This is a genomic window from Citrobacter sp. Cb080 (genome assembly GCF_030334745.1).
GTDB classification, from domain to species: Bacteria; Pseudomonadota; Gammaproteobacteria; order Enterobacterales; family Enterobacteriaceae; genus Citrobacter; species Citrobacter braakii.
Window position 1 is genome coordinate 1 of record NZ_JAOWDG010000025.1, and the last position, 57,671, is coordinate 57,671.

Below are 57,671 nucleotides of genomic sequence, written 5' to 3' on the forward strand. Positions count from 1 at the left end.
GGAAGGTGCGAATAAGCAGGTCATTTCTTCCCAAGCTGACTCGCTGATTAAAATTTCGCGGATCTGGGCCGATTTTTTTCCCGCAAACACATCGAATCAGCCTATTTAGGCTATTTTTTCCACCATTTCTGGCGTTATTTCCGGTTTTTACTGAGATCTCTCCCACTGACGTATCATTTGGTCCACCCGAAACAGGTTGGCCAGGGTGAATAACATCGCCAGTTGGTTATCGTTTTTCAGCAGCCCCTTGTATCTGGCTTTCACGAAGCCGAACTGCCGCTTGATGATGCGAAACGGGTGCTCCACCCTGGCACGGATGCTGGCTTTCATGTATTCGATGTTGATGGCCGTTTTGTTCTTGCGCGGATGCTGCTTCAAGGTTTTTACCCTGCCGGGACGCTCGGCGATCAGCCAGTCCACATCCACCTCGGCCAGCTCCTCGCGCTGTGGCGCTCCTTGGTAGCCGGCATCGGCTGAGACAAATTGCTCCTCTCCATGAAGCAGATTACCCAGCTGATTGAGGTCATGCTCGTTGGCCGCGGTGGTGACCAGGCTGTGGGTCAGGCCACTCTTGGCATCGACACCAATGTGGGCCTTCATGCCAAAGTGCCACTGATTGCCTTTCTTGGTCTGATGCATCTCCGGATCGCGTTGCTGCTCTTTGTTCTTGGTAGAGCTGGGTGCCTCAATGATGGTGGCATCCACCAAAGTGCCTTGGGTCATCATGACGCCTGCTTCGGCCAGCCAGCGATTGATGGTCTTGAACAATTGACGGGCCAGTTGATGCTGCTCGAGCAGGTGGCGGAAATTCATGATGGTGGTGCGATCCGGCAGGGCGCTATCCAGGGATAATCGGGCAAACAGGCGCATGGAGGCGATTTCGTACAGGGCATCTTCCATGGCACCGTCGCTCAGGTTGTACCAATGCTGCATGCAGTGAATACGCAGCATGGTCTCCAGCGGATAGGGCCGTCGGCCATTGCCCGCCTTGGGATAAAACGGCTCGATGACAGCGGTCATATTCTGCCATGGCAGAATCTGCTCCATGCGGGAGAGGAAAATCTCTTTTCGGGTCTGACGGCGCTTAGTGCTGAATTCACTATCGGCGAAGGTGAGTTGATGGCTCATGATGTCCCTCTGGGATGCGCTCCGGATGAATATGATGATCTCATATCAGGAACTTGTTCGCACCTTCCCTAATATCCCGTACCTGGTTGTAATAGGCTACAGAGAAATCCCTCCTCGCCATTGCATTTTTCGCCAGTTTTACCCATGATCGAATTGTGACAATTGTCATACAACTATGGGTATAGCATTTACTATGGAATGGATTGCCGATCCGTCAATCTGGGCCGGACTCGTCACGCTAATCGTGATCGAACTTGTTCTTGGCATTGATAATCTTGTTTTTATTGCCATCCTCGCGGAGAAACTGCCTCCTGCCCAGCGGGATAAGGCGCGTATTACCGGGCTACTGCTGGCGATGGTCATGCGCCTGCTGCTGTTGGCATCAATATCATGGCTGGTAACGCTGACCACACCGCTGTTCAGCATTCGCGGCCTGAGCTTCAGCGCGCGCGATCTGATCATGCTGTTCGGCGGTTTCTTCCTGCTGTTTAAAGCCACCATGGAGCTAAACGAACGGCTGGAAGGCAAAGACAGCGAGAACCCGACCCAGCGTAAAGGCGCTAAGTTCTGGGGCGTCGTCGCGCAAATAGTCGTGCTGGACGCTATCTTCTCCCTGGATTCCGTCATTACCGCCGTAGGGATGGTCGATCACCTGGCAGTAATGATGGCTGCGGTGATTATTGCCATCAGCCTGATGGTGCTTGCCAGCAAGTCGCTGACGCGCTTTGTCAACAGCCATCCAACTATCGTCATTCTGTGCCTGAGCTTCTTGCTGATGATTGGTTTCAGTCTGGTCGCCGATGGGTTTGGTTTCCATATTCCGAAAGGTTACCTGTACGCCGCCATCGGTTTCTCGGTCATGATAGAAGCATTGAACCAGTTAGCTATCTTTAACCGCCGTCGCTTCCTGTCAGCCAACCATACCCTGCGCCAGCGCACCGCCGAGGCGGTAATGCGACTGCTGAGCGGGCAAAAAGAAGACGCCGAACTGGATGCCGAAACCGCGGCAATGCTGGCAGACCATCATGAAGGCCAAATTTTTGCCCCTCAGGAACGGCGGATGATTGAACGTGTACTGAACCTTAACCAGCGTACTGTCAGCAGCATCATGACCTCACGGCATGATATTGAACACATCGACCTCAATGCACCGGAAACAGAAATCCGCGCTTTGCTGGAAAAAAACCAGCATACGCGTCTGGTGGTCACCGGCGAAGATGAGCAGGAAGACCTGCTGGGCGTGGTGCATGTCATCGACCTGCTGCAGCAATCTCTTCGCGGCGAGCCGCTCGACTTACGCGTCTTGATTCGCCAGCCGTTGGTGTTCCCGGAAACTCTGCCGCTGCTTCCGGCGCTTGAGCAGTTCCGTAACGCCCGGACGCACTTCGCTTTTGTGGCGGATGAATTTGGGTCAGTTGAAGGGATTGTTACGCTCAGTGACGTGATGGAAACCATCGCCGGTAACCTGCCAAATGAGGTAGAGGAGATTGACGCCCGCCATGACATTCAGAAAAACGCGGATGGTTCATGGACCGCAAACGGACACATGCCGCTGGAAGATCTGGTGCAGTATGTGCCTATCCCGTTAGATGATAAGCGTGAATATCACACCATTGCCGGACTGTTAATGGAGTATTTGCAGCGCATCCCGAAAACCGGGGAGGAAGTTCAGGTCGGCGACTATCGACTAAAAACCCTGCAGGTGGAAAATCATCGCGTGCAAAAAGTCCAACTGATACCGCTGCACAGTGAAGAAGAGATGGATTACGAGGTGTAAATCACGAGCCGGAGGCGGCATCAACCGCCATCCGGCAATATGAATCAGAGTTTATCCAGCAACTTTTTAACATCTTTACCGTTGCGGGAGTCTTTATTGCGATCGGCCCAGTCGTTAAGGCGACGTTTCGCTTCATCCTGCAAATGCTTACGCAAAATCTGATCGACCTGCAGACTGTAGTTTAGCGCCTGCCACTGACCGTAGACTCTGAGAGGAACCGGGGTAGCCTTCAGGAAGTTAATCAGCTTACTTTCGCCATCCCAGCCGCCCAGCACGCGAATGTTAAACAGCGTGTCGCAATTCAGCTTCACCAGATCCAGCGTTCCCTTGCCGGTCAGCGCCAGCATCGCCGACTCACCCGCCATGTTATCCAGCGTAACCTCGCCGTTATCCAGCGTCATATCGGTTACAAAATGATCCAACCGGGTCACGTTATCCAGGTTTTGCTGAGCTTTAACATCCCCACCGCTACGTTCGACGGCCTGTTGTATCATCCGCTGGAAGTTCATTCCTTCCATTCGCGTATCGCTCATTTCGACATGGGCCTGCCCTTGCCAGCTATGACGAAACGCCTGGGCATCAATATCTGAGCCAGAGAAATCCCCTGCCAGTGACAGCTTACCGGTGAGGGCGATGGGGTAGTCGAAGGCTTTCAGGATAGTACCAATTTCTACGCCTTCCAGGCGCGGATGGAAGACCGCTCGCGGCTGTCCTTTTCTGGCATCCAGCATACCAGGAAGCGACACCAGCCCACCGTCACTTTTCCCCTGCAACTGCGTAACATTCAACAAGCCGAACTGGTTGTCAATTTTTGCCGAGACATTGTCAAACGCCATTTTCCGCCACAGCACTTTGTCAGCTTGCAAAGCGATGTCTGCCGAAAATCCCTTCAGTCCCTGATACGAAACGGCATCAACCTGGGAAGCAATGACGGGGCGCGCCAGCGTTGACTGACTCTGACCTTGCTGAACCTCACCGTTCGTCGTCACAGCCTCACGCTGTACGAGCAGATTGTCCAGATTGAGCTGACCAAACTTCAGGTCGACGGCCCATTCTGGTTTATCCAACAATGTCACATGAACTTGCCCGGCGAGAGAGCTGTCGTTAGCGGTCAAATGAATCTGGCTAAACGCGAGCTGTTTTTTCTCTTCCAGCCACTGTGCCTGAAACTGTCCCTGGCCTTTGATCCCCTGCGCCGGTAGATCGGCCCCCTGCAGTTGCCAGCTTAGCTGCTCAATATTCGCGGATAAGTTATGCGGATAGTCGGAGGCATCAACGCTGCCGTTGAAGGATAATGCGAGGTCACGCTGATCGCGGTTAACGCGCCCGGAGAAATCAAACGTGCCGCGGTGCTGGTTATCCTGTTCCATGTCCAGACGAATATCGCGAACCGTGACCTGTTCATCGTCTTCATGCTGGAATACCAGAACGCTATCGGCAACACGCAGGCGGGCAATATCAAACGACCATCCTCTGTCTTCAGCCAGGTCGGGCAACGTATTGTCTTTTGGGGCAACGGGCGCATCTTCGCCGCGCACCGCTTCAGTTTGCGGGGTCAGTTGAATCACCGCGCCTTTGAGCATCACCTGCTTCACACTGAGCTGGTGACTCAACAGCGGCCACAACGCGACGTCAAGACGCATATTGTCGGCACGAATCAGGGGTTCGCTGGCGCCTTCAGCCGTTAACACCATGCGCCCCGAGAGGATGCTCAGCTGAGGCCATACGTGCCAACGCAGCGGGCCATCCAACTGCAGCTGATATCCGCTACGCGCAGCAACCTGCTTGACCATATATGCGCGGAAATCATTCGGATTAACCAACAGTACTAACGCAGAAAAACCGGCCACCAGCACGACCAGTAGGATCATCAGCGTCGTCAGAAATCGTCTCATGCTATCCCCAATGGACTGAAAATACTCAGTCTTTATCGATCCGGCTGGCAACGGCGCCCTGCTGATCGCGATACTTTGCATCCTGACGACGGTTGTAAGGTCGCGCCGCCGGACCGGAAAGCGGTTCGAAGCTTAATGCGCCAATCGGCATGCCAGGACGCAGGGCCAGCGGTAGTTTTCCGGAGTTGTAAAACTCCAGTACGATGCAGCCAGACCAGCCCGGATCGATACGGTGTGCGGTGACGTGTACCATCAGTCCCAGACGCGCCAGCGAAGAACGGCCATCTAACCAACCCACAAGATCGGAAGGCAGCGTCACGGATTCGAACGTCACTGCCAGCGCCAGTTCGCCCGGATGCAGGAAAAATGCCTCGCCGTCTTTGAGGACGATTTCATCACTCATCACGCGATCCAGCGCGGCGCTGACTTCATCTTTCGGTCCGCTCAGATCGATATACGCCGCCGTATGCCCGCGGAACGTACGGAATTTGTTGCCAAGGCGCACATCTACCGTGGCGCCGTTGATTCGCTCGACAGGAGGGCGTGGATTGATCGACAGACGACCTTGATCCAACCAGGCTTCAATATCTCGGTCACATAAACGCATGGCACTTTCTCCTTTCGTGCTTCAACCCCTTAATGCCAGGTGCATTAAGGGTGAACCAGGTTATCACTGAACGGTACACAATTCGCTGAACTTATTCAAAGAACTGACTGATTTTAGCCTTCAGAATATCGATGGCGATGCGGTTTTTACCCCCGCGCGGCACAATAATGTCGGCGTACTGTTTTGAAGGCTCAATAAATTGCAGGAACATTGGACGGACGGTTTTCTGGTATTGCGCCATCACTGAATCCATTGAACGACCACGTTCGTTCACATCGCGCTTGATACGGCGCATCAGGCAAATATCCAGCGGGGTATCAACAAAAATAGAGAAGTTCATCTCATCACGCAAACGCGCATCCGTCAGCAGCAAAATGCCTTCCAGGATGATGACTTTCTTGGGTTCGATATGAATAGTGTCTTGCGTGCGCGTGTGCTCAACGTAGCTGTACACCGGCAGCTCAATGGCACTACCGCGTTTCAGCGTTTGCAGATGTTGGAACAGCAGGCTGTGATCCATCGCGTTCGGATGGTCGTAGTTGGTTTTTACACGCTCTTCCATCGATAGATGGCTTTGATCTTTGTAATAGCTGTCTTCGGGAATAACGCCAATATGTTCGTCACCGACTTGTTCACGCAATTCGCGATAAAGAGTACTGGCAATAAGACTCTTGCCGGAAGCCGATGCGCCGGCAATGCCGATAATGACGCACTGATGGGACTGATCAGTCATAAATTTAGCGACCTGATTAACCTGGATGTTAGGAAGGGCGGCGCCGAAACGCCAAACGCGGCAATTATAGGGATTTCAGCGGCGCGACGCCAGCCCAGGCTGCACCAATGCCTTCCCTGTCGCAAATTAAAACGGTCATATTTAAAGCATGCGCTACATTTATTCGCCAGCCTTAGTAATTAATAGCTTGAGAGTGTTAATTTATGAGCAGCTGGCGTATAAATTGTAAATTATTTGTACTAGCATAAACCCAGATTAAATGTGATGCGTCCGGCATCTCTACTGGGCGACAACGGCTATTTGGGTAGAGTGGTAATGAGTAAACAATCCCAACATGTTTTAGTTACCTTACCTCATCCTCTACTGCGCCTGGCCAGTTTAGGTCTGGTGGCTTTCATCTTTACGCTGTTCTCGCTGGAACTGTCTCGTTTCGGGGCGCAGCTGGCGCCGCTGTGGTTTCCGACCTCAATCATGATGGTGGCTTTTTACCGTCATGCGGGAAAAATGTGGCCGGGGATCGCGCTGGCGTGCTCATTGGGTAACATCGCGGGTTCTTTGCTCTTCTTCCCCGGCGAGTCGCTTAGCTTTACCTACACGGCCATCAACATTATTGAGGCTGTCGTGGGGGCAATGTTATTGCGCAAACTGCTGCCCTGGTACAATCCTTTACAAAATCTCAACGACTGGGCGCGCCTGGCATTCGGCAGCGCAGTGGTCCCTCCGCTGCTGGGCGGCGTATTACTCTGGTTATTATTACCGCAAGAAACGTCGTTAAATACCTTCCTCATTTGGGTGCTGTCAGAATCCATCGGCGCGCTGGCGCTGGTACCATTAGGTTTACTGTTTAAGCCACATTATCTGCTGCGCCACCGCAATCCGCGATTACTGCTTGAAACCCTGATTACGCTTCTGGTGACGTTAACGTTCAGTTGGCTGTCGATGATGTTCATTCCATGGCCGTTTACCTGCGTTATTGTCCTGTTGATGTGGAGCGCTGTCCGTCTGCCGCGTATGGAGGCGTTTTTAATTTTCCTCAGCACCGTGATGATGGTTTCGCTGATGTTGGCCGCTGACCCTTCGCTGCTCTACACCCCCAAACAGAACATGATGACCAGCATACCGTGGCTGCCGTTTTTGATGATCCTGTTGCCAGCCAATATGATGACCATGGTGATGTACGCGTTTCGGGCTGAACGCAAGCACATCTCAGAAAGCGAAGCGCGCTTTCGCAATGCTATGGAGTATTCCGCAATTGGCATGGCGCTGGTCGGGACCGAGGGGCAATGGCTACAGGCCAATAAAGCCTTGTGCCAGTTTCTGGGCTATAGCCAGGAGGAGCTACGTTCGCTCACCTTCCAGCAATTAACCTGGCCGGAAGATTTGAACAATGACCTCGAACAGTTAAACATGCTGGCGCGCGGGGAAATTAACAGCTATTCCATGGAGAAGCGCTATTACACGCGCGCAGGCGAGGTGGTATGGGCCTTGCTGGCCGTTTCGCTGGTGCGCCATAGCGACACCACCCCACTCTACTTTATTGCGCAGATTGAGGACATTAACGATCTGAAGCACACCGAGTGGATGAACAAACGGCTGATGGAGCGCATTACGCTCGCTAATGAAGCCGGGGGGATCGGCATTTGGGAATGGGAACTGCAGCCTGATGTGATCAGCTGGGATAAGCGTATGTTCGATCTCTACGAAGTCCCGGCACATATCAAGCCCAGCTGGCAAGTCTGGTATGAATGCGTTGTGCCTGAAGATCGCGAACACGCCGAAAATGTGATTCGCGATTCGCTGGCCGCACGAGCCCCGTTTAAGCTTGAGTTTCGTATCGCGGTAAAAGGTGGCATACGGCATATCCGCTCATTGGCCAACCGAGTATTGAATAAAGACGGTGAAGTTGAACGCTTACTTGGCATCAATATGGATATGACCGAGGTGAAGCAGCTCAACGAAGCGCTGTTCCAAGAAAAAGAGCGTTTGCATATTACGCTGGACTCCATCGGCGAGGCGGTGATTTGTATTGATGTCGACATGAATGTGACCTTTATGAATCCGGTCGCTGAGAAAATGAGCGGCTGGCAGCAGGAAAACGCAATTGGCATTCCGCTCCTGACAGTACTGCGTATTACTTTCGGCGATAACGGTCCGCTGATGGAAAATATCTACAGTGCCGACATGTCACGTAAGGCAATGGAGCAGGAAGTCGTCCTGCATTGTCGCAACGGCAACAGTTATGACATTCAGTACAGCATCACGCCCCTCAGCACCCTTGATGGCGGCAGCATTGGCTCGGTGCTGGTCATTCAGGATGTCACCGAGTCACGTAAGATGCTGCGCCAGCTTAGCTACAGCGCTTCGCATGACGACCTGACGCAGTTGGCCAATCGGGTCAGCTTCGAAAACCATCTCAAACAGTTGCTGCATACGGTGCACGACGCGCACCAGAGTCATGTGCTGGTTTTTATCGATCTTGATCGTTTTAAAGCGGTGAACGATAGCGCAGGTCATGCCGCAGGCGATGCCCTGCTGCGCGAACTCTCTTCACTGATGCTAAGCATGCTGCGGTCCAGCGATATGCTGGCGCGCCTTGGCGGCGACGAGTTTGGTCTGTTGCTGCCGGATTGTAATATCGAAAGCGCCCGCTTCATCTCAGGTCGCATCATCAGTGCTATTAACGATTACCACTTCATGTGGGATGGCCGCTTGCACCGCATTGGCGCCAGTGCGGGAATTACGCTGATTGATGACAAAAACCATATCGCGACTGACGTCATGTCTCAGGCGGATATCGCCTGCTACGCGGCGAAAAACAGCGGACGTGGGCGTGTCTGCGTCTATGAACCCCAGCAAAGCCAGGCGCATGCCGCGCGTAGCCAACTGTCATTGGACGAACAAAAGCATACCATTACGCACAGCCCGATGCTGATGATCGCCAGAGGCGTGGCTTCTCCACGTATACCTGAGACGTTTAGCTTCTGGCTTATATCGCTACGCTTAGGGACCGCTGAAGGCGAAGTGATTGAAGAGCAGACATTCCGTACCGGGCTGGTCGATCCCACATTGAATCAAGCGCTCGACCGTCGGGTATTCAGCGAATTCTTCCAGAATGCGGCCCCAGCAGTCGCCAGCAAGGGCCTCAGTGTTGCGCTCCCTCTTTCCGCCGCCGGGCTGCTCAATTCAGAACTTGTTGATGAGCTGCTGGAACAATTGCAACATAGTCCGTTACCGCCGCGGCTGCTGCACCTGACCGTTCCGGCCAGCGTCATCAAAACGAATCCAACGCAGGCGATATCCGCCCTGCATCGGCTACGTCAGTTCGGTTGTCGAATTGTGTTAAGTCAGGTCGGTCGTGATTTAGAGCTTTTTGACAATCTGAAATACCGCATTGTCGATTACCTGTTGCTTGACAGCGAGCTAAGCGCCAGCGCTCACGGAGACCTGATTGACGAGATGTGGGTGTCCATTATCCAGGGCCATGCCCAGCGTCTGGACATTAAAAGCATCGCCGGTCCGGTGCAGTTGCCGCTTATCATGGATGCGCTTTCTGGCATCGGTATTGACATGATTTATGGCGACATTATTGCCAACGCCCAACCGTTGGATCTGCTACTGAATACCAGTAATTTCGCCATCAACTGACGGTTGCCAGCCATCCGTGTACCAGATATGCAAGAGTGCATAGGAGCGCCAGGGTTTCCAACGCTCTGCATACCGCCGGATCTGGGCTGGCGTCATGCCGGGAAAACGCTGTTTAATCAGATAATCATCCGGCAGAAAAACATCCTTCGCCTGCCAACCACGCAGCGCAAAATAGTTGGCGGTCCAGCGCCCTATTCCGGGAAACGTTTGTAGTTGCTTAACGCCTTGCTCAATATCGTCAGGCGCTTCTGTCGCAAGCGTTCCTTCAAGCGTTGCACGCGCCAGGTGAATCAACGCTTCAGCGCGTTTGAGCGGCATCCCTAACGCTTTCAGGTGCAACGGTTCGGCGTCAGCAAGCGCTTCAGGCGTGGGAAAACAAACATACCCTGGCGCATCCTCCAGCGTGTCGCCATAAGCATGGGCGACTTTCGCTGTCAGTTTTGCCGCCATAGCCACGCTGACTAACTGCCCTAAAATCGCCCGTACCCCTTGCTCAAAAGCATCGACACATCCCGGCAGGCGCAGTCCCGGACGCGCCGCACCAAGGCTTCCCAGCGCGCTGACAATTTGCTGCGGGCAGCAGGTAAGATCAAACAAACGGGTTATTTTCGCCAGGCACTCGGGGGCGGCGGGTTGTAATCCCGAACTTAACGTCACGTGTAGCACATTGGCGTGCAAATCCGGTACGACGCGCACCAGCCCCCGATGCTCCCCTACGGACAGGCTTCTGGTATAACTCAGTTCCTCCACCGTTTCGACACCGTCAACCGCACGGGCGGCAAGAAATCCCAGCATCCAGGGCCAGTCATAAGGCGGTTGCCAGCTCAGCGTGAACATTCAGTTTTCCTTTTTATGCAAACCTACAGCATAAACGGTATTCAATCGATGTGCCTTGCTTTCATATTCCAGTTGTCGGAGCGTCAACATTTCGTTAAAGTCACGCCCCTTCTTCACTGGCATGAGGATTTTTACGGTGTTTATTGGTTTTGACTACGGTACGGCAAACTGTTCAGTGGCCGTTATGCGTGACGGGCAGCCTCACCTGCTCAAAATGGAAAATAACAGCACGCTTCTGCCTTCAATGCTGTGCGCGCCAACGCGCGAAGCGGTCAGCGAGTGGCTGTATCGCCATCACGACATCCCAACCACGGACGACGAAACGCAGGCGCTGCTTCGCCGCGCGATGCGCTATAACCGCGAAGAAGACATCGACGTTAACGCCAACAGCGTGCAGTTCGGTCTGGCATCGCTGGGTCAATATATTGAAGACCCGGAAGAGGTGTACTTCGTTAAATCGCCAAAATCATTTTTGGGTGCCAGCGGTCTGAAGCCGCAGCAGGTTGCGCTGTTTGAAGATCTGGTCTGCGCGATGATGCTGCACATACGCAACCAGTCACAAAATCAGTTGCCGGAAGCCATCACCCAGGCCGTTATTGGTCGTCCCATCAACTTCCAGGGGTTAGGGGGCGATGACGCCAACGCTCAGGCGCAGGGTATTCTTGAACGTGCGGCTAAACGCGCCGGTTTTCAGGATGTCGTCTTCCAGTACGAGCCGGTAGCGGCTGGTCTGGATTACGAAGCCACGCTGCAGGAAGAAAAACGCGTGCTGGTGGTGGATATTGGCGGGGGTACAACCGACTGTTCACTGCTGCTGATGGGGCCGCAATGGCATCAGCGCGCCGATCGCGAAAACAGCCTGCTGGGGCACAGCGGCTGCCTCGTTGGCGGGAACGATCTGGATATTGCGCTGGCGTTTAAACATCTGATGCCGCTGCTCGGTATGGGGGGAGAAACGGAAAAAGGGATCGCCTTACCTATTCTGCCCTGGTGGAACGCGGTCGCGATCAACGATGTTCCCGCGCAAAGTGACTTCTACAGTAGCGCCAACGGTCGCTTGCTCAACGATCTTGTCCGTGACGCGAAAGAAGCCGATAAAGTCGCCCTACTGCTTAAAGTCTGGCGCGAGCGTCTGAGCTATCGCCTGGTGCGCAGCGCAGAAGAGAGCAAAATCGCGCTTTCCGATCAGACCATTGTGACGGCGGCGATACCGTTTATCAGCAACACGCTGGCAACCGATATCAGTCAACACGGGCTGGAAGCTGCGCTCAATCAGCCCCTGGCGCGCATTCTGGAGCAGGTTCAACTGGCGCTTGAAAACGCGCAGGAAAAACCGGACGTGATTTACCTAACCGGCGGTAGCGCGCGTTCGCCGCTGATTAAAAAAGCCCTCGCCCAGCAACTTCCCGGGATTCCGATCGCGGGGGGCGATGATTTCGGTTCCGTTACTGCCGGACTGGCCCGCTGGGCTGACGTTGTTTTCCGCTAAGCGGCTCGCATGCTGAAAAGTACGTGTATTGACATCACCATTGCTGTGGCTTATTTTCAGGAGTGAGGGTTAGGGAGGGCTTCCCCTCCCCCTGGTGTCTTAGTAAGCCGGTAAGCTAATCACTAAGAGTATCACCAGTATGATGACCTGCTTCATCATAACCCTTTCCTTATTTTGGCCCCTTCCTCGGGAGGGGCTTTCCCGTTCCAGCGTCCCGCTGAAATCTCTGGCTTTCCTCCTTTTTGCCTTGTCAGCACTCTAACGCACAATCACGTATTCGCTATCTTCACCACCGATTGTTGCGTAACGCTTCGCAAAGCCGCATCAGCATTCAGACGAATCCCGACAGTGTTTCATAATTCCTCCATTTTTCTCCCTTGTTCGCTGGCTAAACTAGTATCATTCCGCGAATCGTTTCAGGATGAGAAACTTATAACAATGAAAGGCAGTAAAAAATCCCGCTGGGTGCTAGCAATCGCGATCGTTGTGGCCACCGTCGCCGCCATCTGGTTCTGGCAAAGCCGTAACGACGCCCAGGAAAACGCACCGGGCGCGACCAAACCAGCGCAGCACACGCCAGGTTCGGGACGGCGTGGAATGCGCTCCGGGCCGTTGGCTCCCGTTCAGGCTGCCACCGCCGCCATGGAAGCCGTTCCGCGTTACCTGACAGGACTGGGTACCATTACTGCCGCAAATACCGCCACGGTACGTAGCCGGGTGGATGGTCAGCTCATTGCCTTACACTTCGAGGAAGGACAGCAGGTAAAAGCCGGCGACCTGCTGGCAGAGATAGATCCCAGCCAGTTCAAAGTTGCTCTGGCTCAGGCGCAGGGCCAACTGGCAAAAGATAAAGCCACGCTGGCAAATGCCCGTCGCGATCTTGCCCGCTATCAACAGCTGGTGAAAACTAATCTGGTCTCCCGCCAGGAGCTGGATGCCCAGCAGGCGCTGGTAAATGAAACATTAGGGACAATCAAAGCCGATGAAGCCAGCGTCGCCAGCGCCCAATTGCAGCTTGACTGGAGCCGGATAACCGCGCCTGTAGAGGGTCGTGTCGGTCTGAAGCAGGTCGATGTCGGTAACCAAATTTCCAGCGGCGATACCACCGGAATCGTCGTCATTACGCAAACCCATCCTATCGACCTGATATTCACCTTGCCTGAAAACGACATTGCCACCGTGTTGCGGGCGCAAAAATCGGGGACTCCGTTAAAGGTCGAAGCCTGGGACCGAACCAATTCGCAAAAACTGAGCGAAGGCGTCCTGCTCAGTCTCGACAATCAGATTGATGCCACGACCGGAACCATCAAAGTTAAAGCCCGTTTTAACAATCAAGATGATGCTTTATTCCCTAACCAGTTCGTTAACGCCCGCATGCTGGTCGACACGGAACAAAACGCCGTGGTGATCCCAACGGCCGCCCTGCAGATGGGCAATGAGGGCCATTTTGTCTGGGTGCTGAACAGCGAGAATAAAGTGAGCAAACATCTGGTTAAACCAGGTATTCAGGATAGCCAAAAAGTAGTGATCGCCGCCGGGTTGTCCGCAGGCGATCGGGTCATAACCGACGGTATTGACCGCCTGACGGAAGGCGCAAAAGTAGAAGTCGTAGAGGCGCATGACGCCTCTGCTCAGGATGAGAAAACTGCGCCCCGCGGATACGGCAAAAAAGGAGCTAACTCCTGATGCAGGTGTTACCTCCGCACAACACAGGCGGGCCATCACGCCTGTTTATTCTGCGACCTGTCGCCACCACGCTGCTGATGGTCGCGATTTTGCTTGCCGGTATTATCGGTTATCGTTTCCTGCCGATCGCCGCCTTACCGGAAGTCGATTACCCCACGATTCAGGTCGTTACGCTGTACCCGGGCGCCAGCCCGGACGTCATGACCTCGGCGGTAACCGCGCCGCTTGAGCGTCAGTTCGGACAGATGTCCGGCTTAAAACAGATGTCCTCGCAAAGTTCCGGCGGCGCATCGGTCGTCACGTTGCAGTTTCAACTGACGCTGCCGCTGGATGTTGCCGAGCAGGAAGTTCAGGCTGCGATTAACGCCGCCACCAATTTATTACCGGGCGATCTGCCCAATCCGCCGGTCTACAGCAAGGTAAACCCGGCAGATCCACCGATCATGACGCTGGCGGTCACGTCCAGCGCCATGCCGATGACGCAGGTGGAAGATATGGTCGAAACCCGCGTCGCGCAGAAAATCTCTCAGGTTTCCGGTGTCGGTCTGGTAACACTTTCCGGCGGGCAACGACCGGCGGTCCGCGTGAAGCTTAACGCACAGGCTATTGCCGCACTCGGTCTGACCAGCGAAACCATCCGTACAGCCATTACCGGGGCTAACGTCAATTCGGCAAAAGGGAGTCTTGATGGCCCAACGCGTGCTGTCACCCTTTCCGCCAACGACCAGATGCAGTCCGCAGACGAATATCGCCAGCTCATCGTGGCCTATAAAAACGGTGCGCCGGTTCGTCTGGGCGATGTCGCCACCGTCGAACAAGGGGCAGAAAATAGCTGGCTGGGCGCATGGGCCAATAAGCAACAAGCCATTGTGATGAATGTTCAGCGCCAGCCTGGGGCGAACATCATCTCCACGGCAGACAGTATCCGTCAAATGCTGCCGCAGCTCACCGAAAGCCTGCCCAAATCAGTTAAGGTCAGCGTGCTTTCGGATCGTACGACCAATATTCGTGCGTCCGTTGCAGACACCCAGTTTGAGCTAATGCTGGCGATTGCGCTGGTGGTGATGATCATCTACCTGTTCCTGCGCAATATTCCGGCGACGATTATTCCTGCGGTCGCCGTTCCGCTGTCGCTCATCGGCACCTTCGCGGTGATGGTATTTCTTGATTTCTCCATCAATAACCTGACCCTAATGGCGCTAACCATCGCGACAGGATTCGTAGTGGATGACGCTATCGTGGTTATCGAGAATATTTCACGCTATATCGAAAAAGGCGAAAAACCGCTGACTGCCGCCCTGAAGGGGGCTGGTGAGATTGGTTTTACCATCATCTCTCTGACATTTTCGCTAATCGCCGTGCTGATCCCGCTGTTGTTTATGGGTGATATCGTTGGCCGATTATTCCGCGAGTTTGCCGTTACGCTGGCCGTGGCAATTCTGATTTCCGCCGTCGTCTCGCTCACCCTCACGCCGATGATGTGCGCGCGCATGCTTAATCAGGCCTCGTTGCGTAAGCAAAACCGCTTCTCCCGCGCCTCGGAGCGTATGTTCGATCGCGTCATTGCCGGGTACGGTCACTGGCTGGCAAAAGTGCTGAATCATCCGTGGCTCACACTGGGCGTGGCGCTCGGCACGCTGGCACTGAGCGTTATGTTATGGGCCTTTATCCCCAAAGGGTTCTTCCCAATCCAGGACAACGGCATCATCCAGGGTACGCTGCAGGCGCCGCAGTCCAGTTCATTTGCCAGCATGGCCCAGCGCCAGCGCCAGGTTTCCGATGTCATCCTTCGAGATCCGGCGGTAGAGAGCCTGACCGCTTTTGTCGGCGTGGATGGTACTAATCCGGCATTGAACAGCGCGCGTCTGCAAATCAACCTTAAGCCGCTGGACGATCGCGACGATCGCGTGCAGAAAGTGATCGCACGCCTACAGGACGCAGTTGACAGAGTACCCGGCGTTGATCTCTATCTTCAGCCCACCCAGGACCTGACGATTGATACCCAGGTCAGCCGGACGCAATATCAGTTTACGCTGCAAGCAACGTCCCTTGATGCCCTCAGCACCTGGGTTCCACAGCTGTTAGAAAAACTACACCAGCTACCGCAACTGTCTGATGTCAGTAGCGACTGGCAGGACAAAGGGCTGGTGGCGTATGTGAACGTCAATCGCGATAGCGCCAGCCGTTTAGGCATCAGCATGGCGGATGTCGATAACGCCCTGTACAACGCCTTCGGCCAGCGATTGATTTCAACCATCTACACCCAGGCCAACCAGTATCGCGTCGTATTGGAACATGACACCAACAGTACGCCGGGGCTTGCTGCACTGGACACTATCCGTCTGACCAGCAGCGACGGCGGCGTGGTTCCACTTAGCGCAATCGCCAGCATTGAACAGCGTTTCGCTCCGCTGTCGATTAACCACCTCGATCAGTTCCCGGTCACCACCATCTCGTTCAACGTACCGGACGGTCATTCGCTGGGCGATGCGGTGCAGGCAATTCTGGATGCCGAAAAAACGCTCAATCTGCCAGCAAATATTACCACCCAGTTCCAGGGCAGTACGCTCGCTTTCCAGGCCGCACTGGGTAATACCATCTGGTTGATTGTGGCTGCGGTTGTCGCGATGTATATCGTCCTCGGCGTGCTGTATGAGAGCTTTATTCACCCGATTACCATTCTCTCCACGCTACCCACGGCGGGCGTCGGCGCCCTCCTGGCGTTAATGATTGCCGGCAGTGAACTGGACGTCATCGCGATTATCGGCATTATTTTGCTCATCGGTATCGTCAAGAAAAACGCCATCATGATGATCGACTTCGCCCTTGCCGCGGAGCGCGAACAGGGCATGACCCCACGCGACGCTATTTTCCAGGCCTGTCTGCTGCGTTTTCGCCCGATTCTGATGACTACGCTGGCGGCACTGCTCGGCGCGTTGCCGCTGATGTTAAGTACCGGCGTGGGGGCCGAATTACGTCGTCCATTAGGAATTGGTATGGTCGGCGGTCTGCTGGTAAGCCAGGTATTAACCCTGTTTACCACCCCGGTGATTTATCTGCTGTTTGACCGTCTGTCGCTGTACGTGAAAAGCCGCTTCCCGCGTCAGGAAGAGGAAGCGTAAATGAAATTTTTCGCGCTTTTCATTCATCGTCCGGTGGCGACCATTCTCATTTCGGTGGCCATCACCCTGTGCGGGATACTGGGCTTTCGTCTGCTGCCGGTAGCTCCGCTGCCGCAGGTGGATTTCCCGGTGATCATGGTCAGCGCATCATTACCGGGCGCTTCCCCTGAAACGATGGCGTCTTCGGTAGCCACCCCGCTGGAGCGCTCACTGGGGCGCATCGCGGGCGTGAACGAAATGACCTCGAGCAGTTCCCTTGGCAGTACGCGCATTATTCTTGAATTCAAATTCGACCGTGACATCAATGGCGCGGCGCGGGATGTTCAGGCCGCGATTAACGCAGCGCAAAGCCTGCTACCCAGCGGTATGCCAAGCCGCCCCACGTACCGCAAAGCCAACCCTTCCGATGCGCCAATCATGATCCTGACGCTCACGTCGGACACTTACTCGCAGGGTGAACTGTACGATTTCGCATCAACCCAATTAGCACAGACCATCGCGCAAATCGACGGCGTGGGTGACGTCGACGTTGGGGGCAGCTCTCTGCCTGCCGTGCGCGTAGGGCTTAATCCGCAAGCGCTGTTTAATCAGGGCGTGTCGCTGGACGACGTGCGTAGCGCGATTGCTAACGCCAATGTGCGTAAGCCGCAGGGAGCTATCGAGAATGATACCCACCGCTGGCAGGTACAAACCAACGATGAGCTGAAAACCGCCGCCGAGTACCAGCCGATTATTATCCACTACAATAACGGCGCTGCGGTGCGGCTGGGCGATGTTGCGTCTGTGAGCGACTCGGTGCAGGACGTACGTAACGCGGGGATGACCAACGCAGAACCGGCTATCCTGCTGATGATCCGCAAGTTGCCAGAAGCCAATATTATTCAGACGGTAGACAGCATTCGGGCCAAATTACCGGAGTTACAAACGCTGGTCCCGGCCGCCATCGATCTACAAATTGCCCAGGACCGTTCACCGACCATTCGCGCCTCGCTGGAGGAAGTCGAACAGACGCTGATTATCTCCGTTGCGCTGGTTATTCTGGTGGTCTTTGTTTTCCTGCGCTCCGGGCGCGCGACCCTGATCCCTGCGGTAGCGGTTCCGGTCTCGCTGATCGGTACCTTTGCCGCCATGTATCTGTGCGGGTTCAGCCTGAACAACCTGTCATTAATGGCGTTGACCATTGCCACGGGATTTGTCGTTGATGACGCGATCGTGGTGCTGGAAAATATTGCCCGCCACCTGGAAGCGGGAATGAAGCCACTGCAGGCGGCGCTACAAGGTACGCGCGAAGTGGGATTCACGGTGCTCTCAATGAGCCTGTCGCTGGTAGCGGTGTTCCTCCCGCTGCTGTTAATGGGCGGATTGCCTGGGCGCTTGCTGCGCGAATTTGCCGTCACGCTGTCAGTTGCTATCGGTATCTCGCTGCTGGTGTCGCTGACATTAACGCCAATGATGTGTGGCTGGATGCTCAAATCCAGCGCCCCGCGTGAACAGTCTCGTAAACGGGGTTTTGGTCGTGTGCTGGTGGCACTGCAACAGAGTTACGGCACTTCGCTTAAATGGGTGCTGCGCCATACGCGACTGGTTGGCGTGGTGTTACTTGGCACCATTGCGCTGAATATCTGGCTTTATATTTCCATCCCCAAAACCTTCTTCCCGGAGCAGGATACGGGCGTGTTGATGGGGGGGATTCAGGCCGACCAGAGCATCTCTTTCCAGGCGATGCGCGGCAAACTGCAGGACTTTATGAAGATCATCCGCGACGACCCGGCGGTGAATAACGTCACCGGTTTTACCGGCGGTTCCCGGGTTAACAGCGGGATGATGTTTATCACCCTCAAGCCACGCGATGAGCGCGGTGAAACCGCTCAGCAGGTGATCGACCGCCTGCGCGTCGCGCTTGCAAAAGAGCCTGGCGCGAATCTGTTTCTGATGGCGGTGCAGGATATTCGCGTCGGCGGCCGCCAGGCCAATGCCAGCTATCAATACACATTGCTTTCCGACGATCTGGCGGCGCTGCGCGAGTGGGAACCGAAGATCCGTAAAGCGCTTGCCGCCCTGCCCCAACTGGCGGATGTCAACTCAGATCAGCAGGACAATGGCGCGGAAATGAACCTGGTCTACGATCGCGACACCATGTCTCGTCTGGGGATCGACGTTGCAGCCGCTAACAGCCTGTTGAACAACGCTTTTGGACAACGGCAAATTTCAACTATTTATCAACCGATGAACCAGTACAAAGTGGTGATGGAGGTCGATCGACGTTACACCCAGGACATCAGCGCGCTGGATAAAATGTTCGTCATCAACAATGACGGTAAGGCAATCCCGCTATCGTACTTTGCCAAATGGCAACCGGCGAATGCCCCGCTGTCGGTAAACCATCAGGGCTTGTCCGCTGCCTCAACCGTGTCGTTTAACCTGCCAACAGGTTCTTCACTGTCTGAGGCGACAGAGGCTATCAACAGAACCATGACCCAGCTCGGCGTCCCCTCCACGGTTCGCGGTAGCTTTGCCGGCACGGCACAGGTATTTCAGGACACCATGAACTCGCAGGTGATCCTGATTATCGCCGCCATTGCCACGGTCTACATCGTTCTGGGGATGCTGTATGAAAGCTATGTTCATCCCCTGACCATTCTCTCCACGCTACCTTCAGCTGGCGTCGGGGCTTTGCTGGCGCTGGAGCTGTTCAATGCCCCGTTTAGCCTAATCGCCCTGATAGGGATAATGCTATTAATTGGCATTGTGAAGAAAAATGCCATCATGATGGTCGATTTTGCGCTGGAAGCGCAGAGAAACGGCAAGCTGCAGCCAGAAGAAGCCATTTTCCAGGCCTGCCTGCTGCGCTTTCGCCCAATCATGATGACCACGCTGGCGGCGTTGTTTGGCGCGCTGCCGCTGGTGTTATCCGCCGGGGATGGCTCCGAACTACGTCAACCTTTGGGGATAACCATTGTCGGCGGGCTGGTCGTGAGTCAACTCCTGACGCTGTACACCACGCCCGTGGTCTATCTCTTTTTCGACCGTCTGCGTCTGCGTTTTTCGCGTAAAAACAGCAAACCGGTAGCAGAGTTATGACAGAACTTCCCGACAGCACCCGCTGGCAACTTTGGATTGTGGCATTCGGCTTTTTTATGCAGTCGCTGGATACCACCATCGTGAATACTGCGCTTCCCTCGATGGCGGCAAGCCTCGGGGAAAGCCCGTTACACATGCATATGGTCATTGTGTCATATGTTTTAACCGTTGCCGTGATGCTGCCCGCCAGCGGATGGCTGGCGGACAAAGTTGGCGTGCGTAATATCTTCTTCACCGCCATCATCCTGTTTACGCTTGGCTCGCTGTTTTGCGCCGGGTCCAGCACACTCAACGAACTGGTGATGGCGCGCGTCTTACAAGGCGTTGGCGGTGCGATGATGGTGCCGGTCGGCAGGCTAACGGTGATGAAAATCGTCCCGCGTGAGCAATATATGGCGGCGATGACGTTTGTCACATTGCCCGGTCAGATTGGCCCGCTACTGGGACCGGCATTAGGCGGTATTCTGGTTGAGTACGCCTCCTGGCACTGGATATTTTTGATTAACATTCCGGTTGGTATTGTCGGCGCGATAGCGACGTTAATGCTGATGCCCAACTACACCATGCAAACCCGACGCTTCGATCTCTCCGGATTTGCGATGCTGGCAGTCGGCATGGCGGTACTGACGCTGGCGCTTGATGGCAGTAAAGGAACCGGCATCTCCAGTATCTCGCTGGCAGCGTTGGTTATCTGCGGAGTGCTGGCTATTGCGCTGTATCTGAAACACGCCCATCGTAATCCACGCGCGCTGTTCAGCCTGAGTCTGTTTCGCACACCGACCTTCTCGCTGGGTCTTTTCGGCAGTTTTGCCGGACGCATCGGTAGCGGTATGCTGCCGTTTATGACGCCGGTGTTTTTACAAATAGGCCTCGGTTTTTCCCCCTTTCATGCCGGGCTGATGATGATCCCGATGGTGCTCGGCAGTATGGGCATGAAGCGCATTGTGGTGCAGGTCGTTAACCGCTTTGGCTACCGTCGCGTACTGGTCGCTACAACGCTTGGCCTGTCGCTGGTCAGTCTGCTGCTGATGACCACCGCGCTGCTCGGCTGGTATTACGCCCTGCCCTTCGTACTGTTCTTACAGGGAATGGTCAACTCAACGCGCTTTTCATCCATGAACACCCTGACGTTAAAAGACCTGCCTGACGATCTCGCCAGCAGTGGTAACAGCCTGCTGTCAATGATCATGCAGCTGTCGATGAGTATCGGGGTGACCATCGCGGGACTGCTGCTAGGTATGTTCGGTCAGCAGCATAGCGTCATCGACAGCGGAAGTACGCATACCGTCTTTATGTATACCTGGCTGTGCATCGCATTCATTATCGCGCTGCCTGCCATTATTTTTGCCCGCGTGCCGAACGACACGCAAACCAACGCGGTGATTTCACGGCGCAAAAGGAGCACCTGATGAAGTTCTGGCGGCCCGGTATCACCGGCAAACTGTTTCTGGCGATTTTCGCCACCTGCATCGTATTGCTGATCAGCATGCACTGGGCCGTACGCATAAGCTTCGAACGCGGTTTTATTGACTATATCAAGCACGGTAACGAACAGCGGCTGCAAATGCTCAGCGACGCATTAAGCGAGCAGTATGAACAGCACGGCAACTGGCGATTCTTACGCAATAACGATCGGTTTGTTTTTCAGATCCTGCGTTCTTTTGAACACGACAACGACGATGATAAACCCGGCCCCGGCATGCCGCCGCACGGCTGGCGTACGCAGTTTTGGGTTGTCGACCAAAATGCCCGCGTGCTGGTCGGTCCGCGTGCTCCGGTCCCCCGAGACGGTATGCGCCATCCGATCCGCGTCAACGGTAGCGAAGTCGGTGCCGTGATTGCCTCTCCCGTGGAACGCTTAACGCGCAATACGGATATCAATTTCGACATGCAGCAAAGACGTTCCAGTTGGCTCATCGTCGCGCTCTCCACGATCCTGGCGGCGCTGGCAACGTTTACGCTGGCGCGCAGCCTGCTGGCCCCGGTCAAGCGGTTAGTGGAAGGCACGCACAAACTGGCGGCTGGCGATTTCACCACTCGCGTTGCACCGACCAGTACGGATGAACTGGGCAAGCTGGCGCAGGACTTCAACCAGCTTGCCAGTACGCTGGAAAAAAACCAGCAGATGCGTCGTGACTTTATGGCCGATATTTCTCACGAACTGCGTACGCCGTTAGCGGTGTTGCGCGGTGAACTGGAGGCCATTCAGGATGGCGTACGCCAGTTCACCCCTGACTCCGTTGCCTCTTTGCAAGCTGAAGTGGGTACGCTCACCAAGCTGGTGGACGATCTGCATCAGCTCTCCATGTCCGATGAAGGCGCGCTGGCCTACCAGAAAACATCGCTGGATCTCATCCCGCTGTTGGAAGTGGCAAGTGGCGCATTTCGTGAACGCTTTGCCAGCCGTGGACTGACGATACAACTTTCACTCCCGGACAGCATGACGGTATTTGGCGACAGGGATCGTCTGATGCAGTTGTTCAACAATCTGCTGGAAAACAGTCTGCGCTACACCGACAGCGGCGGTGGGCTGCACATCAGCGCCGAACAACGAGAGCGTATGGTTTTATTAACCTTCGCTGATTCCGCTCCCGGCGTAAGTGACGACCAGTTACAGAAGCTGTTTGAACGATTTTATCGCACCGAAGGCTCGCGTAACCGTGCCAGCGGTGGTTCCGGGCTGGGGCTGGCAATTTGCGTCAATATCGTACAGGCGCATAATGGTCTGATCCGCGCCGCCCATTCGCCTTTTGGCGGGGTGAGCATTACAGTAACATTACCGCTGGAACGCGATTTACAGAGAGATGTATGACTGAGCTACCCATTGATGAAAACACGCCGCGTATTCTGATCGTGGAAGACGAGCCCAAGCTGGGGCAACTGCTTATCGACTATCTGCGCGCGGCAAGCTACGCTCCTACGCTCATCAGCCACGGCGATCTGGTTCTTCCTTGCGTGCGTCAGACGCCGCCCGATCTGATCTTGTTGGATCTGATGCTGCCTGGTACCGACGGCCTGACTCTGTGCCGGGAAATCCGCCGATTCTCTGAAGTCCCCATCATGATGGTAACCGCCAAGATAGAAGAAATTGATCGCCTGCTGGGGCTGGAGATCGGTGCGGATGATTATATTTGCAAACCCTACAGCCCGCGTGAAGTTGTTGCTCGCGTAAAGACGATTCTGCGCCGTTGCAAGCCGCAGCGCGAACTGCAACAGATGGATGCTGACAGCCCGTTGATCGTCGATGAAGGTCGTTTTCAGGCGTCCTGGCGTGGGAAAATGCTCGACTTAACGCCTGCTGAATTTCGCTTACTCAAAACGTTGTCGCATGAACCGGGAAAAGTGTTCTCCCGTGAACAGTTGCTCAATCATCTCTATGACGATTACCGTGTCGTTACCGACCGAACCATCGACAGCCATATTAAGAACCTGCGACGCAAGCTGGAATCGCTGGATGCGGAGCAGTCGTTTATCCGCGCGGTCTATGGCGTAGGGTATCGCTGGGAAGCCGACGCCTGTCGGATTGTGTAATCAGCCAGAAGTCAATCGAGGCCGGGTAAGGCAAAGGAGAGCCCGGCACAATAACTTTACCTGTCTTCCCCACAGCGCTACAATGCCCGCCCTTAATATGGGGGCACTCCCCTAACCGCCTCATTGAGTGAGGCGAGTCTGACCTGTCATCAGAACGAGAACATTATGTTTAAACCGGAACTCCTTTCCCCGGCGGGAACGCTGAAAAACATGCGTTACGCTTTCGCCTATGGCGCAGACGCTGTATATGCGGGCCAACCGCGTTACTCACTGCGCGTACGCAACAACGAATTCAATCACGAAAACCTGCAGCTAGGCATTAATGAAGCCCATGAACTGGGTAAAAAATTCTATGTGGTGGTTAATATTGCCCCGCATAACGCCAAGCTGAAGACCTTCATTCGTGACCTGAAACCGGTGGTGGAAATGGGACCGGATGCACTGATCATGTCCGACCCCGGTCTGATTATGCTGGTGCGCGAAAACTTCCCTGACATGGACATTCACCTTTCAGTACAGGCTAACGCCGTAAACTGGGCAACGGTGAAATTCTGGAAGCAGATGGGATTGACCCGTGTGATCCTGTCCCGCGAACTGTCGTTGGAAGAAATTGAAGAGATCCGCACCCAGGTGCCGGATATGGAAATTGAGATCTTTGTTCACGGCGCGCTGTGCATGGCTTACTCCGGCCGCTGCCTGCTCTCTGGCTACATCAACAAGCGTGACCCAAATCAGGGTACCTGTACCAATGCCTGCCGCTGGGAATACAACGTACAGGAAGGCAAAGAAGACGTGGTGGGCAATATCGTGCATAAGTACGAGCCTATCCCGGTACAAAATGTTGAGCCGACGCTGGGTATTGGCGCGCCGACTGACAAAGTCTTTATGATCGAAGAAGCCCAGCGTCCGGGTGAGTACATGACCGCGTTTGAAGACGAACACGGCACTTACATCATGAACTCGAAGGATTTGCGTGCCATTGCCCACGTTGAGCGCCTGACTCAGATGGGCGTGCATTCGCTGAAAATTGAAGGCCGTACTAAATCATACTATTACTGTGCACGTACCGCGCAGGTTTATCGCAAGGCCATTGATGATGCCGCTGCCGGGAAACCGTTCGACCCGCAACTGCTGGAAACGCTGGAAGGTCTGGCGCATCGCGGTTACACCGAGGGGTTCCTGCGCCGCCATACGCATGACGACTATCAGAACTACGAATACGGCTTCTCTGTTTCCGAGCGTCAGCAGTTTGTCGGCGAATTCACTGGCGAACGTAAAGGTGAACTGGCGGCTGTGCTGGTGAAAAATAAATTCACCGTCGGCGACAGCCTGGAGCTGATGACCCCACAGGGCAACATCAACTTTACCCTCGAACAGATGGAAAACGCGAAAGGCGAAGCGATGCCGGTTGCGCCGGGCGATGGTTACACCGTGTGGATGCCTGTACCGGAGGATATCGATCTGAATTATGCATTGTTGATGCGTAATTTTGCCGGTGAGTCCACGCGCAACCCACATGCTAAGTAGTTAATTACGGTTATTTTTCAGCGTTCGGAAGATTCTTAGAAATCGATCACATACCGCTTCGTTCATTAAGGGTATTATCCCATCCGCTGAAAAACATAACCCATAAATGCTAGCTGTACCAGGAACCACCTCCTTAGCCTGCGTAATCTCCCTTACGCAGGCTTATTTTTTGCCTGCCGTTTAACTCCCCCTATTCAAATCACGACTTTCAGGCGAAAAAAAACCGGGCATTACGCCCGGTTCATTAGGTGGTTAGATATTAATGTGCTGCTTCTGGCTTGTGCTTTTGCGCACTCTGGAAACCATAAGTCAGCTCATTTTTCTCTTTATCCAGCGCAACGGTCACCTGACCGCCATCCACAAGCGAGCCGAACAGCAGTTCGTTAGCCAATGGTTTTTTCAGGTTATCCTGGACAACGCGCGTCATCGGGCGTGCGCCCATTGCGCGGTCATAGCCCTTCTCAGCCAGCCAGTCGCGGGCTTCCTGACTCACTTCCAGAGAGACACCTTTCTGATCCAACTGAACCTGAAGTTCGACGATAAACTTATCAACAACCTGATGAATCACCTCAGTAGAGAGATGATCGAACCAGATAATGTTGTCGAGACGGTTACGGAATTCCGGCGTAAACACTTTTTTGATTTCGCCCATCGCATCAGTACTGTTGTCCTGATGAATCAGCCCAATCGATTTACGCTCGGTTTCACGCACGCCGGCGTTAGTGGTCATGACCAGCACCACGTTGCGGAAATCCGCTTTACGCCCGTTATTGTCGGTCAGCGTACCGTTATCCATCACCTGCAGCAGCAGGTTAAAGACGTCCGGATGCGCTTTTTCGATTTCATCCAGCAGCAGTACCGCATGCGGATGCTTAATGACAGCATCCGTCAGCAAACCGCCCTGGTCGAAACCGACATATCCCGGAGGCGCACCAATCAGGCGGCTGACGGTGTGACGTTCCATATACTCGGACATGTCAAACCGCAGCAGCTCAATACCCAGCGCTTTGGACAACTGCACCGTGACTTCGGTCTTACCGACGCCAGTCGGTCCGGCAAACAGGAACGAACCGACAGGTTTATGCTCGTGTCCCAGACCAGCACGGCTCATTTTGATCGCTTCAGTCAGCGCCTCAATGGCTTTATCCTGTCCGAATACCAGCATTTTCAGACGGTTGCCCAGGTTTTTCAGCGTATCGCGATCGCTCTGCGAAACGCTCTTCTCCGGGATCCGCGCAATGCGGGCCACGACGGACTCGATATCCGCCACGTTGACGGTTTTCTTGCGCTTGCTGACCGGCATCAGACGCGCCCGCGCGCCCGCCTCATCGATCACGTCAATCGCTTTGTCCGGCAAATGACGATCGTTAATGTATTTCACCGCCAGTTCGACCGCTGCACGCACCGCTTTGGCGGTGTAGCGAACGTCATGGTGCGCTTCGTATTTCGGCTTCAGACCATTGATGATCTGCACGGTCTCTTCAACCGACGGCTCAGTGATATCGATTTTCTGGAAACGGCGTGCTAGCGCGCGGTCCTTTTCAAAGATATTGCTGAATTCCTGATAGGTTGTGGAGCCTATCACACGGATTTTACCGCTGGAGAGCAACGGTTTGATCAGGTTAGCCGCATCTACCTGGCCGCCCGATGCCGCACCCGCGCCGATAATGGTGTGGATCTCATCGATAAACAGAATGCTGTTAGTATCCTGTTCCAGTTGTTTCAGCAGCGCCTTAAAGCGTTTTTCAAAATCGCCACGGTATTTGGTACCCGCCAGCAGCGAGCCGATATCCAGAGAGTAAAGGGTACAATCAGCCATCACTTCCGGCACGTCGCCCTGAACGATACGCCAGGCGAGGCCTTCCGCAATAGCGGTTTTCCCGACGCCAGACTCACCTACCAGCAGCGGGTTGTTTTTTCGACGACGGCACAGTACCTGAATGGCGCGTTCCAGCTCTTTGTCCCGGCCAATGAGCGGATCAATTCCGCCCACACGGGCAAGCTGGTTAAGGTTAGTCGTGAAGTTCTCCATACGGTCCTCCCCGCCAGCTTGCTCTTCGTTATTCGGCTGATTACCAGAGTCAGAGGACTGACTTGGTTCGTCTTTGCGCGTGCCATGAGAAATAAAATTCACCACATCAAGGCGACTCACTTCATGCTTACGCAGCAGATAAGCCGCCTGAGATTCCTGCTCGCTGAAGATGGCGACCAGCACATTAGCACCGGTAACTTCATTGCGCCCGGAGGACTGAACATGAAAGACCGCGCGTTGCAACACACGCTGAAAACTCAACGTGGGCTGCGTGTCGCGCTCTTCTTCACTGGCAGGCAATACGGGTGTGGTTTGTTCAATGAAGGCTTCGAGTTCCTGACGCAGCGCCACCAGATCCACAGAACACGCTTCCAGCGCTTCGCGGGCCGATGGGTTACTGAGCAATGCCAGTAGCAAGTGCTCGACGGTCATAAACTCATGTCGGTGCTCGCGCGCTCTGGCGAAAGCCATGTTTAAACTGAGCTCCAGTTCTTGATTGAGCATTGGCACCTCCCCCAATATTTATGCCTGCATTTAGGCTTTTTCTAGCGTACACAGCAACGGATGCTCGTTCTCCCTCGCATACTTGTTCACCATCGCAACTTTGGTTTCAGCCACTTCGGCAGTGAATACGCCGCAAATCGCTTTACCTTGATAGTGAACGGCAAGCATCAGTTGCGTTGCACGTTCTACATCATAAGAAAAGAATTTTTGTAACACGTCAATAACAAACTCCATCGGAGTGTAATCATCATTGACTAATATCACTTTATACATAGATGGCGGTTTTAGCGCGTCGCGCAATTTATCTTCCGCCAGCAGATCGAAATCCAGCCAGTCGTTAGTCTTACCCATTGTCAGTCGTCATCTTCAGTTACGGTTTCCGGCAGAAAATCTTGCCGCTGACAAGCAGCCTATGCGCACAATCAATCTACCTCAAGTATTAGATAACTATCATCTATTAGTGCCATCCGCGATATCTGTCACATAACCGACAATAGCGTTAACTGCTTCAAATTTTGATGCATTTTTACCCTATTCCGTCAGCCTGGCGCTTGACGCCTCGCCTGATTTCTCTAAATTGTAGTTTCGAGAGTTGGCGAGGTTTTGAACAGCCCCCACTCCGCCACCGGTTCATTCCATCTTACTTATATAAGATTTACGAAGGATGTCGAAGCATGGAAACGGGTACTGTTAAGTGGTTCAACAACGCCAAAGGGTTTGGTTTCATCTGTCCCGAAGGCGGCGGCGAAGATATTTTCGCCCATTACTCCACCATTCAGATGGATGGTTACAGAACGCTAAAAGCCGGACAATCTGTCCAGTTTGATGTCCACCTGGGGCCAAAAGGCAATCATGCCAGCGTCATCGTGCCTGTCATTGAAGCAGAAGCTGTCGCATAGCTCTTCTGTTTCATTGTGTACATCCCGCAGTCAAAATGCCAGCCTTTGCGGCTGGCATTTTTATCTCGATGGTATTATTCCCGCGCCAGAGCATCTACCGGATCCAGCCGCGCCGCATTTCGCGCCGGTAGCCAGCCAAACAAAATCCCGGTCGCAGTCGAACACAGAAACGCCGTCAATAAGGCTACGGGTGAGAAACCTATTTCCCAGCCAGGCAGGAATAGCTGAAGCGTAAAGGCGATCAGCATCGACAAGCTAATGCCCAACGCGCCGCCAACCAGACACACCAGCACCGCTTCAATTAAGAACTGCTGCAGTACGTCACTGGTGCGGGCGCCAACCGCCATACGAATACCAATCTCGCGCGTTCGTTCGGTTACCGAAACCAGCATAATATTCATCACACCAATTCCACCGACCACCAGCGAAATCACGGCCACCAGCGTCAGGAACAGTTGTAATGTACGTGTGGTCTTTTCGGCGGTTTTCAAGACACCGTCCATATTCCAGGTGAAGAAATCCTTCTTACCGTGGCGTAACGTCAGTAGTCGGGTGAGCTGCTGCTCGGCCTGGGCACTATCAAAACCGTCTTTCACCCGCACGGTGATCGAGTTCAGCCACGACTGCCCCATAATTCGCCCGGACATGGTGCTGTAAGGCAGCCAGACCCGCAGGATCTTGCTACTGCCAAACATCGACTGTTTCTCTTCTGCAACACCAATCACCGTGGCAGGCATATTCCCCACCAGCACGACTTCGCCGACAACTTTCGCTTTGTTGGGGAACAATTGACGACGGGTATTGCTGTCGAGCACCACCACCTGAGCGCGCCCCGCCAGTTGTTCAGCGTTAAAAGTGGTCCCTTCGCTAAACGTCATGCCATAGACGTTGAAATAGTCGCCGCTAACGCCATTAGCACTGGCGGCCACGTCGATATTGCCATAGCGTAGCCGCAGGTTTTTCGACACCGCAGGCGTCACCGAACTGACCCAGGGCTGCTTCTGTAACGCCGTTAAATCGTCATACTTCAGCGCCTGTTGATATTGTGGGTCGTCGTCGCCGAAATCTTTGCCAGGATAGATATCGATGGTATTGGTGCCGATAGCGCGAATATCTGCCAGCACCAGCTGTTTAGCCGCATCGCCTACCACCACAATCGACACCACCGAAGCAATACCGATGATGATCCCAAGCATGGTCAGTAGCGTTCGCATTTTATTCGCAGCCATTGCCAGCCAGGCCATAGTGAGCGCTTCGCGAAAACCGCTGACAAACTGCCCCCAGCCGGACGCCGTTTTCACCGTCGGCTCCGCGATATCGCGCCCGGTAGAGGGTTTGTGCGACGGCGGATTGCGCACAATCTCGCCGTCACGAATTTCAATGACGCGTTCGGCCTGTGCGGCGACCTGGCTGTCGTGAGTGACGATAATCACCGTATGCCCGCGATCGCGCAACTGATGCAAAATCGCCATCACCTCTTCGCCTGAATGGCTATCCAGCGCGCCGGTGGGTTCGTCGGCGAGGATAACCTGTCCCCCGTTCATCAGCGCACGCGCAATACTGACCCGCTGCTGCTGACCACCGGAAAGCTGGGAAGGCTGATAGTCGACTCTGTCGCCCAGACCCAGTCGCTGCAGGAGTTCTTGCGCACGGGCCAGGCGCTGCTTACGTTCGGTGCCAGCGTAGACCGCAGGCACCTCAACGTTTTGCGCGGCGGTTAAATGCGACAACAAATGATAACGCTGGAAGATAAAACCGAAATGTTCGCGACGCAGCTGGGCTAACGCATCGCTATCCAGCGTGGAGACATCGCGCCCGGCAACCCGATACGTACCGCTGGTGGGTTTGTCCAGACAGCCGAGAATATTCATCAGCGTCGATTTACCCGAGCCAGACGCCCCGACAATCGCTACCATTTCCCCGGCCTGAATGCTCAAGGATACGTCCTTCAATACCTCGACCTGACCTTCGCCTGACGGATAGCTGCGGCGGATATTGCTCAGTTCAAGCAATGCCGTCATTTTGGCGCTCCAGCGTTGCCCTCACCGGTGATGACTTCATCCCCCTCTTCCAGCCCTTTCACGATCTCCACATCGGTGTCATTACGCGCGCCGATAACCACTTCGCGTTCACGGGTTTCGCCGTTACGCAGCAGCCTGACGTTATAACGATTGTTGCCAATAGGATCGCCCAGCGCCGACAGCGGGATCGTCAGGACATTTTTCACATCCGTGAGCTGGATATGGACCTGCGCGGTCATATCCAGACGCAGGATCCCTTTCGGGTTGGGAACTTCGAAGCGAGCATAGTAGAAAATTGCATCATTCACTTTCTCTGGCGTCGGAAGAACATCTTTGAGCTTACCTTCGTAGCGCGTCTGAGGATCGCCCAGTACGGTAAACCAGGCCTTTTGCCCGGGATGCAGGTGAATCACATCCGCCTCGGAAACCTGCGCTTTCACCAGCATGGTGCTCATATCTGCCAATGTCAGAATGTTAGGTGCCTGCTGGGCAGCAATAACGGTTTGCCCCTGAAGGGTAGTAATTTGCGTGACTTCGCCTGCCATTGGCGCGACGATGCGGGTGTAATCAAGGTTGGTTTTTGCCGTATCGAGAGAGGCCTGATTACGCTTAATTTGCGCATCAATTGTGCCGATTTGCGCCTGTTTGACCGCCATCTGAGTAGCCGCCGTGTCGAGATCCTGCTGCGAGACAGCCTGGGTTTTCGCCAGCTGTTGCTGACGGGAAAGCGTTACCCGCGCCAGCTTCCACTCGGCTTCAGCCTGTAAACGCTGAGCGCGTAATTCCATCAGCGTCGCTTCAACCTCTTTAATCTGGTTTTGCGCCTGTTCAGGATCGATAACGCCAAGCAGTTGATCTTTTTTTACTTTGTCGCCAATGGCGACCGACAGCGTTTTTAACTGCCCGCTTACCTGCGCCCCGACGTCAACTTTACGCAACGCATCCAGTTTGCCGGTTGCCAGTACGCTTTGCTGCAGATCGCCCGGACGCACAATTAACGTTTGATACTGAGGTAAAGGCGCATTAAGCGTTCGCCAAAGTGCAATTATCGCCACAATAATGATGATGGCGAAGAGAAAATAGCGCTTTTTGATTTTTCCCTTGAGCTTCATAAATGTCCCAATTTCCCCCAATACGTCCACCAGAGTGGAGTGGTAAACATCAACGTTAAATAAATAGCCGTTGAAAAACGCAAGAATAACAGAGTTATTGATGAATGGTTAAGATCCGCTGTGTTGAAATTAGTACCAGAGTATCCATCGGATTGTTATTATGAGCCAGCTAACTGACAGCACTTTTCATTCTTCAAAACCCGCCACAAGTTTTAGCCTCTTTTGTAGCCTGATGACCGGACATTGGCGCCCTGGAAAATTTTGGCATCAGCGTAGCTTCCGTCGTAAGTTTTTGTTGCGCTCAGCGCTTATGCCACGATTAATGCATGAATGGATGACTGAACTGGCGCAATGGCCTGATCTCGATAGCGTACTGGCGCGCCAGCCTCGTCTGCCGGTTCGCCTACATCGCGCCTATCTCGCACAAAACCTTGATCGGAAAATGAAACTGGATGCTGTGCGTTTTCATTACAATGCTATCCGCAGCTCTTTTTCAGCCACTGAATATAAAGCTTATTTAAGTGCGGATGGATTACAACTGGCACAAATTGAAGGCAAAAATAGCGAAATATTTAGCGTAATACTGGGCTCATTTATCTCACTGGATAAAGAAGGTGAAAGTACCATTCTGGTACGCAATAGCGCTGGCGAGACTTTAGCGGAAATGACGTTTACGCTGTGCAATTATCAAGGAAGCAGCACACTGTTTATTGGCGGGTTACAGGGAGGCAGTCGATTACTGCCACATGAAGAAATTCAAAAAGCGACCAAATCATGCTACGGGATTTTCCCTAAACGTATTGTGATGGAAGCCATTTGCTGTTTTGCAGAACAATTGAATATTAAACAAATTCTGGCTGTCAGTAATGAACAGCATATCTTTCGCAGCCCGCGTTACCACGATAAAAACAAGGTGATACTTTCCGACTACAACGCATTTTGGGAGTCGGTTGGCGGTGAGTGCGACAGTCACGGCTATTACCATATCCCACGCACAATGGCGCGAAAAAGCGAAGCGGACATTGCCAGCAAAAAACGCGCGGAATACCGCCGTCGCTACCAGCTACTGGACAGCATCCACTCGCAGCTGTCGTCGATGTTTCGCCGCTAATCCGCTCTGCCGCGTGCCAACCACAGCACGCGGGAAAACATTTTTCGCAGCAGCGTTGGCACCGCGTCAACGCCGCGCCGCCCGGCTTCCATCGCCACCTCAATGGCTAAATCTGGTTTTGACGACCGGTGAATCGCCTTCGAGATAATTTTGCGCATATTCATGGGCACGTTTTCGGGGATTTGCGCCACCCTGTGGAATACGTCAGCGAACCCCTGGCGATACATAAAGTGTTCCATGTCCAGCGCGGGAAGCATGGTTAAATGATCGCGCTCTTCTTCTCTGTCGTTATTCAACAAACTCCGCACCGTAGCGGCATACTTTTTCCCGGCTTCATCACCATCAACCAGCACATGCCACTCGATACCCATCCGGCGGGCGAACTTAACCAGCGGCTTAAGGCCGGACTGGGCAAATTCAATGACTTTGATACCTTCCGCATCAAAGTGGTGCCCACACTGGCGGGCCAGTTCGTTAATGACCCAGGTTTCCGTTTCGCCTTCCACCAGCAGCCAACAGCGGGCAAACAACGACGATGCACGGTTAAAACGAATATGAAAGGCAATACGCCGACCATCTTCTGCGCTGATCCCACCTGGCCCAAGCCGCCAGGCGGCGACGCGGGAAGACTCACGCACCAGGCGGACAACATGTTCCACGGGGGTGAGGGACAGTAACTCACCTGAGTTGGTGGTCGCCACCCGTTGCAGCGGAAGCAAATTCAGCAGGTGCCAGGCAACCGACAGCATAATCGGATGTAAACGCGTTTCAGGATCTTCTACCAACAGTAACGGCCGGGCGTCTTTATCCAGCCTCAGCGTACCTTTGGCCTGTAACAGCGTCGAAAACAATCCCAACAAGATCACGCGGTGCGTGCGTCCGCCCGGTCTATCAATCATACGGTTGATAATATCCAGATAGCGCCAGCTACGTTGTTCGTTATTGGAACGTCGACGCATCAGACGATAGCGGGACTGACTGGAACCTTGCTCAGAAAAATAGTGTTCCAATAGCTGTACCATGGCCGATAACCCCTGACGTATCTGCCCATCTGTCAGGTTTTGCGGTCGGGTAGCCAGTTCACGTGCCAGAAAATCCAGTTGCCGCGCGGTCACTTCGACATCCGCCGAATCCGGCACCGTACCGTTACGGATCCGTCGCATAAAACGCGCGTCACGCAGGCGCAGTACTGGCATCAAACGCACGAGGTGCCGCGCCTGATCGTTAATGTCGTCGAGGGGAAGCTGATGGCCCTCGCCATCCAGAAAACTGCGTAACGTCAGAACGCTACCGTCGTCCGCACATTCACCTTCCAGTCGATAGAAAATGCGGTGATAGCCATCCTGACACAGCGTCCAGCTGGCTTCCAGAGGACGATACCTGCGCACGCGGTGGCGACCTGGTTGAGACTCACGAAACGTCAGGATGATATGCAGATGATGTTCCCGGCCTTGAATATCGCCCGGCGGGAACCAGAAATCTTCGCGGTCAAAGTGGTACAAATCAGTTTCCGGCGACAGCAACAGGGTTAAAGCATCCAGCAGACTGGACTTACCCCACGCGTTCTCCCCAATTAGCACGTTGCTTTGCTCCAGCATCAACGACAGACGGTTAATACCACGAAATCCAACAATCTCAACGCGTTCGAGAATCATATAGCCTCCGGAAATGCTAACTTTTTCCTTCAAGTTATCAGGAGTATAACGGCAAGCGGGCGCTCAGGACACCCGATATGATCAGGAGGTTAGTCGCAGAAATCAAAAAATATAAGAATATTCTTCTTATGTTTTCCCCGGAATATTATTTCAGAACTCAATCATCGCCGTTTTGCTAATTGAACTATGCTTCATTCATCCAATATTCAAAAAGGAATCACAACATATTGCCTTAAATCAAATTTTTTCATCAATTTAACTGGCGAAGGGATGATGTTTTTTTCAAAAATACCGGCTCTTTCATCATCGTCCCTTTTAGCGATGAATTACCGGGTAAGGAACACGAACCCGGAACTTTTAATTGAGGTGGTTATGTTCAGGAAATTAGCAGCCGAATTCTTCGGTACGTTTTGGCTCGTCTTTGGTGGGTGCGGTAGCGCAGTTCTGGCCGCAGCATTCCCGGAGTTGGGTATTGGATTTGCCGGTGTCGCGCTGGCGTTTGGTTTGACCGTATTAACCATGGCATTCGCCGTAGGTCATATTTCCGGCGGACACTTTAACCCGGCGGTGACCTTCGGTTTATGGGCGGGCGGTCGCTTCCCGGCAAAAGACGTTATTGGTTATGTTATCGCTCAGGTTGTGGGCGGTATTGTTGCAGCAGCGGCACTGTATCTTATTGCCAGCGGTAAAGCTGGTTTTGACGCAACTGCCAGTGGTTTTGCCTCGAACGGCTTTGGTGAACATTCACCTGGCGGCTATTCAATGATGTCTGCCGTCGTAATTGAAATTATTTTGACCGCTGGTTTCTTATTAGTGATCCACGGTGCGACCGATAAACATGCTCCGGCAGGTTTTGCACCCATTGCGATTGGTCTGGCGTTAACCCTGATCCACTTGATCAGTATTCCGGTTACCAACACCTCCGTTAACCCGGCACGTAGTACCGCTGTAGCCATCTTCCAGGGCGGCTGGGCATTACAGCAATTGTGGTTCTTCTGGGTTATGCCGATTATCGGTGGGGTCCTCGGCGGTCTTATTTACCGCACTCTGCTGGAAAAACGCGATTAATCGATAACAAAAAAGGCCTGGCGCAAGTCAGGTCTTTTTTTTCCCCGCTATATTTCCTTTTATTTGCAACTTTACTCCCTTCATTGCATTGAGTAGTGTGTGCTGGCGCATTTCGTCTTACTCTCAGCAAGGATCTGGTTTTCATGTTTTCAGGGCTGTTAATCATTCTGGTTCCCCTTATTGTGGGCTACCTTATTCCGCTTCGGCACAGGGCTGCATTAAAACTCATCAATCGCCTGTTGAGCTGGATCGTCTACCTTATTCTCTTTTTTATGGGTATCAGCCTGGCGTTTCTGGATAATCTCGCCAGCAACCTGTTAGCCATTCTTCATTATTCTGCGGTCAGCGTGACGGTCATTTTGTTGTGTAATATTGCGGCGCTGTTCTGGCTGGAGCGTTCACTGCCCTGGCGACATAACCACAAGCAAGAAAAGCTACCCTCGCGAATTGCGATGGCACTTGAGTCGCTCCAGCTTTGTGGCGTCGTCGTCGTGGGTTTTCTGCTCGGCCTCACCGGTCTTCCTATTCTGCAGCACGCCACCGAAGCCAGCGAATATACGTTAATCTTTTTACTGTTCCTGGTCGGGATTCAACTGCGCAACAGCGGTATGACCTTAAAGCAAATTGTGCTGAATCGCCGGGGGATGATTGTTGCGGTGGTCGTCGTCGCCAGTTCGATGCTAGCGGGGGTTATCAATGCGTTGATCCTCGGCCTGCCGCTGAAAACCGCGCTGGCGATGGCATCAGGTTTTGGCTGGTATTCCCTGTCCGGTATTCTGTTAACCGAATCCTTCGGGCCGGTGATTGGTAGCGCCGCCTTCTTTAATGACCTGGCCCGCGAGCTGATTGCCATTATGTTGATTCCTGGAATGGTGGGCCGCAGCCGCTCAACCGCGCTGGGGCTATGTGGCGCGACATCAATGGATTTCACCTTACCGGTGCTACAACGCAGCGGCGGTCTGGAGATGGTTCCGGCAGCCATCGTCCACGGCTTTATTCTGAGTCTGTTAGTGCCTTTGCTGATGGCGTTTTTCTCCGCCTGAAGTCAGGACAAATACCTCTCTGGCGGTAGTCATCTACCGCCAAAATTGCGCTAAATCAATCTCCCTGCAAGTTGTAGCAGAAATCCCTTTTATCCCTTCGCGCACAGGCATAACCTTAAACATGTATATTAAATATAACTTTAAAAGGTGTGACCATGTTTTGTGTGCAATGTGAACAAACCATCCGTACTCCGGCAGGAAACGGCTGCTCTTACGCGCAGGGTATGTGCGGTAAAACGGCTGAAACCTCCGATTTGCAGGATCTGCTGATTGCTTCCCTACAAGGTCTGTCTGCATGGGCTGTTAAGGCACGTGAATACGGCATCATCGACCATGAGGTTGATAACTTTGCGCCGCGTGCATTCTTCTCCACGCTGACCAACGTTAACTTCGATTCCCCGCGGATTGTTGGCTATGCCCGTGAAGCTATCGCCATGCGCGACGCCCTGAAAGCGCAATGCCTGAACATCGACGCGAACGCAGCGGTCGCTAACCCGATGGCCGATCTGCAACTGGTCAGCGACGATCTGGGCGACCTGCAACGTCAGGCCGCTGAATTTACCCCGAACAAAGACAAAGCAGCCATTGGCGAGAACATTCTCGGCCTGCGTCTGCTGTGCCTGTACGGCCTGAAAGGTGCGGCAGCTTACATGGAGCACGCGCACGTTCTCGGTCAGTACGACAACGACATCTACGCTCAGTACCACAAAATCATGGCATGGCTGGGAACCTGGCCTTCCGATATGAACGCTCTGCTGGAGTGCTCAATGGAAATCGGCCAGATGAACTTCAAAGTGATGAGCATTCTGGATGCTGGCGAAACCACTAAATACGGCCACCCGACGCCAACTCAGGTCAACGTCAAAGCAACCGAAGGTAAGTGCATCCTGATCTCCGGTCACGACCTGAAAGATCTGTACAACCTGCTGGAGCAGACCGAAGGTACCGGCGTTAACGTCTATACCCACGGTGAAATGCTGCCAGCGCACGGCTACCCGGAACTGCGTAAGTTCAAACACCTGATCGGTAACTACGGCAGCGGCTGGCAGAATCAGCAGGTTGAATTTGCCCGCTTCCCGGGCCCAATCGTAATGACCTCTAACTGCATCATCGACCCAACCGTTGGCGCCTACGATGACCGTATCTGGACTCGTAGCATCGTCGGTTGGCCAGGTGTAAGCCACCTCGAAGGCGACAACTTCGCTCCGGTAATCGCTCAGGCTCAGCAGATGGCGGGCTTCCCGTACAGCGAAATTCCGCACCTGATCACCGTTGGTTTCGGTCGTCAGACTCTGCTGGGCGCGGCTGATACCCTGATCGACCTGGTAAGCCGCGAAAAACTGCGTCACATCTTCCTGGTTGGCGGTTGTGATGGCGCGCGTGGCGAACGTAACTACTTCACCGACTTCGCCACCAGCGTGCCGGACGACTGCCTGATCCTGACACTGGCGTGCGGTAAATACCGTTTCAACAAACTGGAGTTCGGCGATATCGAAGGCCTGCCGCGTCTGGTCGATGCAGGTCAGTGTAACGATGCATACTCTGCCATCATCCTGGCGGTAACCCTGGCTGAGAAACTGGGCTGTGGCGTGAACGATCTGCCGCTGTCTCTGGTGCTCTCCTGGTTCGAACAGAAAGCGATTGTCATTCTGCTGACCCTGCTGTCTCTGGGTGTGAAAAACATCGTCACTGGCCCGACTGCGCCTGGCTTCTTCACGCCGGACCTGCTGGCAGCTCTCAACGAGAAGTTCGGTCTGCGTTCCGTGACCACCGTCGAAGAAGACATGAAGCAACTGCTGAGCGCGTAAGGAGTAAAGAATGACAATGCCAACTCATCAGTGCCCATGGCGGATGCAGGTTCATCACATCCATCAGGAAACGCCGGATGTATGGACAATTTCGTTGCTGTGCCACGACTATTATCCGTACCGCGCCGGGCAGTATGCACTGGTCAGCGTACGTAATTCAGCGGACACGCTGCGTGCTTACACCCTCTCTTCAACGCCGGGCGTTAGCGAATACATCACGCTGACCATCCGCCGCATTGACGATGGCGCAGGCTCACAGTGGTTAACCCGCGACGTGAAGCGCGGCGACTATATCTGGCTGTCCGATGCAATGGGTGAATTCACCTGTGAAGATAAAGCGGAAGACAGGTTCCTGATGCTGGCCGCTGGCTGTGGCGTCACGCCAATCATGTCAATGCGTCGCTGGTTGGCAAAATACCGCCCACAGGCAGATGTGCAGGTGATCTTTAACGTTCGTTCACCGCAAGATGTCATTTTTGCCGACGAATGGCGCGAGTATCCGGTGACCTTAGTTGCTGAAAACAATGCCACTGACGGTTTTGTTTCCGGCCGACTGACCACCGAACTGCTGCAAAGCGTACCGGACCTGGCTTCGCGCACCGTGATGACCTGCGGCCCGGCGCCGTATATGGATCTGGTCGAGAAAGAAGTCAACGCGCTGGGCGTGACACGCTTCTTTAAAGAGCAGTTCTTCACCCCGGTAGCTGAAGCCGCCACCAGCGGTCTGAAGTTCACCAAACTACAGCCGGCAAAAGAGTTTTATGCGCCGGTAGGCAGTACGCTGCTGGAAGCGCTGGAAAGCAATAAAGTGCCGGTTGTCGCCGCATGCCGTGCGGGCGTTTGCGGCTGCTGCAAAACCAAAGTGGTTGACGGTAACTACACGGTCAGTAGCACCATGACGCTGACCGACGCAGAAATTGCTGAAGGTTATGTGCTGGCCTGCTCCTGTCATCCGCAGGGTGATTTAGTGCTGGCGTAATTGGCCGATATCTGATGTACAAAAGGCTACCCGGTTATATCGGGTGGCCTTTTTTTATGCTGTCAGACACTGCAAAATTCCTATTTTTTCCCCCTCCCAGGCAAAATACCGTCCTCCTCCTGCGAATTATCGACCACACTTACCAGGCACAGGTTAAGCAAAACCCCGACTACCGCGTCGAACTTTCTACAAAGGATCCCCATGAAAAAAGTGGCCATCGTCGGCGTAGGTCCCACCGGAATTTATACGTTTCATGCCCTCGTTGAGCGCGGTGAACCGCTGGAGATACAGCTTTATGAGCAAGCTGAGGAAGCTGGCGTAGGCATGCCTTATAACAGCGACAACAACGCAGACCACATGCTGGCCAATATAGCCAGCATTGAGATCCCGCCGATTTATATCAGTTATCTGACGTGGCTACAGAATCAAAGCGATGAATACCTGGCGCAGTTTCGGCTTGAACGTACATCTTTGCATGAGCGGCAATTTTTGCCCCGGGTGATCCTCGGCGACTATTATCGCGATCGTTTTTTAGCCATTGTCGATAAAGCGCAAAGATCCGGGTTCACAATTCGCGTATATGAATCAAGTAAAGTCACCGACCTGCAAGCAAACCCGACTGGGGTCTCCCTGTGGATCAATCACGCGTCACAGCCCGTCGAAGTGGATTTCGCCGCTATCGCCAGCGGTCATCTGTGGCCAGAAACTGATGCTCAAGCACGCAAGTTTTTCCCCAGTCCGTGGACCGGCCTGATGGAGGCGCAGATTAGCGCTTGCAGGGTGGGTATTCTGGGCACCTCGCTAAGCGCTATCGACGCGGCGATGGCCGTGGTCAGTCAGCATGGTACCTTCACCACCAATACCGACCGTTCACTGCAGTTCACGCGTAAACCCGACAGCCAAAACCTGAAGCTGACCCTGATGTCGCGCAGCGGTGTGCTGCCTGAAGCGGATTTTTACTGCCCTCTTCCCTATGAACCGCTGAATATCGTGACGAAAGAAGCGATTGAAAACGCCATTGCCGAGGGCCAAAACGGATTACTGGACCGCATCTTCCGGCTTATTGTGCAACAACTGCAAGACGCGGCCCCAGGGTGGTGCCAACAGGTTGCACTTGCAACGCTTAACGCCGACACATTCCCCGAGGTCTATTTTGCCGACAGGCTCAAGCATGACCCTTTTGACTGGGCGAGGCGTAACCTGGTGGAGGTTGAGCGCAACAAGCAGGAACAACATACCGTCGCCTGGCGCTATACCTTATTGCGCCTCCATGAGGTTATTGAAGAGATCGTTCCTCATCTTGATGCTCGCGACGAAAAACGTTTCAGGCACGGACTGGCGCGCGTCTTTATTGATAACTATGCGGCAATCCCGTCTGAATCTATCCGCCGATTGCTGGCTCTGCACGATGCCGGGCTGATTGAGATCCTCGCACTCGGCAAGGATTATGAGCGTACAAATGAGCAGGAAAGGACGGTCATTTACCACCACGGTCAGCGCAGTGAATTTGATGTATTTATTGACGCCCGAGGACAACGGGCATTGCAGAGCAAAGATATTCCGTTCCCAACGCTACGCGATCAACTGCTGGCCTGTGGCGATGAGATCCCGGATATCGGCGAAGATTACACGCTGCAAGCGCCGGAAAACGCCCGCAACCGCATCGCCTTTGGCGGACTGCCGTGGTTGATGCACGACCGTCCCTTTATTCAGGGGCTGGTGGTTAGCGCTGAAATAGGTGCGGCGATGGCAAAGGCATTGACGCAACGAGCACTGAAACGTCGGCACAAACTGTGGAGCAGTGACGAGATGGATTAGCGGCCAGACTTAATGGCGAGGCGGAGATAGGTTATCGCGTCCCCGCCTCTGTCTTGATTCTCGGATGGCAAACTATCGCCAGGCCGAGTTTCCGGCAACGGAGAAACGCCCCGCGCCCAAAAATGCCACGGCCAGAGCGCCGATGAAGAAATACACCAGACTTTCAATTGCCCATGCGCCGGTTTTATCCAGTGACCAGGTTTCACCCATCCCGACCATCAGCCATGCCACCACCATCGTAAACGCGAGCCCCAACGCCGCCGGACGCGTCAGGATCCCAAGAATAATCAGACACGGTGCCACAACCTCTCCCAGCAGAACGCCATACGCAATAAAGCCAGGGAAACCTTTCGCTATCAGCATGCCACTGATGCCATCAATACCCGCGAACAGTTTATGCAGCCCATGAAACAGCATTAATCCCCCCACGGCAATACGTAACAAAAACTTGCCAAAATCTTCATGAGTCAGTACCCGGTTAACTGTATTTAATAGTTTTATAACCATTTGAATTTATTCCTTGTTTCACCATGTCCAATAACAAACTACGCTTAATACAGGCTTAATGAAACCTGCCGGAAATAAGAGGTAATGATAAGCATAACTATTATCTTCATCTAAACTTGTAACCGGTATCACATTAAAGGAGAAGGAAAACCATGAAACAAACGGTTGCCGCTTTTATTGCTAAAACACTCGAACAAGCTGGCGTTAAACGCATTTGGGGTGTGACGGGTGACTCGCTAAATGGCCTTAGTGACAGTCTGAATCGTATGGGAACGATTGACTGGATGCCAACACGTCATGAAGAGGTTGCGGCCTTCGCCGCGGGAGCTGAAGCGCAGTTGACGGGAGAACTGGCCGTCTGCGCAGGCTCGTGTGGACCAGGCAACCTGCACCTGATTAACGGACTGTTTGATTGCCACCGCAACCACGTCCCGGTACTGGCAATTGCCGCACACATTCCATCCAGTGAGATAGGCAGCGGTTATTTTCAGGAGACCCACCCGCAAGAGTTGTTTCGCGAATGTAGCCACTATTGCGAGCTGGTTTCCAGCCCTGAACAGATCCCACAGGTGCTGGCAATTGCCATGCGTAAAGCGGTGCTCAACCGCGGCGTCTCCGTGGTGGTATTACCCGGCGACGTTGCGCTGAAGCCAGCACCAGAAAGCGCCAGCACTCACTGGTATCATGCGCCGCTCCCGGTGGTCACTCCGGAAGAAGAAGAGCTCAGAAAACTAGCGCAACTGCTACGCTACTCCAGCAATATCGCCCTGATGTGTGGCAGTGGCTGCGCCGGTGCGCATAAAGAACTGGTTGAGTTTGCAGCTAAAATAAAAGCGCCGATTGTGCACGCCCTGCGTGGTAAAGAGCATGTGGAGTACGACAACCCTTACGACGTGGGCATGACCGGGCTGATCGGCTTTTCATCCGGCTTCCATACCATGATGAATGCCGACACGCTGATCCTGCTCGGTACCCAATTCCCCTATCGCCCGTTCTACCCCACCGACGCCAAGATTATTCAGATTGATATCAATCCGGCGAGCATTGGCGCGCACAGTAAAGTAGATATGGCGCTGGTAGGCGATATTAAATCCACACTCCGCACCCTGCTGCCGCTGGTGGAAGAAAAAACCGATCGGCAGTTCCTGGATAAAGCGCTGGAACACTATCGTGAGGCGCGTAAAGGGCTGGATGATTTAGCCAAACCCAGCGATAAAGCCATTCATCCACAGTATCTGGCGCAGCAGATCAGCCACTTTGCCGCTGACGACGCCATCTTCACCTGCGACGTTGGCACGCCAACGGTGTGGGCAGCACGTTATCTGAAAATGAACGGTAAACGCCGTCTGATCGGTTCGTTTAACCACGGGTCGATGGCTAATGCCATGCCCCAGGCGCTCGGCGCACAAGCGACCGAACCGGGACGTCAGGTTGTCGCAATGTGCGGTGACGGCGGTTTTAGCATGCTGATGGGCGACTTTCTGTCGGTTGTGCAAATGAAGCTGCCGGTGAAGATTATTGTCTTCAACAACAGCGTGTTGGGGTTTGTGGCTATGGAGATGAAAGCTGGCGGTTATCTGACCGACGGCACCGAACTGCACGATACAAATTTCGCACGGATTGCCGAGGCTTGCGGCATTACGGGCATTCGCGTGGAGAAATCCTCAGAGGTTGATGAAGCGCTGCAAAGGGCGATGTCGATTGACGGTCCGGTGCTGGTCGATGTGGTCGTCGCGAAAGAAGAACTGGCGATCCCGCCGCAGATCAAACTCGAACAAGCTAAAGGTTTTAGCCTGTATATGCTGCGCGCAATCATCAGCGGGCGCGGTGATGAAGTGATCGAACTGGCGAAAACTAACTGGCTCAGGTAAAACAGAGGGCATTACCTCACTTAAAAAGGAATGCCCGTGATTGATTTACGCAGTGATACCGTTACCCGACCAAGTCGCGCCATGCTCGAAGAGATGATGGCCGCCCCGGTCGGGGACGACGTCTACGGTGATGACCCTACCGTTAATGCCCTCCAGCAATACGCAGCCGAGCTTGCTGGCAAAGAAGCCGCAATTTTCTTACCCACAGGCACTCAGGCGAACCTGGTGGCTCTCCTCAGTCATTGTCAGCGCGGCGAAGAATATATCGCCGGTCAGGGCGCGCATAACTATCTCTACGAAGCGGGTGGCGCAGCGGTGCTCGGCAGCATTCAACCGCAACCTATCGACGCCATGCCGGATGGCACTTTGCCGCTGGAGAAAGTGGCGGCAAAAATCAAAGCGGACGATATCCATTTTGCCCGCACGCGTCTGCTCAGCCTGGAAAACACCCACAACGGCAAAGTGCTACCACGCGAGTATCTGAAAGAGGCCTGGGAATTTACCCGTGAGCGCAATCTTGCGCTGCATGTCGACGGCGCGCGTATTTTTAACGCCATCGTCGCCTATGGCTGTGAGTTAAAAGATGTCACGCAATACTGCGATTCGTTCACCATTTGTCTCTCCAAAGGTTTAGGAACGCCGGTAGGCTCACTGCTGGTCGGCAGCCACGAGTACATCAAGCGCGCCATTCGCTGGCGTAAAATGACCGGCGGCGGAATGCGTCAGGCCGGTATTCTGGCGGCGGCGGGACTGTATGCGCTGAAAAATAACGTGTCGCGTTTACAAGAAGACCATGACAACGCCGCCTGGATGGCGGAACAACTGCGCGAAGCAGGAGCGGACGTCATGCGCCACGACACCAACATGCTGTTTGTCCGCGTTGGCGAAGAACACGCTGCGGCACTGGGCGAGTACATGAAAGCGCAAGGCGTGCTGATTAACGCCTCGCCGATTGTGCGTCTGGTGATGCATCTGGACGTATCGCGTGAACAGCTTGCTGAAGTCGTCGCCCACTGGCGCGCTTTTTTAACCCGCTAAGGAGATGGGCGTGCCGCAACGGATTTTGGTTCTTGGCGCCAGTGGCTACATTGGTCAGCATCTGGTACAGGCGCTCAGTCAGCAAGGGCATCAGGTGCTGGCTGCGGCACGCCGCATCGAGCGGCTGGAAAAGCAGCAGTTGGCCAACGTCAGCTGCCATAAGGTCGATTTGAATTGGCCAGATAACCTAACGCCGCTGCTGACCGGCGTTGATACGGTCTATTACCTGGTCCATGGCATGGGAGAAGGCGGTGATTTTATCGCCCATGAGCGCCAGGTAGCAATGAACGTGCGCGATGCGCTACGTGATACGCCAGTCAAACAGCTTATTTTCCTGAGCTCATTACAGGCTCCCCGGCATGAACAATCCGATCATCTACGTGCGCGACAGATAACCGCGGACACCCTGCGCGAATCAGGCGTGCCGATGACCGAATTGCGCGCGGGTATTATCGTAGGGGCAGGTTCTGCCGCCTTTGAAGTGATGCGCGACATGGTCTACAACCTGCCGGTACTCACCCCTCCGCGCTGGGTGCGCTCGCGTACCACGCCTATCGCGCTGGAGAATTTAATGTACTACCTGGTGGCGTTGTTGGATCATCCTACACGCCAACACCGCGTGCTCGAAGCCGCCGGGCCGCAGGTATTGAGCTATCAGGAGCAGTTCGAGCATTTTATGGCGGTCAGCGGTAAACATCGCCTGCTCATCCCTGTCCCCTTTCCTACCCGCTGGATTTCGGTCTGGTTTTTGAACGTCATAACGTCAGTGCCGCCGACCACGGCAAAAGCGCTGATACAGGGGTTAAAACACGACCTGCTGGCCGATGACACCGAATTACGCACGCTGATCCCGCAAAAGCTGATTGCCTTTGATGACGCGGTGCGCAGCACATTGAAAGAAGAAGAGAAGCTGGTCAATTCCAGCGACTGGGGTTACGACGCGCAGGCATTTGCCCGCTGGCGCCCCGAATATGGCTATTTCGCTAAACAAGCTGGCTTTAGCGTTGAAACCTCCGCCAGTCGGCAGGCGCTGTGGCAGGTGGTGAATCGCCTCGGCGGCAAAGAAGGCTATTTCTTTGGCAATATTTTATGGAAAACGCGCGCGGCGTTGGACCTGCTGGTCGGCCATAAGCTGGCGAAAGGCAGACCGCAACACTCTCTGTTGCAGGTTGGCGATACCGTTGATAGCTGGAAAGTTATCATCGTTGAGCCAGAAAAACAGCTGACGCTGCTGTTTGGGATGAAAGCGCCAGGATTGGGTCGACTGAGCTTCACGCTGGAAGATAAAGGCGACCACCGACGCATTGATGTCCGCGCCTGGTGGCATCCGCACGGCATGCCAGGCCTCTTCTATTGGCTGCTGATGATCCCGGCGCATCTGTTCATTTTCAGAGGGATGGCGAAGCGTATTGCTAAACTTGCAGAACAAATCACAGACTCATGATAAAAAGAGCCTGTATTCTTTCATGTTTCCCATTGCATACAGACGAAATTCACGGAAGAATGCGCACGACGTTTTTTAAACACAGTGGATTGATATGAAGGTACTGGTTACCGGAGCCACCAGCGGCTTAGGCCGAAACGCGGTTGAGTTTTTATGCAGCAAAGGCGTCAGCGTCAGAGCTACCGGTCGCAACGAAGCGATGGGCAAGCTGCTGGAGAAAATGGGCGCAGAGTTTGTGCATGCCGATTTGACCGAGCTGGTCTCTTCGCAGGCAAAAGTGATGCTCGCCGGTATCGATACGCTGTGGCACTGCTCCAGTTTTACCTCACCATGGGGAACTCAGGAAGCCTTCGATCTGGCCAACGTTCGCGCAACCCGCCGTCTGGGCGAGTGGGCCGTGGCCTGGGGCGTTCGTAACTTCATTCATATCTCATCACCGTCGCTCTATTTTGATTATCACCACCATCGCGATATCAAAGAGGACTTCCGCCCCCAACGCTTCGCCAATGAATTCGCCCGCAGTAAAGCGGCTGGCGAAGATGTGATTGCGTTGCTGACACAGGCCAACCCGCAGACCCGTTTTACGGTATTGCGTCCGCAAAGCTTGTTCGGACCACACGATAAAGTCTTTATCCCGCGCCTGGCCCATATGATGTACCACTACGGCAGCATCCTGTTGCCGCACGGCGGAAGTGCGCTGGTGGATATGACCTACTACGAGAATGCGGTGCACGCGATGTGGCTGGCAAGTCAGCAAGCCTGCGATAATCTGCCGTCGGGTCGCGCGTACAACATTACCAACGGCGAGCATCGCACCCTGCGCAGTATTGTGCAGAAACTCATCGACGAGCTGAATATTGATTGCCGTATCCGCTCCGTACCCTACCCGATGCTGGACATGATTGCCCGCAGCATGGAGCGGTTAGGCAATAAATCCGCGAAAGAGCCAAAGCTTACGCATTACGGCGTCTCGAAGCTGAATTTTGATTTTACGCTGGATACCACCCGGGCTCAGGAAGAATTAGGCTATCAGCCCGTTGTGACGCTGGATGAAGGGATTGAGCGTACCGCGGCCTGGCTGCGTGACCACGGCAAGCTGCCGCGTTAACCCTGCCCGTATTTCTCCAGTAACGCTTCGGCAATCGCCTGAGTTTCTGCATCCGCCACGCCGTTCCACAACGTCGGGCGGAAGTGCATCTGGAAGGCCATAATCACCCGCCGCTGTTCACGCGGCGTCATTTCAGGTTTTACCTCATAACCATAGCGCGACAGCAGATCGAGCAATGATGAGGTTTCTACCGGTGTATCGGGCGCTCGCCCGGCAAGATAAAACGCCACCCGCTGAGCATCCGGCCACGCGCCAATTCCCTGAGCGGCCAGTTCTTCCCATGGAAACAGTGGACCTGGATCGTCCTTGCGCTGCGGTGCGACATCCGCATGGGCCACCACGTTCTGCGGTTTTATGTCATAGCGGGCAATAATATCTTTCGCCAAAGGGATTAGCGCCTGAATTTGCGCGGGTTCAAACGGCGCAAAATACTTGCTGCCCGCCGATTTTTGCCAGCCGCGGTTTTCCAGCTCAATGCCGATCGAGGTATCGTTAATTCGCGTAGCGCCGCGCCAAAAGCTAATCCCCGCATGCCAGGCCAGATCTTTTTCCGGCACCAGTTGCCAGATACGCGGTTTGCCGTGGTAGAGCGGCGGCACTGCCGGGATCAGATAGTGCGAGCTGACGTTTTTATCGGTCAGCGTAGCCAGAGAAGAGTCGAAATCATCGGCCGTGTAATGGATAACCAGCACTTTAATGCGCGGGTAAGCAGCCTGCGCCTGACGACGGGTATCTAACTGATACCCGTCTTTGTCGACAATCCCTTTTTCGCCAGCACATCCTACCAGCAGCAGCGTTAATGCCAGCAGAGACAGCAGACGCTTCATCGGCGAGTTTTCACCGCGGTGCCGCTGACGCTCACCATCAGCATGCTACCGTCTTTGCCTACGGTTTCGTAATCGATATCGATACCGACTACCGCATCAGCACCGAGCGCTTTTGCCTGTTCACCAAGCTCCTGAAAAGCAATTTCACGCGCTTTACGCAGCTCTTTTTCATACGCGCCGGAGCGACCGCCGACGATATCGCGAATGCCGGCGAAGAAATCGCGGAAGATATTCGCGCCTAAAATGGCTTCGCCAGTCACAACACCGCAGTATTCCACGATGCTCTGCCCTTCCAGCGTAGGGGTTGTCGAAAACTGCATGGTTAATCTCCTTTTTGCGCTAAGAGCACGATCTCTAAAGCATTATCGAACCGATCCACTATCATTGAAAGGATATATTCTTTACACAAAATAATTCGAGTTGCAGGAAGGCGGCAAGAGAGTGAATCCCCAGGAGCATAGATAACTATGTGACTGGGGTGAACGCACGTAGCCAACGCACAAGCAACTTGAAGTATGACATGTAAATCAACGTAGAACACTAATAGTAGAAAGCTAATAAGGAAATCATTATGCGCTACTCGAAACTCTCTCTGCTGGTTCCATGTGCACTACTTCTCAGCGCCTGTACTACCGTAACGCCGGCCTACAAAGATAACGGCACGCGTAGCGGCTCTTGCGTAGAAGGCGGGCCAGACAGCGTGGCTCAACAATTCTATGATTACCGTATTCAGCACCGAAACAATGACATTACTCCCCTTCGTCCGTACCTCAGCGACAACCTGGCGAAACTGCTGAACGATGCCAGCCGTGATAACGCGCATCGCGATCTGTTTAACAGCGATCCGTTCTCTAGTCGCGCTACGTTACCGGACAGTGCCAGCGTCGCCAGCGCATCGACCATTCCGAATAGTGATGCACGCAACATTCCGCTGCGCGTAGAGCTTAAACAGGGTGACCAAAGCTGGCGTGATGAAGTGCTGATGATCCGCGAAGGCCAGTGCTGGGTAATTGACGATGTCCGCTATCTGGGCGGCAGCGTACACGCGCCAGCCGGGACGCTGCGCCAGTCTGTCGAAAACCGCTAACCGCCCCATTCACCCGCCTGAATCATAACCCCCATAAATTGTCTGGCATTCTGCATAGAATGCCGACAATTATTCTTGCCCACTGGTGGCCCCGCTATTTTGTGCTATGTTTAGATAAGAATGCGGTTTGCATTTAACTTTTAACGCATAAATATTGCATAACTATTCTGTCAAAGGTAGTATCTGCGGCTTCAATAGCTATCAGACTGCCAGTATCGAGTGTCAATGAGTATTCAATTAAACGGCATTAACTGCTTCTACGGCGCACATCAGGCGCTGTTCGATATCACGCTGGATTGCCCTCAGGGTGAAACACTGGTGTTACTTGGCCCAAGTGGAGCCGGGAAAAGCTCGCTGCTGCGCGTACTCAACCTGCTTGAGATGCCGCGCTCGGGCACACTCTCTATTGCGGGAAACCGTTTCGACTTCACGAAGACCCCATCAGACAAAGCCATTCGGGAGCTGCGTCAGAACGTGGGCATGGTCTTCCAGCAATACAACCTTTGGCCGCATCTCACGGTTGTGCAGAATCTGATTGAAGCGCCCTGCCGCGTACTGGGTCTGACAAAAGATCAAGCGCTGGCGCGTGCCGAAAAATTGCTGGAACGTCTGCGCCTGAAGCCGTACAGCGATCGCTACCCACTGCATCTCTCCGGTGGCCAGCAACAGCGTGTGGCCATTGCCCGTGCGTTGATGATGGAGCCGCAGGTGCTGCTGTTTGATGAACCTACCGCAGCGCTTGATCCGGAAATTACTGCCCAAATCGTCAGCATCATTCGTGAACTGGCGGAAACTAACATTACTCAGGTGATCGTCACCCACGAAGTGGAAGTTGCACGTAAAACGGCCAGCCGTGTGGTGTATATGGAAAACGGTCATATCGTCGAGTTTGGGGATGCGAGCTGCTTTGCCAACCCGCAAACCGAAGCGTTTAAAAACTATCTCTCTCACTAAGATTCGGGACAATACAATGAAAAAAGTTCTGATTGCCGCGCTAATCGCAGGTTTTAGCCTTTCCGCTACCGCAGCCCAAACCATCCGTTTCGCCACCGAAGCGTCTTATCCTCCGTTTGAATCTATTGATGCGAATAACAAAATCGTAGGGTTTGACGTTGATCTGGCGAATGCGCTGTGTAAAGAGATTGACGCGACCTGTACCTTCACCAATCAGGCCTTCGACAGCCTGATCCCGAGCCTGAAATTCCGTCGTTTTGACGCGGTGATGGCCGGTATGGACATCACGCCAGAGCGTGAAAAACAGGTTCTGTTCACCACCCCGTATTACGACAACTCTGCCCTGTTTGTTGGTCAACAGGGTAAATACACCAGCATTGACCAGTTGAAAGGCAAAAAAGTCGGTGTACAAAACGGTACTACGCACCAGAAATTCATCATGGATAAACATCCGGAAGTGACCACCGTACCGTATGACAGCTACCAGAATGCCAAACTCGATCTGCAAAATGGTCGTATTGACGGCGTATTTGGTGATACCGCAGTGGTGACCGAATGGCTGAAAGACAATCCAAAGCTGGCCGCTGTTGGCGACAAAGTGACGGATAAAGATTACTTCGGTACGGGTCTGGGCATCGCTGTGCGCCAGGGCAATACCGAGCTGCAGCAGAAATTTAACGCTGCGCTGGAAAAAGTGAAGAAAGATGGGACTTACGAGACCATCTACAACAAATGGTTCCAGAAGTAATACTTGATGAATGAATTTTTTCCTTTAGCAAGCGCCGCCGGGATGACCGTCGGCCTTGCCGTTTGTGCGCTGATTATTGGCCTCGCGCTCGCCATGTTTTTTGCCGTCTGGGAGTCAGTAAAATGGCGTCCAGTGGCATGGACGGGTTCAGCTCTGGTCACCATCCTGCGTGGTCTGCCGGAAATTCTGGTGGTTCTGTTCATCTATTTCGGCTCTTCACAGCTGCTGCTGACGCTGGCCGATGGCTTTACGATCAATCTCGGGTTTGTACAAATCCCGGTTCAGATGCAGATCGAAAACTTTGACGTCAGCCCGTTCCTGTGCGGTGTGATTGCGCTGTCATTGCTGTATGCGGCTTACGCGTCGCAAACGCTGCGTGGCGCGCTGAAGGCCGTACCACTCGGACAATGGGAATCAGGTCAGGCGTTGGGTTTGTCTAAAGGCGCGATCTTCTTCCGCCTGGTGATGCCGCAGATGTGGCGCCACGCTCTGCCGGGACTGGGTAACCAGTGGCTGGTATTGCTGAAAGATACCGCGCTGGTCAGCCTTATCAGCGTGAACGATCTGATGCTGCAAACCAAAAGCATTGCCACCCGTACCCAGGAGCCGTTTACCTGGTACATTGTGGCGGCGGCTATTTACCTGGTGATTACGCTGGTGAGTCAGTACATTCTCAAACGCATTGACCTGCGCGCGACACGATTTGAGCGGAGACCAGGCTGATGCTTGAGTATTTACCTGAATTGTTAAAAGGGCTGCATACCAGCCTGACGCTGACGGTCGCCTCCATCGTGGTTGCTCTGGTGCTGGCGCTGGTTTTCACCGTCATCCTGACGCTAAAAACGCCGATTGTGGTCTGGTTGGTTCGCGCCTATATCACGTTGTTTACCGGTACTCCGCTGCTGGTGCAAATCTTCCTGATCTACTACGGGCCAGGGCAGTTCCCGACGCTACAGGAGTATCCGGTACTGTGGCACCTGCTCTCTGAACCGTGGCTGTGCGCCTTAATTGCGCTATCGTTAAACAGTGCGGCTTATACCACTCAACTGTTCTACGGTGCTATCCGCGCAATCCCGGAAGGCCAGTGGCAGTCCTGTGGAGCGTTGGGGATGAGTAAGAAGGATACGCTGGCGATTCTGTTGCCGTACGCCTTTAAACGCGCCCTCTCCTCGTATTCCAACGAAGTGGTGCTGGTGTTTAAAAGTACCTCACTGGCATACACCATCACGCTGATGGAAGTCATGGGCTATAGTCAGCTGCTGTACGGTCGCACTTATGACGTCATGGTTTTCGGCGCGGCGGGTGTGATTTACCTGATCGTCAACGGTTTGCTGACGCTGATGATGCGCTTGATCGAACGTAAAGCGCTGGCGTTTGAACACCGGAATTAAATCGGTTTTTATGTCTGATGGCGCTACGCTTATCAGGCTACGATTCATCTTCCGTTGTACACTCTCCGGTGAATATGCATAAAGCCAAAATAAAAAAGACGGACAACAACCTAAATTGTCCGTCTTTTTTTATATCAGAAAAAATAGTTAATCATTTTTATTGCATATAAATTCATTAAATGGCATTGTTAATTCACGCCGCAGACACGGTAAATAATCATAAGATTGACAGACGGGAGTTCCACCATGAAAAAGTTAGTACTGGCCGCATTACTTGCTACTTTCGCCGCTGGCGCCTCAGCTGCTGATAAAATTAGTTTCGGTGTATCAGCAACTTATCCGCCATTTGAGTCACTGGATGCAAGCAATAAAATTGTCGGTTTTGACATCGACCTGGCAACGGCACTGTGCAAACAAATGCAAGCTGACTGTACTTTCACCAATCATGCTTTTGATAGCTTGATTCCCGCGCTGAAATTCAAAAAATATGATGCGGTGATTTCCGGAATGGACATCACGCCAGAGCGTAGCAAGCAGGTGGCATTTACTCAGCCTTACTATGCAAACTCCGCGCTGGTGATTGCGAAAAAAGACACCTATAAAACCTTTGCCGACCTGAAAGGGAAACGCATTGGCATGGAAAACGGCACCACGCACCAGAAATACCTGCAGGACAAACACCCTGAAGTGAAAACCGTGGCCTACGACAGCTATCAGAATGCGATTATCGACCTGAAAAATGGTCGTATTGATGGCGTATTTGGCGATACCGCCGTGGTTAACGAGTGGCTGAAAACCAACCCGCAGTTAGGCGTAGCCACTGACAAAGTGACCGACCCACAATACTTCGGTACTGGTCTTGGTATTGCGGTTCGCCCGGATAACAAAGCCCTGCTGGAAAAACTGAATAGCGCGCTGGCCGCAATCAAAGCTGACGGCACGTACCAAAAAATCAGCGATCAGTGGTTCCCACAGTAACGTCCACCCAATCTGAAAAGCCGCATTCTGCGGCTTTTTTTATCTCTTCGCCTTCGCTTTCAGTCAGTTCTTACGCCATAAACCCATTCCTGGCGTACACTTGTTAAAACGAAAAAAAGTGAGGCAAACGGATGATAGCGTTCCCTGCCAGTTTACTGATCCTCAACGGAAAAAGTGCTGATAATCTCCCCCTGCGTGATGTCATTGCAGAGCTACGCGATGAAGGCGTGGAAATCCATGTTCGCGTTACCTGGGAAAAAGGCGACGCCCAACGCTACGTTGATGAAGCTCGCCAGTTAGGCGTTGCAACGGTGATTGCCGGCGGCGGCGACGGCACAATTAACGAAGTCTCGACGGCGCTGATCCAGTCGCAGGGCGGCAATATCCCGGCGCTCGGTATTTTACCGTTGGGAACGGCGAATGATTTTGCAACCAGCGTAGGCATACCCGACGCCCTTGATAAGGCGTTAAAACTGGCTATCGCCGGAAATGCGACTGATATCGATATGGTTCAGGTCAATGATAAAACCTGTTTTATCAATATGGCGACCGGCGGCTTCGGCACACGCATCACCACCGAGACGCCAGAAAAACTCAAGGCCGCATTAGGTGGCGTATCGTACTTTATTCACGGATTAATGCGCATGGATACGCTCAAACCCGACATCTGTGACATTCGTGGGGAAGATTTTCACTGGCAGGGTAAGGCGCTGGTCATTGGTATCGGTAATGGTCGTCAGGCCGGTGGTGGGCAACAGCTTTGCCCGACGGCGCTGATCAACGATGGTCTGCTGCAACTGCGTATTTTTACCGGCGAAGAGCTGCTGCCAGGGCTGCTTTCGGCGTTAACGCAATCCGAAGACAACCCTAACATCATCGAAGGCGCATCATCGTGGTTTGATATCCGCGCCCCGCATGAAATTACGTTTAATCTCGATGGCGAACCGCTTAGCGGACAAGAATTTCATATTGAAATCCTGCCGGCAGCGCTACGTTGCAGACTGCCGCCGGGTTGTCCGCTACTGCGTTAACACGACGACACCCCAACTGGGATCAGGCAATGGTGACTTTGCTGTCCAGATAAACATCCTGCACGGCGTTAATCAGCTTAACGCCGTCAGCCATGGTTTTCTTGAATGCTTTTCGTCCAAGAATCAGCCCCATGCCGCCAGCACGTTTGTTAATCACCGCCGTACGTACCGCATCGCTCAGATCGGTTTCGCCGCCAGCCGCACCGCCAGAGTTAATTAATCCGGCGCGCCCCATATAGCAGTTCGCCAGTTGATAACGCACCAGATCGATTGGGTTGTCGCTGGTCAGCTTGCTGTAAACGCGATCGTCGGTGTAGCCAAAGTTGACTGCTTTATACCCGCCGTTATTTTCCGCCATTTTCTGCTTAACGATATCCGCCCCGATAGTGGCTGCCAGATGGTTAGCCTGCCCGGTGAGATCGGCGGAAACATGGTAATCCACGCCATCTTTTTTAAACGCGGAGTTACGCAGATACGCCCATAGCACGGTGACCATCCCCAGTTCATGAGCGCGCTCGAACGCCGCAGAAATCTCTTCAATCTGGCGACGGGACTCCTCTGAACCGAAATAGATGGTTGCCCCTACCGCAACCGCGCCCATATTGAATGCCTGTTCTACGCTGGCATACAGCGTCTGGTCAAACGTATTGGGGTAGCTCAGCGTTTCGTTGTGGTTAATTTTTACAAGAAACGGAATGCGGTGCGCGTAGCGACGGGAGACGGAAGCCAGCACGCCATAGGTCGATGCCACGCAGTTACACCCTGCTTCGATAGCCAGTTCCACAATATTCTTCGGATCAAAGTACAGCGGGTTAGCCGCAAACGATGCCCCCGCGGAGTGTTCCACGCCCTGATCCACCGGTAGAATTGACAGATAACCTGTCCCAGCCAGTCGGCCCGTGTTATACAGCGTTTGCATATTACGCAGCACCGCTGGCGGACGGTTGTTATCCACCATCACGCGATCGACGTAATCATGTCCAGGCAGGTAAAGTTGGTCAGAAGGAATGGTCATACAACGATGCTGTAAAAGGTTGTCGGCATCTTTGCCAAGCAACTGCGCAATATCAGTCATAGCTATGCTCCCGTAAGTTCCGATTTGAAACCGGAATGTGGATTGTCCTGACCCGCTTTGTTGCGGGCAGCAATAAGCCTGGTACCGACTGCGTTTTTTTCCATCTTTAGCGCACTTTTCAGCAACTTCTGCTGGCTCGATTCAGGAAGAAATAATGTTAAGGCGGTCAAATTTAGACCTCAAAGGTATTTTAAAGGTATTATCGAATGGTACTATCAGTGCGTACCTTACCTGTCATGAAGGATTTAAAGATGAAAACTACAGTTAAGCTGTCGTTCATGATGTTTATAGAGTGGTTTATCTGGGGCGCCTGGTTTGTACCGCTGTGGCTGTGGCTGAGTAAAAGTGGCTTTAGCGCCGGGGAGATCGGCTGGTCCTACGCCTGTACCGCGATTGCTGCGATCCTGTCGCCCATCCTGGTCGGTTCTGTCACTGACCGTTTTTTCTCCGCGCAAAAAGTGCTGGCGGTGCTGATGTTCGTCGGCGCTATTTTGATGTACTTCGCCGCCCAGCAAACCACCTTCAGCGGATTTTTCCCACTGTTACTGGCCTATTCGTTGACCTATATGCCGACGATTGCGCTGACTAACAGTATCGCTTTTGCCAATGTCAGTGACGTTGAACGTGATTTCCCGCGCATCCGTGTGATGGGGACCATTGGCTGGATCGCCTCTGGTTTGGCCTGCGGTTTCTTACCGCAAATGCTTGGCTATAGTGACATCTCCCCTACCAATATTCCTCTGCTAATCACTGCCGGAAGCTCGGCTCTGTTGGGCGTCTTTGCGTTCTTTTTACCGGATACACCGCCGAAAAGTACCGGCAAAATGGATTTCAAGGTCATGCTGGGTCTGGATGCGCTGATCCTGCTGCGGGATAAGAACTTCCTCGTCTTTTTCTTTTGCTCTTTTCTGTTCGCGATGCCGCTGGCGTTCTATTACATCTTCGCCAACGGTTATCTGACAGAAGTCGGGATGAAAAACGCCACCGGCTGGATGACGCTGGGCCAGTTCTCTGAAATCTTCTTTATGCTAGCGCTACCGTTTTTCACCAAACGCTTTGGCATTAAAAAGGTATTGCTGCTTGGTCTTATTACTGCGGCTATCCGCTACGGATTTTTCGTTTACGGCGGCGCGGAAGAATATTTCACTTACGCTCTGCTGTTTCTCGGCATTCTGCTGCACGGCGTCAGTTACGACTTCTACTACGTCACAGCCTACATTTATGTCGATAAAAAAGCGCCCGTACATATGCGCACCGCGGCGCAAGGGCTTATCACCCTCTGCTGTCAGGGATTCGGTAGCCTGCTCGGTTATCGTCTGGGCGGCGTGATGATGGAAAAAATGTTTGCTTATCAGGAACCGGTGAATGGTCTTACCTTTAACTGGGCTGGCATGTGGGGATTTGGCGCGGTCATGATCGCCGTCATTGCCGTAATGTTTATGATTTTCTTTCGCGAGTCAGATAAAGAAATCACCGCCATTAAGGTGGACGATCGCGATGTAGCGTTGAAACAAGGGGAAGTAAAATGAAAGCAGAACGTATTCTCGGTGCTCTTTATGGGCAGGCGTTAGGGGATGCGATGGGTATGCCGTCGGAACTGTGGCCCAGAACCCGGGTTAAAGCCCATTTCGGTTGGATCGACCGTTTTTTACCCGGCCCTGCGGAGAATAATGCCGCCTGCTATTTTAACCAGGCGGAGTTCACTGATGACACCTCCATGGCGCTGTGTCTGGCTGATGCCCTGCTTGAGTGCGACGGAGAGATTGTACCCGACGTTATTGGCCGCAATATTCTGGCCTGGGCCGAACGTTTTGATGCTTTTAATAAAAACGTGCTCGGCCCGACCTCAAAAATTGCGCTAAAAGCCATTCGCGACGGCAAACCTGTCGCCGAACTGGAAAATAACGGCGTTACCAACGGAGCGGCAATGCGCGTTTCACCGCTGGGATGTCTGCTCCCCGCGCGCGATCTCGATGCCTTTATCGATGATGTGGCATTAGCCTCCAGCCCGACGCATAAATCGGATTTGGCTATCGCTGGCGCAGTGGTGGTCGCATGGGCGGTATCACGCGCTATCGACGGCGGAAAATGGTCAGAGATTGTCGACGCGCTGCCAGCCATTGCCCGGCATGCGCAGCAAAAAAGGATCACTACCTTTAGCGCATCGCTCTCTGCACGCCTTGAACTGGCGCTGAAAATTGTCCGTAACGCTGACGGCATTGAGTCTGCCTGCGAGCAGTTGTATCAGGTTGTAGGGGCCGGAACCAGCACCATTGAATCCGTGCCTTGCGCCATCGCTATGGTTGAGCTGGCGCAGACCGATCCTAACCGCTGCGCCATTCTGTGTGCGAACCTCGGGGGCGATACCGACACCATCGGGGCGATGGCAACCGCCATTTGTGGCGCGCTCCACGGCGTAAGTGCGATTAATCCGGCATTGAAACATGAGCTCGATGCGGTAAATCAGCTGGACTTTATCCGCTACGCCAGTGGATTGATGCGAC

The 57,671-nt window shown here is 53.6% G+C and carries 45 protein-coding genes (1 of these 45 running past the window's edge); 30 read left to right on the forward strand and 15 right to left on the reverse strand.

Features of this window, described 5'->3' with window-relative positions:
- Positions 1-147 precede the first annotated feature (147 nt).
- Positions 148-1,128, reverse strand: a complete 981-nt coding sequence (locus tag OGV38_RS02515; protein WP_000019450.1) for an IS5-like element ISKpn26 family transposase — start codon at positions 1,126-1,128, stop codon at positions 148-150.
- Positions 1,129-1,321: 193 nt separating this feature from the next.
- On the opposite strand from OGV38_RS02515, the gene OGV38_RS02520 reads away from it, so the two are divergent.
- Positions 1,322-2,905 (forward strand): TerC family protein, encoded by a 1,584-nt coding sequence (locus tag OGV38_RS02520; protein WP_019077138.1) that lies wholly within the window; start codon positions 1,322-1,324, stop codon positions 2,903-2,905.
- A 44-nt stretch (positions 2,906-2,949) separates the two neighbouring features.
- Here the strand turns inward: OGV38_RS02520 and asmA are convergent, their stop codons facing one another.
- The 3 genes from asmA to udk all read right to left on the reverse strand — a co-directional run bounded on the left by asmA (position 2,950) and on the right by udk (position 6,140).
- Complete coding sequence (gene asmA, locus OGV38_RS02525) at positions 2,950-4,800, reverse strand: outer membrane assembly protein AsmA (RefSeq protein ID WP_286472907.1); 1,851 nt, start codon at positions 4,798-4,800, stop codon at positions 2,950-2,952.
- 25 nt (positions 4,801-4,825) lie between these two features.
- Positions 4,826-5,407, reverse strand: coding sequence for a dCTP deaminase (gene dcd, locus OGV38_RS02530; RefSeq protein WP_016153598.1), 582 nt, complete (start codon positions 5,405-5,407; stop codon positions 4,826-4,828).
- A 91-nt stretch (positions 5,408-5,498) separates the two neighbouring features.
- Positions 5,499-6,140, reverse strand: coding sequence for a uridine kinase (gene udk / locus OGV38_RS02535; protein WP_003036776.1), 642 nt, complete (start codon positions 6,138-6,140; stop codon positions 5,499-5,501).
- 315 nt (positions 6,141-6,455) lie between these two features.
- Here udk and OGV38_RS02540 point away from each other — a divergent pair, with 315 nt between their 5' ends.
- Entirely contained in the window at positions 6,456-9,785 is a 3,330-nt protein-coding gene (locus OGV38_RS02540) for a diguanylate cyclase (RefSeq protein ID WP_155574507.1), read from the forward strand.
- Here the strand turns inward: OGV38_RS02540 and alkA are convergent.
- Entirely contained in the window at positions 9,753-10,622 is an 870-nt protein-coding gene (gene alkA / locus OGV38_RS02545; protein WP_016156930.1) for a DNA-3-methyladenine glycosylase 2, read from the reverse strand. The two genes, OGV38_RS02540 and alkA, sit on opposite strands and share 33 nt — an antisense overlap.
- A 136-nt stretch (positions 10,623-10,758) precedes the next feature.
- Between alkA and yegD the strand changes: the two genes are divergently transcribed.
- Positions 10,759-12,111, forward strand: a complete 1,353-nt coding sequence (yegD, locus tag OGV38_RS02550) for a molecular chaperone (protein ID WP_286472908.1) — start codon at positions 10,759-10,761, stop codon at positions 12,109-12,111.
- Between the two features lie 99 nt (positions 12,112-12,210).
- Here yegD and OGV38_RS02555 read toward each other — a convergent pair whose 3' ends face one another.
- Positions 12,211-12,270: a type I toxin-antitoxin system Ibs family toxin gene (locus OGV38_RS02555; protein WP_109017525.1), complete on the reverse strand. Its 60-nt coding sequence runs from the start codon at positions 12,268-12,270 to the stop codon at positions 12,211-12,213.
- Between the two features lie 279 nt (positions 12,271-12,549).
- Here OGV38_RS02555 and OGV38_RS02560 point away from each other — a divergent pair, with 279 nt between their 5' ends.
- The 7 genes from OGV38_RS02560 (at position 12,550) to trhP (ending at position 25,058) form a co-directional block, all read left to right on the forward strand.
- Entirely contained in the window at positions 12,550-13,797 is a 1,248-nt protein-coding gene (locus tag OGV38_RS02560; RefSeq protein WP_131379610.1) for an MdtA/MuxA family multidrug efflux RND transporter periplasmic adaptor subunit, read from the forward strand.
- Complete coding sequence (locus tag OGV38_RS02565; RefSeq protein WP_075848343.1) at positions 13,797-16,919, forward strand: MdtB/MuxB family multidrug efflux RND transporter permease subunit; 3,123 nt, start codon at positions 13,797-13,799, stop codon at positions 16,917-16,919. Before OGV38_RS02560 ends, OGV38_RS02565 begins: the two co-directional genes overlap by 1 nt.
- Entirely contained in the window at positions 16,920-20,000 is a 3,081-nt protein-coding gene (mdtC, locus tag OGV38_RS02570; protein WP_153647022.1) for a multidrug efflux RND transporter permease subunit MdtC, read from the forward strand.
- Positions 19,997-21,409 carry an MFS transporter gene (locus OGV38_RS02575; RefSeq protein WP_019077147.1) on the forward strand — a complete coding sequence of 471 codons (1,413 nt, stop codon included), beginning with the start codon at positions 19,997-19,999 and terminating at the stop codon, positions 21,407-21,409. Before mdtC ends, OGV38_RS02575 begins: the two co-directional genes overlap by 4 nt.
- A complete protein-coding gene (baeS, locus tag OGV38_RS02580; protein WP_016153606.1) occupies positions 21,409-22,812 on the forward strand; it encodes an envelope stress sensor histidine kinase BaeS in 1,404 nt (467 codons plus the stop codon). Before OGV38_RS02575 ends, baeS begins: the two co-directional genes overlap by 1 nt.
- On the forward strand, positions 22,809-23,531 hold the full coding sequence (gene baeR / locus OGV38_RS02585) for an envelope stress response regulator BaeR (protein WP_286472910.1): 723 nt from the start codon (positions 22,809-22,811) through the stop codon (positions 23,529-23,531). Before baeS ends, baeR begins: the two co-directional genes overlap by 4 nt.
- Positions 23,532-23,696: 165 nt before the next feature.
- The gene (trhP, locus tag OGV38_RS02590) at positions 23,697-25,058 is read left to right on the forward strand and encodes a prephenate-dependent tRNA uridine(34) hydroxylase TrhP (protein WP_006683890.1); all 1,362 of its coding nucleotides are present in this window, start codon (positions 23,697-23,699) and stop codon (positions 25,056-25,058) included.
- 259 nt (positions 25,059-25,317) lie between these two features.
- Here trhP and clpA read toward each other — a convergent pair whose 3' ends face one another.
- Both clpA and clpS read right to left on the reverse strand, forming a co-directional pair.
- Entirely contained in the window at positions 25,318-27,594 is a 2,277-nt protein-coding gene (gene clpA / locus OGV38_RS02595) for an ATP-dependent Clp protease ATP-binding subunit ClpA (RefSeq protein ID WP_016153651.1), read from the reverse strand.
- Between the two features lie 30 nt (positions 27,595-27,624).
- Entirely contained in the window at positions 27,625-27,945 is a 321-nt protein-coding gene (clpS, locus tag OGV38_RS02600; protein ID WP_003036810.1) for an ATP-dependent Clp protease adapter ClpS, read from the reverse strand.
- Between the two features lie 323 nt (positions 27,946-28,268).
- On the opposite strand from clpS, the gene cspD reads away from it, so the two are divergent.
- Positions 28,269-28,493, forward strand: a complete 225-nt coding sequence (gene cspD, locus OGV38_RS02605) for a cold shock-like protein CspD (RefSeq protein WP_181521133.1) — start codon at positions 28,269-28,271, stop codon at positions 28,491-28,493.
- A 74-nt stretch (positions 28,494-28,567) separates the two neighbouring features.
- On the opposite strand, the gene macB is transcribed toward cspD, so the two are convergent.
- Together macB and macA are read right to left on the reverse strand one after the other, a co-directional pair.
- Complete coding sequence (macB, locus tag OGV38_RS02610; protein WP_181521132.1) at positions 28,568-30,514, reverse strand: macrolide ABC transporter ATP-binding protein/permease MacB; 1,947 nt, start codon at positions 30,512-30,514, stop codon at positions 28,568-28,570.
- Positions 30,511-31,626 carry a macrolide transporter subunit MacA gene (macA, locus tag OGV38_RS02615; protein WP_016156938.1) on the reverse strand — a complete coding sequence of 372 codons (1,116 nt, stop codon included), beginning with the start codon at positions 31,624-31,626 and terminating at the stop codon, positions 30,511-30,513. The genes macB and macA overlap by 4 nt, the downstream gene beginning before the upstream one ends.
- 160 nt (positions 31,627-31,786) lie before the next feature.
- Here macA and OGV38_RS02620 point away from each other — a divergent pair, with 160 nt between their 5' ends.
- Entirely contained in the window at positions 31,787-32,737 is a 951-nt protein-coding gene (locus OGV38_RS02620; protein WP_049042464.1) for a VirK/YbjX family protein, read from the forward strand.
- Here the strand turns inward: OGV38_RS02620 and OGV38_RS02625 are convergent.
- Positions 32,734-34,392, reverse strand: coding sequence for an ATP-dependent endonuclease (locus OGV38_RS02625; protein ID WP_016153655.1), 1,659 nt, complete (start codon positions 34,390-34,392; stop codon positions 32,734-32,736). The genes OGV38_RS02620 and OGV38_RS02625 overlap by 4 nt on opposite strands.
- Before the next feature lie 372 nt (positions 34,393-34,764).
- Here OGV38_RS02625 and aqpZ point away from each other — a divergent pair, with 372 nt between their 5' ends.
- The 5 genes from aqpZ to OGV38_RS02650 all read left to right on the forward strand — a co-directional run bounded on the left by aqpZ (position 34,765) and on the right by OGV38_RS02650 (position 41,108).
- Positions 34,765-35,460 (forward strand): aquaporin Z, encoded by a 696-nt coding sequence (gene aqpZ, locus OGV38_RS02630; protein WP_046275429.1) that lies wholly within the window; start codon positions 34,765-34,767, stop codon positions 35,458-35,460.
- 143 nt (positions 35,461-35,603) lie between these two features.
- Entirely contained in the window at positions 35,604-36,503 is a 900-nt protein-coding gene (locus tag OGV38_RS02635) for a LysO family transporter (RefSeq protein WP_016153656.1), read from the forward strand.
- Positions 36,504-36,658: 155 nt separating this feature from the next.
- The gene (gene hcp / locus OGV38_RS02640; RefSeq protein ID WP_286472912.1) at positions 36,659-38,311 is read left to right on the forward strand and encodes a hydroxylamine reductase; all 1,653 of its coding nucleotides are present in this window, start codon (positions 36,659-36,661) and stop codon (positions 38,309-38,311) included.
- 10 nt (positions 38,312-38,321) lie between these two features.
- Entirely contained in the window at positions 38,322-39,290 is a 969-nt protein-coding gene (gene hcr / locus OGV38_RS02645) for an NADH oxidoreductase (protein WP_016153658.1), read from the forward strand.
- A 201-nt stretch (positions 39,291-39,491) separates the two neighbouring features.
- Entirely contained in the window at positions 39,492-41,108 is a 1,617-nt protein-coding gene (locus tag OGV38_RS02650; protein ID WP_181521131.1) for an FAD-NAD(P)-binding protein, read from the forward strand.
- A gap of 72 nt (positions 41,109-41,180) precedes the next feature.
- Here OGV38_RS02650 and OGV38_RS02655 read toward each other — a convergent pair whose 3' ends face one another.
- Positions 41,181-41,615: a DoxX family protein gene (locus OGV38_RS02655; RefSeq protein ID WP_016156945.1), complete on the reverse strand. Its 435-nt coding sequence runs from the start codon at positions 41,613-41,615 to the stop codon at positions 41,181-41,183.
- Positions 41,616-41,767: 152 nt separating this feature from the next.
- Here OGV38_RS02655 and poxB point away from each other — a divergent pair, with 152 nt between their 5' ends.
- From poxB to OGV38_RS02675, 4 genes are all read left to right on the forward strand, one after another.
- Entirely contained in the window at positions 41,768-43,486 is a 1,719-nt protein-coding gene (poxB, locus tag OGV38_RS02660) for a ubiquinone-dependent pyruvate dehydrogenase (protein WP_016156946.1), read from the forward strand.
- Between the two features lie 36 nt (positions 43,487-43,522).
- Complete coding sequence (gene ltaE / locus OGV38_RS02665) at positions 43,523-44,524, forward strand: low-specificity L-threonine aldolase (RefSeq protein ID WP_181521130.1); 1,002 nt, start codon at positions 43,523-43,525, stop codon at positions 44,522-44,524.
- 10 nt (positions 44,525-44,534) lie between these two features.
- Entirely contained in the window at positions 44,535-45,968 is a 1,434-nt protein-coding gene (locus OGV38_RS02670; protein ID WP_016156947.1) for an SDR family oxidoreductase, read from the forward strand.
- 94 nt (positions 45,969-46,062) lie between these two features.
- On the forward strand, positions 46,063-47,076 hold the full coding sequence (locus tag OGV38_RS02675; protein ID WP_016153664.1) for a 3-beta-hydroxysteroid dehydrogenase: 1,014 nt from the start codon (positions 46,063-46,065) through the stop codon (positions 47,074-47,076).
- Here OGV38_RS02675 and OGV38_RS02680 read toward each other — a convergent pair.
- Both OGV38_RS02680 and OGV38_RS02685 read right to left on the reverse strand, forming a co-directional pair.
- Positions 47,073-47,903, reverse strand: a complete 831-nt coding sequence (locus OGV38_RS02680; protein ID WP_016156948.1) for an N-acetylmuramoyl-L-alanine amidase — start codon at positions 47,901-47,903, stop codon at positions 47,073-47,075. The two genes, OGV38_RS02675 and OGV38_RS02680, sit on opposite strands and share 4 nt — an antisense overlap.
- Positions 47,900-48,223 (reverse strand): heavy metal-binding domain-containing protein, encoded by a 324-nt coding sequence (locus OGV38_RS02685; protein ID WP_001160725.1) that lies wholly within the window; start codon positions 48,221-48,223, stop codon positions 47,900-47,902. The genes OGV38_RS02680 and OGV38_RS02685 overlap by 4 nt, the downstream gene beginning before the upstream one ends.
- A 251-nt stretch (positions 48,224-48,474) precedes the next feature.
- Here OGV38_RS02685 and OGV38_RS02690 point away from each other — a divergent pair, with 251 nt between their 5' ends.
- The 7 genes from OGV38_RS02690 (at position 48,475) to yegS (ending at position 54,092) form a co-directional block, all read left to right on the forward strand.
- Positions 48,475-48,990 carry a lipoprotein gene (locus OGV38_RS02690; RefSeq protein WP_019077200.1) on the forward strand — a complete coding sequence of 172 codons (516 nt, stop codon included), beginning with the start codon at positions 48,475-48,477 and terminating at the stop codon, positions 48,988-48,990.
- A gap of 225 nt (positions 48,991-49,215) precedes the next feature.
- Positions 49,216-49,944 (forward strand): arginine ABC transporter ATP-binding protein ArtP, encoded by a 729-nt coding sequence (gene artP, locus OGV38_RS02695; protein WP_016156950.1) that lies wholly within the window; start codon positions 49,216-49,218, stop codon positions 49,942-49,944.
- 16 nt (positions 49,945-49,960) lie between these two features.
- The gene (gene artI, locus OGV38_RS02700; protein ID WP_003027298.1) at positions 49,961-50,692 is read left to right on the forward strand and encodes an arginine ABC transporter substrate-binding protein ArtI; all 732 of its coding nucleotides are present in this window, start codon (positions 49,961-49,963) and stop codon (positions 50,690-50,692) included.
- Positions 50,693-50,698: 6 nt separating this feature from the next.
- The gene (gene artQ / locus OGV38_RS02705; RefSeq protein ID WP_181521129.1) at positions 50,699-51,415 is read left to right on the forward strand and encodes an arginine ABC transporter permease ArtQ; all 717 of its coding nucleotides are present in this window, start codon (positions 50,699-50,701) and stop codon (positions 51,413-51,415) included.
- Positions 51,415-52,083 (forward strand): arginine ABC transporter permease ArtM, encoded by a 669-nt coding sequence (gene artM, locus OGV38_RS02710; RefSeq protein ID WP_016153669.1) that lies wholly within the window; start codon positions 51,415-51,417, stop codon positions 52,081-52,083. Before artQ ends, artM begins: the two co-directional genes overlap by 1 nt.
- Positions 52,084-52,329: 246 nt before the next feature.
- Entirely contained in the window at positions 52,330-53,061 is a 732-nt protein-coding gene (gene artJ / locus OGV38_RS02715) for an arginine ABC transporter substrate-binding protein ArtJ (RefSeq protein ID WP_016153670.1), read from the forward strand.
- A 131-nt stretch (positions 53,062-53,192) separates the two neighbouring features.
- Positions 53,193-54,092 carry a lipid kinase YegS gene (gene yegS, locus OGV38_RS02720; RefSeq protein WP_016156953.1) on the forward strand — a complete coding sequence of 300 codons (900 nt, stop codon included), beginning with the start codon at positions 53,193-53,195 and terminating at the stop codon, positions 54,090-54,092.
- A gap of 22 nt (positions 54,093-54,114) precedes the next feature.
- Here the strand turns inward: yegS and fbaB are convergent, their stop codons facing one another.
- Positions 54,115-55,167, reverse strand: a complete 1,053-nt coding sequence (gene fbaB, locus OGV38_RS02725) for a class I fructose-bisphosphate aldolase (RefSeq protein WP_016153672.1) — start codon at positions 55,165-55,167, stop codon at positions 54,115-54,117.
- Between the two features lie 251 nt (positions 55,168-55,418).
- Between fbaB and OGV38_RS02730 the strand changes: the two genes are divergently transcribed.
- Positions 55,419-56,696, forward strand: a complete 1,278-nt coding sequence (locus OGV38_RS02730; protein WP_049269027.1) for a nucleoside permease — start codon at positions 55,419-55,421, stop codon at positions 56,694-56,696.
- A protein-coding gene (locus tag OGV38_RS02735; protein ID WP_019077202.1) for an ADP-ribosylglycohydrolase family protein crosses the window boundary here: on the forward strand, positions 56,693-57,671 show its 5' portion. The gene runs 26 nt beyond the window's last position; the window shows 979 of its 1,005 coding nt (coding positions 1-979); its start codon is at positions 56,693-56,695; the stop codon falls past the right edge of the window. The genes OGV38_RS02730 and OGV38_RS02735 overlap by 4 nt, the downstream gene beginning before the upstream one ends.

What these genes read in the sequence shown, in the direction of transcription:
- OGV38_RS02515 (WP_000019450.1), bottom strand. Translation starts at nt 1,128, where the DNA reads ATGAGCCATCAACTCACCTTCGCCGATAGTGAATTCAGCACTAAGCGC.
- OGV38_RS02685 (WP_001160725.1), bottom strand. Translation starts at nt 48,223, where the DNA reads ATGCAGTTTTCGACAACCCCTACGCTGGAAGGGCAGAGCATCGTGGAA.
- OGV38_RS02690 (WP_019077200.1), top strand. Translation starts at nt 48,475, where the DNA reads ATGCGCTACTCGAAACTCTCTCTGCTGGTTCCATGTGCACTACTTCTC.
- baeS (WP_016153606.1), top strand. Translation starts at nt 21,409, where the DNA reads ATGAAGTTCTGGCGGCCCGGTATCACCGGCAAACTGTTTCTGGCGATT.
- artQ (WP_181521129.1), top strand. Translation starts at nt 50,699, where the DNA reads ATGAATGAATTTTTTCCTTTAGCAAGCGCCGCCGGGATGACCGTCGGC.
- mdtC (WP_153647022.1), top strand. Translation starts at nt 16,920, where the DNA reads ATGAAATTTTTCGCGCTTTTCATTCATCGTCCGGTGGCGACCATTCTC.
- alkA (WP_016156930.1), bottom strand. Translation starts at nt 10,622, where the DNA reads ATGTTCACGCTGAGCTGGCAACCGCCTTATGACTGGCCCTGGATGCTG.
- OGV38_RS02635 (WP_016153656.1), top strand. Translation starts at nt 35,604, where the DNA reads ATGTTTTCAGGGCTGTTAATCATTCTGGTTCCCCTTATTGTGGGCTAC.
- udk (WP_003036776.1), bottom strand. Translation starts at nt 6,140, where the DNA reads ATGACTGATCAGTCCCATCAGTGCGTCATTATCGGCATTGCCGGCGCA.
- asmA (WP_286472907.1), bottom strand. Translation starts at nt 4,800, where the DNA reads ATGAGACGATTTCTGACGACGCTGATGATCCTACTGGTCGTGCTGGTG.
- dcd (WP_016153598.1), bottom strand. Translation starts at nt 5,407, where the DNA reads ATGCGTTTATGTGACCGAGATATTGAAGCCTGGTTGGATCAAGGTCGT.
- OGV38_RS02650 (WP_181521131.1), top strand. Translation starts at nt 39,492, where the DNA reads ATGAAAAAAGTGGCCATCGTCGGCGTAGGTCCCACCGGAATTTATACG.
- OGV38_RS02520 (WP_019077138.1), top strand. Translation starts at nt 1,322, where the DNA reads ATGGAATGGATTGCCGATCCGTCAATCTGGGCCGGACTCGTCACGCTA.
- artP (WP_016156950.1), top strand. Translation starts at nt 49,216, where the DNA reads ATGAGTATTCAATTAAACGGCATTAACTGCTTCTACGGCGCACATCAG.
- OGV38_RS02730 (WP_049269027.1), top strand. Translation starts at nt 55,419, where the DNA reads ATGAAAACTACAGTTAAGCTGTCGTTCATGATGTTTATAGAGTGGTTT.
- OGV38_RS02575 (WP_019077147.1), top strand. Translation starts at nt 19,997, where the DNA reads ATGACAGAACTTCCCGACAGCACCCGCTGGCAACTTTGGATTGTGGCA.
- trhP (WP_006683890.1), top strand. Translation starts at nt 23,697, where the DNA reads ATGTTTAAACCGGAACTCCTTTCCCCGGCGGGAACGCTGAAAAACATG.
- hcr (WP_016153658.1), top strand. Translation starts at nt 38,322, where the DNA reads ATGACAATGCCAACTCATCAGTGCCCATGGCGGATGCAGGTTCATCAC.
- baeR (WP_286472910.1), top strand. Translation starts at nt 22,809, where the DNA reads ATGACTGAGCTACCCATTGATGAAAACACGCCGCGTATTCTGATCGTG.
- cspD (WP_181521133.1), top strand. Translation starts at nt 28,269, where the DNA reads ATGGAAACGGGTACTGTTAAGTGGTTCAACAACGCCAAAGGGTTTGGT.
- hcp (WP_286472912.1), top strand. Translation starts at nt 36,659, where the DNA reads ATGTTTTGTGTGCAATGTGAACAAACCATCCGTACTCCGGCAGGAAAC.
- yegS (WP_016156953.1), top strand. Translation starts at nt 53,193, where the DNA reads ATGATAGCGTTCCCTGCCAGTTTACTGATCCTCAACGGAAAAAGTGCT.
- artM (WP_016153669.1), top strand. Translation starts at nt 51,415, where the DNA reads ATGCTTGAGTATTTACCTGAATTGTTAAAAGGGCTGCATACCAGCCTG.
- OGV38_RS02540 (WP_155574507.1), top strand. Translation starts at nt 6,456, where the DNA reads ATGAGTAAACAATCCCAACATGTTTTAGTTACCTTACCTCATCCTCTA.
- OGV38_RS02675 (WP_016153664.1), top strand. Translation starts at nt 46,063, where the DNA reads ATGAAGGTACTGGTTACCGGAGCCACCAGCGGCTTAGGCCGAAACGCG.
- macA (WP_016156938.1), bottom strand. Translation starts at nt 31,626, where the DNA reads ATGAAGCTCAAGGGAAAAATCAAAAAGCGCTATTTTCTCTTCGCCATC.
- fbaB (WP_016153672.1), bottom strand. Translation starts at nt 55,167, where the DNA reads ATGACTGATATTGCGCAGTTGCTTGGCAAAGATGCCGACAACCTTTTA.
- OGV38_RS02565 (WP_075848343.1), top strand. Translation starts at nt 13,797, where the DNA reads ATGCAGGTGTTACCTCCGCACAACACAGGCGGGCCATCACGCCTGTTT.
- OGV38_RS02560 (WP_131379610.1), top strand. Translation starts at nt 12,550, where the DNA reads ATGAAAGGCAGTAAAAAATCCCGCTGGGTGCTAGCAATCGCGATCGTT.
- artJ (WP_016153670.1), top strand. Translation starts at nt 52,330, where the DNA reads ATGAAAAAGTTAGTACTGGCCGCATTACTTGCTACTTTCGCCGCTGGC.
- clpS (WP_003036810.1), bottom strand. Translation starts at nt 27,945, where the DNA reads ATGGGTAAGACTAACGACTGGCTGGATTTCGATCTGCTGGCGGAAGAT.
- artI (WP_003027298.1), top strand. Translation starts at nt 49,961, where the DNA reads ATGAAAAAAGTTCTGATTGCCGCGCTAATCGCAGGTTTTAGCCTTTCC.
- clpA (WP_016153651.1), bottom strand. Translation starts at nt 27,594, where the DNA reads ATGCTCAATCAAGAACTGGAGCTCAGTTTAAACATGGCTTTCGCCAGA.
- aqpZ (WP_046275429.1), top strand. Translation starts at nt 34,765, where the DNA reads ATGTTCAGGAAATTAGCAGCCGAATTCTTCGGTACGTTTTGGCTCGTC.
- poxB (WP_016156946.1), top strand. Translation starts at nt 41,768, where the DNA reads ATGAAACAAACGGTTGCCGCTTTTATTGCTAAAACACTCGAACAAGCT.
- OGV38_RS02625 (WP_016153655.1), bottom strand. Translation starts at nt 34,392, where the DNA reads ATGATTCTCGAACGCGTTGAGATTGTTGGATTTCGTGGTATTAACCGT.
- macB (WP_181521132.1), bottom strand. Translation starts at nt 30,514, where the DNA reads ATGACGGCATTGCTTGAACTGAGCAATATCCGCCGCAGCTATCCGTCA.
- OGV38_RS02680 (WP_016156948.1), bottom strand. Translation starts at nt 47,903, where the DNA reads ATGAAGCGTCTGCTGTCTCTGCTGGCATTAACGCTGCTGCTGGTAGGA.
- OGV38_RS02655 (WP_016156945.1), bottom strand. Translation starts at nt 41,615, where the DNA reads ATGGTTATAAAACTATTAAATACAGTTAACCGGGTACTGACTCATGAA.
- OGV38_RS02620 (WP_049042464.1), top strand. Translation starts at nt 31,787, where the DNA reads ATGAGCCAGCTAACTGACAGCACTTTTCATTCTTCAAAACCCGCCACA.